General features: G+C 74.5%; 21 protein-coding genes and 1 pseudogene (2 of these 22 cut by a window edge). 6 read left to right on the top strand and 16 right to left on the bottom strand.

What is annotated here, in order from left to right:
- The 5 genes from GA0070213_RS16915 to GA0070213_RS16895 form a co-directional block, all read right to left on the bottom strand.
- Nucleotides 1–661 carry the 5' portion of a hypothetical protein gene (locus tag GA0070213_RS16915; protein WP_091064581.1) on the bottom strand. 209 nt of this gene lie to the left of the window's left edge, so only the first 661 of its 870 coding nucleotides appear in the window; its start codon is at nt 659–661; its stop codon lies off the left edge, out of view.
- A 103-nt stretch (nt 662–764) separates the two neighbouring features.
- The gene (locus GA0070213_RS16910) at nt 765–2,711 is read right to left on the bottom strand and encodes an elongation factor G (RefSeq protein WP_245716426.1); all 1,947 of its coding nucleotides are present in this window, start codon (nt 2,709–2,711) and stop codon (nt 765–767) included.
- A gap of 156 nt (nt 2,712–2,867) precedes the next feature.
- Nucleotides 2,868–3,500, bottom strand: a complete 633-nt coding sequence (locus tag GA0070213_RS16905; RefSeq protein ID WP_091064573.1) for a M23 family metallopeptidase — start codon at nt 3,498–3,500, stop codon at nt 2,868–2,870.
- Nucleotides 3,501–3,518: 18 nt separating this feature from the next.
- Nucleotides 3,519–4,649, bottom strand: coding sequence for a glycoside hydrolase family 53 protein (locus GA0070213_RS16900; protein WP_091064568.1), 1,131 nt, complete (start codon nt 4,647–4,649; stop codon nt 3,519–3,521).
- Nucleotides 4,650–4,670: 21 nt separating this feature from the next.
- Nucleotides 4,671–5,861, bottom strand: coding sequence for a cellulose binding domain-containing protein (locus tag GA0070213_RS16895; protein ID WP_091064564.1), 1,191 nt, complete (start codon nt 5,859–5,861; stop codon nt 4,671–4,673).
- 211 nt (nt 5,862–6,072) lie between these two features.
- Here GA0070213_RS16895 and GA0070213_RS16890 point away from each other — a divergent pair, with 211 nt between their 5' ends.
- The 3 genes from GA0070213_RS16890 to GA0070213_RS16880 all read left to right on the top strand — a co-directional run bounded on the left by GA0070213_RS16890 (nt 6,073) and on the right by GA0070213_RS16880 (nt 25,271).
- Nucleotides 6,073–14,076 (top strand): SpvB/TcaC N-terminal domain-containing protein, encoded by an 8,004-nt coding sequence (locus GA0070213_RS16890; protein ID WP_175441374.1) that lies wholly within the window; start codon nt 6,073–6,075, stop codon nt 14,074–14,076.
- 16 nt (nt 14,077–14,092) lie between these two features.
- The gene (locus GA0070213_RS16885; RefSeq protein ID WP_091064557.1) at nt 14,093–24,334 is read left to right on the top strand and encodes a Tc toxin subunit A-related protein; all 10,242 of its coding nucleotides are present in this window, start codon (nt 14,093–14,095) and stop codon (nt 24,332–24,334) included.
- 223 nt (nt 24,335–24,557) lie between these two features.
- On the top strand, nt 24,558–25,271 hold the full coding sequence (locus GA0070213_RS16880) for a 4'-phosphopantetheinyl transferase family protein (protein WP_091064554.1): 714 nt from the start codon (nt 24,558–24,560) through the stop codon (nt 25,269–25,271).
- A 68-nt stretch (nt 25,272–25,339) separates the two neighbouring features.
- On the opposite strand, the gene GA0070213_RS16875 is transcribed toward GA0070213_RS16880, so the two are convergent.
- The 3 genes from GA0070213_RS16875 to GA0070213_RS16865 all read right to left on the bottom strand — a co-directional run bounded on the left by GA0070213_RS16875 (nt 25,340) and on the right by GA0070213_RS16865 (nt 30,437).
- Entirely contained in the window at nt 25,340–28,123 is a 2,784-nt protein-coding gene (locus GA0070213_RS16875) for a helix-turn-helix transcriptional regulator (RefSeq protein WP_091065235.1), read from the bottom strand.
- A gap of 221 nt (nt 28,124–28,344) precedes the next feature.
- A complete protein-coding gene (locus tag GA0070213_RS16870) occupies nt 28,345–30,069 on the bottom strand; it encodes a 2-isopropylmalate synthase (RefSeq protein ID WP_091064552.1) in 1,725 nt (574 codons plus the stop codon).
- Between the two features lie 29 nt (nt 30,070–30,098).
- On the bottom strand, nt 30,099–30,437 hold the full coding sequence (locus tag GA0070213_RS16865; RefSeq protein ID WP_091064549.1) for a hydroxyisourate hydrolase: 339 nt from the start codon (nt 30,435–30,437) through the stop codon (nt 30,099–30,101).
- Nucleotides 30,438–30,660: 223 nt separating this feature from the next.
- On the opposite strand from GA0070213_RS16865, the gene GA0070213_RS31570 reads away from it, so the two are divergent.
- Entirely contained in the window at nt 30,661–30,825 is a 165-nt protein-coding gene (locus GA0070213_RS31570; RefSeq protein WP_175441373.1) for a hypothetical protein, read from the top strand.
- A gap of 63 nt (nt 30,826–30,888) precedes the next feature.
- On the opposite strand, the gene GA0070213_RS16860 is transcribed toward GA0070213_RS31570, so the two are convergent.
- The 5 genes from GA0070213_RS16860 to GA0070213_RS16840 form a co-directional block, all read right to left on the bottom strand.
- Nucleotides 30,889–33,990, bottom strand: coding sequence for an AfsR/SARP family transcriptional regulator (locus GA0070213_RS16860; RefSeq protein ID WP_245716425.1), 3,102 nt, complete (start codon nt 33,988–33,990; stop codon nt 30,889–30,891).
- 399 nt (nt 33,991–34,389) lie between these two features.
- On the bottom strand, nt 34,390–36,153 hold the full coding sequence (locus tag GA0070213_RS16855) for an acetyl/propionyl/methylcrotonyl-CoA carboxylase subunit alpha (protein ID WP_091064542.1): 1,764 nt from the start codon (nt 36,151–36,153) through the stop codon (nt 34,390–34,392).
- 30 nt (nt 36,154–36,183) lie between these two features.
- Complete coding sequence (locus GA0070213_RS16850) at nt 36,184–37,155, bottom strand: beta-ketoacyl-ACP synthase III (protein WP_091064538.1); 972 nt, start codon at nt 37,153–37,155, stop codon at nt 36,184–36,186.
- Nucleotides 37,152–38,891, bottom strand: a complete 1,740-nt coding sequence (locus GA0070213_RS16845) for a fatty acyl-AMP ligase (protein WP_091064535.1) — start codon at nt 38,889–38,891, stop codon at nt 37,152–37,154. Before GA0070213_RS16845 ends, GA0070213_RS16850 begins: the two co-directional genes overlap by 4 nt.
- 34 nt (nt 38,892–38,925) lie before the next feature.
- Entirely contained in the window at nt 38,926–39,696 is a 771-nt protein-coding gene (locus tag GA0070213_RS16840; protein ID WP_091064532.1) for a thioesterase II family protein, read from the bottom strand.
- 217 nt (nt 39,697–39,913) lie between these two features.
- On the opposite strand from GA0070213_RS16840, the gene GA0070213_RS16835 reads away from it, so the two are divergent.
- The gene (locus tag GA0070213_RS16835) at nt 39,914–40,867 is read left to right on the top strand and encodes an ABC transporter ATP-binding protein (RefSeq protein WP_091064528.1); all 954 of its coding nucleotides are present in this window, start codon (nt 39,914–39,916) and stop codon (nt 40,865–40,867) included.
- A 16-nt stretch (nt 40,868–40,883) separates the two neighbouring features.
- The gene (locus tag GA0070213_RS16830; protein WP_091064524.1) at nt 40,884–41,639 is read left to right on the top strand and encodes an ABC transporter permease; all 756 of its coding nucleotides are present in this window, start codon (nt 40,884–40,886) and stop codon (nt 41,637–41,639) included.
- Nucleotides 41,640–41,703: 64 nt separating this feature from the next.
- On the opposite strand, the gene GA0070213_RS16825 is transcribed toward GA0070213_RS16830, so the two are convergent.
- From GA0070213_RS16825 to GA0070213_RS16815, 3 genes and pseudogenes are all read right to left on the bottom strand, one after another.
- A complete protein-coding gene (locus GA0070213_RS16825; protein ID WP_091064521.1) occupies nt 41,704–43,290 on the bottom strand; it encodes an acyl-CoA carboxylase subunit beta in 1,587 nt (528 codons plus the stop codon).
- A gap of 13 nt (nt 43,291–43,303) precedes the next feature.
- Nucleotides 43,304–53,938, bottom strand: a complete 10,635-nt coding sequence (locus GA0070213_RS16820; protein WP_091064518.1) for a type I polyketide synthase — start codon at nt 53,936–53,938, stop codon at nt 43,304–43,306.
- Between the two features lie 33 nt (nt 53,939–53,971).
- Nucleotides 53,972–57,671, bottom strand: a pseudogene (locus GA0070213_RS16815) (type I polyketide synthase) (its annotated part continues 1,046 nt past the right edge of the window); the annotation flags it as partial.

The following is a 57,671-nucleotide window of genomic DNA, read 5'->3' as shown; positions in this document are numbered from 1 at the left end:
AGCGGTCGTCGAGCAGGCGTCGCAGATCCGCCTCGTCCAGCCCGACCGCGAGCACCAGCGCGGCGCGGACGTCCACCACCGGGTCGCGGGCGAGGTCGCTGCGCTGGGCGGCGGTGGTGCGCGGGTTGCGGGCGAGCCCCTTGCGCACACGTGCGGTGCGATCGGCCATCAGGGCCGTGATCACGTCGGGGTCGTGGGTGTGGGTGGCGAGACGTTCCCGTACCTCCGGTGAGACGTCGTGGACCAGCCGCGCGGCCACCTCGGGCTCCAGCTCGCGCGTCTCCGCGAGGAGACCGCGCAGTTCCTTGTCGGGGGCCTCCGCCATCACCCGACGAACCGACTCGTCGCAGGCCGGGTTGCCGGCGACCGCCCAGCGGACCCACCGGTCGGCGTCCCGGACGAGTCGCAGGAGGTTGCCGACCGAGGTCGAGGGGTTCCTCGCCACGGCCTCCCGGACGTGACGGTCGTGGTCCCGGGTCAGCGGTCGCAGCGCCTGCGCCGGCGCGTCGGCGCGGGTCGCGACCGCCTTGCGGACCTCGGCCGACGCGTCGGACGCCAAGTCGATGAGGGTCATCTGCGGCGTGGCGGGATCCCGCGCGAGGGCGAGCCGAGCGTCGGCGCCGTCACCGGTCGCGTCGCCGACATGCTTCTGCTTTCCCATGAGCGCCATCATGTCACGGCCCGGTCCGGGAGCCGCGCGCCCCTGACCAGTGCCTCGACGGTGGGCGACGGGTCCACCGCGCGGCGTCGGCCGGTGGGAGGACCTATCGGGGTACGGCACGGAACCACGCCTCCCGGTCGTCGGGATCGGGCCCGCGCCGCGGCAGCGTCGGCGGCTCCTCCCCGGTGACCGGCGCGTAGTGGTCGAAGGTGGTGGTGAGGACGGCCGCACCACCGGTGAGGTCGGGAAGCGCGGCGACCACCTCCGGGATCCGCGCCGACGGCAGGGTGCCGCTCACGTCGAGGTACCCGCCGGCGACGGCGGTGTCCTGGACGACCGCTCCCCGCCGGCCGAGCAACGCCAGCACCGCCTCCACCGCGTGCTGCGGAAGGTTGACCTCGAAGCGCTCGATCGGCTGGCACACCCGGGTGCCGGCCGCGCGCAGCGCCGTGGCCACCACGACCGGGGCGAGGTTGCGGAAGTCCGCCGCCACGGTCGAGATGGACTTGTCGAACTTCTGGTGCGGCCTGCTCTGTCGCGGCCAGTACGTCGAGGCCGTCATGGTGACCGTGCAGTCGGTGACCGGCCAGCCGTGCCGACCCTGCCGGAACGCGGCCCGTACCCCCTCCTCGGTGGCCGCGACGAAGGCCGGCGGCAGCCGGCCGGGCTCGACACCGGCGCGGAACTCGACGCCGTGCCCGACCGGCGCGGCCTCGATGCGCAATCCCAGCCCCGCCAGGTACGGGTTGCCGCGCTCACGCACCCGCTCCTCGGCGCAGCCGACGCCGGCGACCCGTTCGATGCAGGCCGTCAGCGTGCCGGAGAACCGCACCCGGACGCCGTACCGGTCCGCCATGAGGGCGGCCAGCACCTCTTTCTGCACCTCGCCGTGCAGGCGGATCACCGCCTCCGACCGCTGCTCGTCGAGCCGCAGGTCCACCAGCGGATCCTCGTCGGCCAGCTCGGCCAGGCCGGCGAACATCGCCAGGCGCTGCTCCGGTTCGACCGGCTCGACGACCGCCTGCCTGGTCGGCGGCGGGAACCGGTAGGCGTGCCGCCGCGGCGGGTCCCCGATGTGCTGGCCGATCCGGGCGGACAGGCCGCGCACCGCGGCGATCTGCCCGGCGGACACCGAGGGGCGCACCAGGACGCCGTCCGGCTCGATGACCGCGATCTGGGTGACCGTCTGGGGGCGGGCCCCGGCCAGGCGCACCCGGTCCCGCACCCGCAGCTGCCCGGACCACAACCGGAGCCAGGCCCGCCGGCCCTGCCCGTCCCGGTCGACGGCGAAGACCGTCCCCGCCGGCGGGCCGTCCCGCTCCTCGCCGCGCGGCAGCAGGTCGGTGAGGAGGCGGCACAGCTGCCGTACCCCGGCGCCGGTGATCGCCGAACCGCACGCCACCGGGCTGATCCCGCCGTGGCGTACCGCGTTCCGGATCGCGCGCCGGACGTCGCGCACCCGCACCGGCTCGTCGGTCAGCCATCGCGCCGCGACCGCGTCGTCGACCTCCGCCACGGCCTCCACCACCGGTTCGGCGTCGAGGTCGACGGCGCGTACCCGGGCGTCGCCCGCGCCCTGACCGGCGACGGTGGTGAGCACGACGGGGCGGGCGCCGAGCCGCCGGCGCAGCTGGGCCGTGACCCGGTCGACGTCGGCGCCGCGGCGGTCCACCTTGTTGAGGAAGAACACCGTCGGTACGCCGATGCGGCGCAACGCCCGCCAGATGGCGACGGTCTGCGGCTGGACGCCCTCGACGCTCGACACCACGAGCACGGCGGCGTCCAGCACGGCCAGCGACCGCTCGACCTCCGCGATGAAGTCGGGGTGGCCGGGGGTGTCCAGCAGGTTGACGCGCAGGTCACCGATCGTGATCGAGGTGACGGCGGCCCGGATGGTGATGCCGCGCCGGCGCTCCAACTCCATCGAGTCGGTCCGCGTGGTGCCGGCGTCGACGCTGCCCAGGTGGGCGACGGCGCCGGCCTCGTAGAGCAGCCGTTCGGTCAGGCTGGTCTTTCCGGCGTCAACATGGGCGACGATTCCGAGGTTCAACAAGGCCAAGGCAGAACTCCACGGTAGGACGGTCCAGGGTCCGGGGCGTGGAATCTGCTCGCATCGTCACTCCTCGTCGTGGTGGTGGTGGCCGGTCCCAGGTTCACATGCCGGCGGCGACCGTCGCCACCGATTTCGGCGTCCGGCGACCGGGCCCTACGGGCAGTTCGCGCTGGTGCGCCGAACCGTGTACTCGCGGTCGTCGGACGTGATGCCCGACGGCACGCCGTCGAAGTGGGCCTCCACCTTCGCCCGGCCGCGGCGCTGCTCGTAGTGCAGGTGCGGGGCGCCGGAGTTGCCGGTGCTGCCGACGCGCCCGAGTTGCTCGCCACGGGCCACCCGCTGGCCGGCGGTGACCAGCGGCGGCTCCAGCAGGTGCAGGTACTGCGTCTGCCACTTCCCGCCGTGGTCGATCGTGACCCAGTAGCCGCCGCCCCGGCCCTTCGGCCCGTCCGGGTCCTGCGGGGTACGACCGCCGAGCGAGCCGTTGATCCCGGCCACGTCGACCGTGCCGGCGGCGGAGGCCAGCACCGGCCGCCCCCACGCCGCGCCGGTGGTCGGGTACAGGTCGACGTCGTAGTCGTCGTGGCCGGGATAGGTGGACAGCCGCCACGTCTCGCCGCAGGCCACCGGGAGCTGGAACGCCGGCCGTGGGCCCGGTGGCGACAGCAGCGGCACCACGACCGCCGCGCCGGCGGCCAGCGCCGCGAGGGCGCCGACGGCCGACGCCACGCGGGTCGCCCGGCGGCGGGGATGCTCAGGAGGCTCGGCGGTCACCGTGGGAAGCATGACACGCGCGGCTGCGGATCAGGGTGTCCAGCGTACGCCCGGGTTCACCCGCCCGGACCAGTCGAAGACCGCCATGTTGTCCCACTGGTTCCCGGTGCCGTTGATGTTCGCCGGGTCCCAGCCGTTGCCGCGGACCGCGTACCAGGTCGGTTCCCAGTAGAAGACGCCGACGGCTCCCGCGTTGCGGGCCGTGTTCTGCACCCAGTCGAACTCCTGGGCCTGCCCGGACCAGGTCGCACCGATGCCGTCGCAGGTCGCGTCGCCGACGGCGTTCGGCTCGCTGTCCGCGTTGTTCCGGGTGAAGGGGTACGCGGTCTCCGCGATCACCACCGGCTTGCCGTAGCGGCCGCGCAGGTCGACGATGTTGTCGTAGAGGTTCGCCAGGGAGCCGTGCCACATGCAGTAGTAGGACAGCGCGGTGATGTCCCACCGCACGCCCTGGGCGCGGATGCCGTCGTAGAACCACCGGGCGTTGGCGTTGCTGTCGGCGTCCGCGGTGTGGATCATCACCTGGATGCCGCCGCCGCACGCCTTGGTCGCGTCGTAGCCCTGCTTGAGCAGCCCGGCCAGCGGAGCGAAGTCGTTGTTGACGACCCTGCCCTCGTTCCACAGCATCCCGACGTTGATCTCGTTGCCGATCTGCACGCTGTCCGGTGGCGTGCCCTGCCCCCGGAGGCTGGTGCAGACGTCGTAGGTGAAGGCGTACACGTCGGTCCGCAACTGGCTCAGGCCGTGGCCGGCCCAGGCGGCCGGCTTGTACTGCTTGCCCGGGTCGGCCCAGGTGTCGGAGTAGTGGAAGTCGACGAGCACCTTCAGGCCCTTCGCCTTGGCCACCCGCGCCTGGGCCAACAGCCTGCTCTTGTTGTTGTAGCCGCTGATCGGGTCGTTCCAGACGCGCAGCCGGACGTAGTTGACGCCGACGGACCTCAGGATGTCCAGCGGGTCACGGGCGACGCCGGCGGCGTCGTAGTAGCGGGCGCCCAGGTCCAGGCTGCGCTGCAACGAGGAGACGTCGGCGCCGCGCATGCCGAGCGTGTTCGCGGCCGCGGCGGGCGCGGGGGCGCCGCCGAGCATCGCGGGTACCGCGAGGACGACGGCCGTGACGGCCCCGATCAGGGCCCGACGGCGGCGGCGCGGGGGTGTGCTCACGGGACTCCTTCTCACGGGCGCTCAGCCCACGGCGCAGACGGCGCCGTTGAGCGAGAAGCCGGTCGGCGGTGCGTCGCTGGCGCTCCACCGCCCCTGCAGGCCGAAGGTCGCGGAGCTGTTCGGCGCGAGGACGCGGTTCCAGTCGACGTTGCGGGCGGTGACGGTGGGGCCGGTCTGGCCGAGGGTGGCGTTCCAGCCCGAGGTGACCTGCTGGTCACCGGGGAAGCCGAAGGTGACGGTCCAGCCGTCGACCGGCGCCGACCCGGTGTTCTGGACCGTCACGGTGGCCACGAAACCGCCCTGCCACTCGGACTGGTTGCGGTAGGTCACCCGGCAGGTCGACGGCGGTGGGGGCGTCGGGGTGGACGTGGTGGGCAGGGTGACCGTGTTGGACGCGATCGACACGTTGCCCACCGCGTCCCGGGCCCGCACGTAGTAGAGGTTGGTCAGCGGCGTCGGCGGCGGCAGCGACGCCGTGTACGTCGTCCCCGGCACGGTGGCGACCAGTGTCGAGGAGAACCAGCCGTCGAAGCGGTAGACGTTGTACCCGAGCACGCCGGCGTCGTCCGTCGACGGCGACCAGGACAGCCGGGCGGTCGAGGCGGTCACCTCGCTCACGGTCAGGTTCTGCGGGGCGCTCGGCGGGGTGGTGTCCGGGCCGGTGTCGGTCACCGGGGTGACCACGGTCAGCGTGTCCGTCGAGGCCGAGCGGTGTCCGAGGCTGTCGCGGGCGGCCACCCGGAACGAGTACTGCCGGCCGGGCTGGAGGTAGTTGGTGATCGTGGTGGTGGTGACGGCCCCGACGGCGGCGCTGTAGATGACGTCGTCGAACGCCTGGTAGTAGGTGATGTCGTAGCCGACGACGGCGCAGCAACCGGGCCTGGCGGCGGTCCAGGTGAGGGTGACCGACCCGGACCGGACCGGGCCGGCGGTCAGGTTCGTGGGCGCGCCCGGCGGGAAGGGCGAGGTGTTCGGCGTGCTGAGCGACACGGTCGGCGTCGGCGGCGCCGTTCCGGTCGGCTCCGGGGCGGACACCGCGACCCGGCCGGGCGCCGGGGCGACCACGGGGTGCGCGGCGGGGGCCGCGGCGCCCGCGCCGGCCACCGGCACGACGCCCAGCGCGGCGCCGAGCATCGCGGCCGGCATGAGGACGGCGGCCAGGGGGCCCGGCCGCGGGCGGCGCGGCAGCGAGGGCGGGGAGACGCCTGTCATACCTCGACGATGCCGCAAGACATCGATGATCGCCAACGTGTCTCACCGCTCGGTCGGCGGCGGTCCGCGCCGGGCCACGGCATCGGATAGCGGCTATCCGACTCTAGATCAGGTTTGGTCGTCGCCGAGGCGCACAATCGCAGCGTCATCGCGACTGCGGCCAGCGATTCGCGGCAGTGCGGCGCCCGCCCGTCGGGAGGAGCCGGTCCAGGTGAACACGTTCACGCCGGACGACGGCGGCGCGGCCACGACCGCGCCGGCGGCGTCCGACCGCGCCCCCACGCCCACCCTGCCCCGCGCCGGTGGCGCGATCCGCGGCATGGGCGAGACGTTCGCCGCCAGCCCGGTCACCGGCACCGGCTCGCTGAGCATCCCGGTGCAGGTCAGTCCCGGCCGTGGTGGGCTCGGTCCACAGCTCGCGCTGGCCTACGACTCCGGGGCGGGCAACGGCCCGTTCGGGCTGGGCTGGCAGCTGTCCGTGCCGGCGATCAGCCGCCGCACCGACCGTGGGGTGCCGACCTACCAGGACGGCCACGGCGAGCGCGCCGACGCCGACACGTTCCAGCTGGCAGGCGACGAGGATCTGGTGCCTGCCGTCGACGCGGCCGGGGTCGTCGTCGAGCGGGTGCGCGAGGGCTACCGGGTACGCCGCTACCGGCCCCGGGTCGAGGGGGCGTACACCCGCGTCGAACGGTGGAGCAGCCTGACCGACCCGACCGACGTGTTCTGGCGCACCGTCTCCGGCGCGAACCTGGTGTCCGTGTTCGGCCGCGACGCGGCCAGCCGGATCGCCGACCCCGCCGACCCGACCCGGATCTACTCCTGGTTGGTGTCCCACGTCCAGGAGGACACCGGCGACGCGATCCTCTACGGGTACGCCGCCGAGGACGACGCGAACGTGCCGACCGGGGCGGTCAGCGAGGCCGGACGGCAGCGCCCCGCCGGGCGTTACCTGCGCACGGTCCGCTACGGCAACCGGCGACCCGCGCTGGACGGCGACGGCGACCCGCGCGACCCGCGCACCCTGCCCGACGACACGTGGCTGTTCGAGGTGGTCCTCGACTACGGCCAAGGGCACGTCACCGCGCTGCCGACCGGTCCGGACCAGCGGGAGTTCGTCAGCGCCCGCGCCGCCGGGGCGGGGACGTGGCCGGCCCGGCAGGACGCGACGTCGTCGTACCGGTCGGGGTTCGAGGTCCGCACCCACCGCCTGTGCCGCCGGGTGCTGATGTTCCACCGCTTCCCGCGCGAGCTGGGCCGCGCCGACTGCCTGGTGCGCTCGACCGACCTGACCTACGACGAGGGACCGGCGGTGTCGCGGCTCGTGCGGGTGGAGGCGGCGGGCTACCGGGCGCAGCCGACCGCCGACGCGCCGGACCGCTACCTGCGGGTCGCGATGCCGCCGCTGGACCTGACCTACTCGGCCGCGCCGAGCGCGGCCGAGCTGGCCGTGCGGGCGAGCGAGGCCGTGGATCCGGACACCCTCGCGTACCTGCCCGGCGGGCTGCACGAGTCGCACTGGCTGGACCTGGACGGCGACGGCGTCGCCGGGCTGCTCACCGAGGAGGGGGCGGGCTGGTGGTTCCGACGCAACCTCAGCCCGCTGGCCGGGCGCGCCGAGTTCGCCGCGCCGCAGCCGGTGGCGCCGCGTCCGGCGGCGAGCCTGGGCGCGGGGGCCCGCTGGCTGGACCTGGCCGGGGACGGCCGGGCCGACCTGGTGGTCCTGGACGAGGCGGCCCGCGGTTTCTGGGAGCGCGACGACGCGGCGGGCTGGGCCGGGTTCCGCCAGTTCCGCTCGTGGCCGACGGTCGAGCTGGACGATCCGCGGGTGCGGCTGCTCGACCTGAGCGGGGACGGGCGCGCCGACCTGGTGATCGCCGAGGGCGACGGGTTCACCTGGTATCCGTCGCTCGGCGAGGACGGCTTCGGTCCGGCGGTGCGGGTGCCGGTCACCGGCCAGGGTGGGCCGCGGCTGGTGTTCGCGGAGGCCACGCAGACGATCTTCCTGGCGGACATGTCCGGCGACGGCCTGACCGACCTGGCCCGCATCCGCAACGGTGCGGTCTGCTACTGGCCCAACCTCGGCCACGGCCGGTTCGGACCGAAGGTCGTGATGGACTCCGCGCCGTGGTTCGACGCGCCGGACCGGTTCGACCCGGCCCGGCTGCGCCTGGCCGACGTGGACGGCACCGGCCCGACCGACCTGGTCTACCTGGCCCCGGACGGGGCGCGGCTGTTCCTCAACCAGTCCGGCAACTCCTGGACCGAGGGGCGTCGCCTCGACGGCTTCCCCGGCGCGGACCGGCTCGCCGAGGTGCAGGTGCTGGACCTGCTGGGCACCGGCACCGCGAGTCTGGTGTGGTCGTCGCCGCTGCCCGGCGACGCCGGCCACCACCTGCGTCACCTGCCGTTGACGGACGCCAAGCCGCACCTGCTCACCGCGATCGTGAACAATCTCGGCGCGCGCACCGACGTGCGGTACACGCCGTCGACCGTCCACGCGCTGCGCGACGCCCGCGACGGGCGGCCGTGGGCGACCCACCTGCCGTTCCCGGTGCAGGTGGTGTCGCAGGTGCAGACCTCCGACGGGATCAGCGGCAACCGGTTCACCACCCGCTACGCCTACCACCACGGCCACTACGACGCCGACGAGCGCGAGTTCCGCGGGTTCGGCATGGTCGAGCAGTGGGACGACGTGGTCATCCCGTCGGTGGCCGGCCCGGCGTCCAACCACGACCGCGCCTCCGACCTGCCGCCCGCGCTGACCCGGACCTGGTACCACACCGGCGCCTGGTTCGAGGGCCCGAGCCTGGCCGGCCGGTACGCCCGCGGCTACTGGCGCGAGGGCGACGCCGGCGACGGCGAGCCCGGGTCGGGCGAGCCGGACGCCGCCGCGCTGCTGCTCGACGACACCGTGCTCCCGTCGGCGCTGCTCGGCCCGGCCGGGCGCACGCCGGTGACGCTGACCCCGCGCGAGTGCCGGGAGGCGACGCGGGCGCTGCGCGGCAGCCTGCTGCGCCAGGAGGTGTACGCCCTCGACGGCGGCGAGGCGCAGGACCGGCCGTACACCGTGTCGGAGCGCAACTACACGGTCGAGCTGCGGCAACGCGGCGACGAGGCCCGGTCCGCCGTGTTCTCGGTGCACCCGCGCGAGCAACTCGACCTCAACTACGAGCGGGTCCTCGTCGACGTCGCCGGGAAGCGGCGCGCCGATCCCCGGATGACCCACACGGTGACCGTGGCGGTCGACGCGTACGGCACGGTGCTGCGCACGCTCGCGGTCGCGTACCGACGGCGGCAGCTGCCCGGGGTGGACCTGCCGGAGCAACTGGCCACCCACCTGCTGCTGCGGGCCACCCGGGTGGCCAACCACGCCGAGGACGACTGGCACCGGATCGCGCTGCCGGTGGAGGCGGCCACGTTCGAGGTGGTGGGCGGCCCGCAGCCGCAGGTGGTCGACACCCGGGTCCTGCCGCTGCGCCACGAGACGCTGACGGCGCTGGTCGAGGAGCTGTTCCCGATCGGTGCCGACGCGCCGGCGACGGACCGGCTGTGGCCGTTCGAGCGGTGGGACTGGCGGGACGCCCCGCCGGAGGCGCCGATGCTGCGCCCGCTGTCCCGGGCGCGCACGCTCTACCGCCGCGACGACCTGACCGGGCCGCTGCCGCTGGGCGTGGCGCAGTCGCGTGCGCTGCCGTACGAGACGTACACGCTGGCGCTCACCGAGGGGCTCGTCGCGCAGGCGTACACCGGTCCGGCGGCGCCGTTGCTGTCCGACCCGTCCGTGCTCACCGGCCCGGGCGGCGATCAGGGCGGCTACGTCGCGATGGACGGCGGCTGGTGGGCGCCGTCGGGTCGGGTGCTGCTCAGCCCGTCCGCCGACCCGGCCGCGCCGGTGATGACCGCGGCGGCGGAGCTGGCCCACGCGCGGGCGCACTTCTTCCTGCCCTGCCAGTACGTCGACCCGTTCGGCCAGGCCACGCTCGTCGGCTACGACGAGGCGGACCTGCTGGTGACCACGACCCGGGACGCGGTCGGGCAGGTGTGGACCGCCACCAACGACTACCGGGTGCTCCAGCCGTGGCGGGTGACCGACCCCAACGGAAACCGCGGCGCGGTCGTGTTCGACGCGCTCGGGCTGGTGGCCGCCGCGGCCGTGCAGGGCCGGGCGGGGCAGCTCGCCGGCGACGACGTGACCGGATTCGACCCGGATCCGGCGCCCGCCGCGCTGCGGGCCCTGGTCGCGGATCCGCACGCCACCGCCGCGGCGATGCTCGGACAGGCCACCACCAGGACCGTCTACGACCTGCACCGGTTCGCCCGCTGCGGGCAGCCCGCGGTGGCGGTGGGGCTGTCGCGCGAGGTGCACGCCGCCGACCCGGGCGGGCACGCCGGCCCGATCAGCGTCAGCCTCACCTTCTCCGACGGTTTCGGCCGCGAGATCCAGCGCAAGGTCCAGGCGGAGGCGGGCCCGGCGCCGCTGCGCGAGACCGACCCGGTGGCCCCGTCCGGTGACGTGCTGCCCGGTGCGCTCCGCCGCGACGGCGGCGGCGTGCCGGTGATCGGCGCGGTGGCCCGGCGTTGGGTGGGCACCGGGCGGACGGTGTTCAACAACAAGGCCAAGCCGGTACGCCGGTACGAGCCGTTCTTCAGCGCGACGCCGCTGTTCGAGTCCGAGCCGGAGCTGGTGGAGACCGGGGTGAGCCCGGTGCTGTTCTACGACCCGCTGGCCCGGGTGGTCGCCACCCTGTCCCCCGACCACGGCTACGGCAAGGTGGTCTTCGACGCGTGGCAGCAGGCCACCTGGGACGCCAACGACACGGTGCTCGACGACCCGCGCACCGATCCCGACGTCGCCGGGCTCGTCGCGGCGTACCTCGCCGCGCAGCCGCCGGACTGGCGGACCTGGCACCAGCGGCGCGCCGGCGGGCAGCTGGGTCCGGCGGAGCAGGACGCGGCGCGCAAGGCCGCCGCGCACGCCGGCACCCCCGGTCTGGTGCGGATCGACCCGCTCGGCCGGGCCGTGCGCACGGTGGTCCACAACCGGTACGAGCGGGCCGGGACCACGATCGAGGAGGTCGTGGTGACCCGCAGCGTCATCGACGGTGGCGGGCTGCAACGCGCGGTCGTCGACGGGCTGGGCCGCACCGCGGCCCGCTTCACCTACGACGTGCGTGGCGGGCTCATCCACCAGGCCGGCGCCGACACCGGCGAGTCCTGGCAGCTCACCGACGCCACCGGGCGGCCGATCCGGTCCTGGGACGGGCACGGTCGGCGCACCCGGGACGTGTACGACGCGCTGCGCCGGCCGGTGAGCCGGCACCTCACCGGCGCGGTCGGGGCCGATCCGGGCCTGGAGATCACGGTCGCCCGCACGGTGTACGGCGACGACCCGGCGACCGGCCTGACCCGCGCGCAGGCCCGGGACCTGAACCTGCTCACCCACGTCTACCAGCGCTACGACAGCGCCGGCGTGGTGACGAACCTCGGCATCGACCCGGCCAGCGGGCAGCCGCAGGCCTACGACTTCAAGGGCAACCCGCTGCGCGGCAGTCGCCGCCTGGTCACCGGTCACGCCGCCGACCCGGACTGGGGCGCGGCCGTCGCGCCGGCGCTCGACGAGCCGATGACGACGGCCACCACGTACAACGCGCGCGACGAGGTCGTCACGGTGACCGCGCCGGACGGCAGCGTGGTGCTGCCCGGCTACAACGAGGCCGGGCTGCTCGAACGCGTCGACGTGCGGCGCCCCGGCGCGGCGGGGGCCACGGCGTACCTGCGCGGCGTCGAGCACGACGCGCGGGGCCGCCGGGTCGAGGTCTCCTACGGCAACGGGGTGACGATCCGGCAGGAGTACGACCCGGTCACCGCGCGGCTGACCGCGCGGCGCGCCACCCGGGCGCCGATCGGGGCCGAGGCGTCGCCGCTGTTCACCGACGCGTCGGTGGTGCAGGACGTGCGCTACGGCTACGACCCGGTCGGCAACCTGTTGCGCGTCGCCGACGCCGCCCCGGCCCCGGTGTTCTTCGACAACCGGCGGGTGGAGGCGCTGCGCGAGTACACCTACGACGCGGCGTACCGGCTGCTCTCGGCCGGCGGCCGGGAGCAGGTCGGGCAGGTGGCGCTGGACCCGTCGCCGCCGTCCGGCGCCGGTCGCCGCGACCTGCCGTTCGTCGGCGCCCGCGCGCACCCGGCCGACCTGCGGGCGATGCGCTCCTACGTGGAGCACTACGAGTACGACCCGGTGGGCAACCTGACCCGCCTGCGCCACGTCGCGGGCGCGACGACCTGGGTGCGCGACTACGAGTACGCGACGCCGAGCCTGCTCGAACCGACCCGGGTCGGCGACCGGCTGACCCGCAGCACGCTCGGTGGGTTCACCGAGACCTACCGCTACGACGAGGGCGGGCGGGACGCCGGCGGGGTGCTGACGGCGCTCAACTCGCTGAGCCTGGGCTGGGACCACGCGCACCGGCTGCGCCGGGTCGACCTGGGCGGTGGCGGGGTCGCCCACTACGTCTACGACGGCGCGGGCAACCGGGTGCGCAAGGTGATCGAGCGCGACGGGGTGGTGCGCAGCGAGCGGGTGTACGCATCCGGCTTCGAGCGCTACCGCGAGTTCGCCAACGGGCGGGTGACGCTGGAGCGCACCACGCTGCACGTGCTCGACGGGGCGCAGCCGGTGGCGCTGGTGGAGACGCAGACCGTCGCCGACGGGGTGGCCGTGCCCGCGCCCGCCGCGGTGCTGCGCTACCAGGTCGGCGACCTGGTCGGCTCGGCCTGCCTGGAACTGGACGCGGTGGGCGGCCTGATCTCCTACGAGGAGTACCACCCGTTCGGCACCACGGCGTTGCAGACCGGGGCGGGCGGGGCGGAGGTGAGTGTGAAGCGCTACCGGTTCACCGGCCGGGAACGCGACGAGGAGACCGGCTTCGCCTACCACGGCGCCCGCTTCTACGCGCCCTGGCTCGGCCGGTGGACGTCGGCGGACCCGATCGGGCTGGGCGACGGGATCAACGTCTGGGCGTACGCCCACAACCGGCCGGTCTGCTGCACCGACACGGGCGGCACCGCCGGCTTCGAGAAGGTCGAGACCGAGGACCCGAGCGCGAACTACTACTACGACCAGGACAAGGGTGTGACGATCCGCGACTCGGCACAGCTCACCGAGCTGTGGGTCGACGTCGGCGCGCACCAGGTGGACCGGGTCGGGATCAAGTTCAAGGCCACCGCGCAGGATGTCATCACGCCGAACAAGCCGATCACGAAGGAGCGGCTGGCCAAGGACATCAAGAACATGTCCCCGCAGGCGTTCCAGGACAGGTACGGCGTCGGCGCGATCGAGTACGGCGTGCTCGCCGACGCGCTGATCCCACCGCCGGAGCCGATCGTGGTCCCCGAGGACAAGATGCTCTACATGGGAGCCGGCGGCCGGACCGGCACGGCCGAGGACCTGGACGCGATCGAGCTGGGCGAGCGGATCGCCAACATCCAGCAGCCGACGATCGTCGGGTCGCTCTACGGCGTGACGGCGGTCGCGCTGGGCGCGGACGCGCAGGAGGCCGCCCGCATGATCAATCTGGGCAATTCGGTCGACAACGTGGTGATGGCGGGCCTGTTCGTCGGCGCCGGCGCGGGCCGGCTGGGCGGCAAGGGCGGTGGCGGCAGCGGCGCCTTCGGCGGCGGTGGCAGCGGCGGTGGCAGCGGCAGCGGGGGCGGTGGCGGCACGGGCGGAGGCGGCGGCGGGTCGGGCGGAGGCGGCGGTGACACGCCGGGATACCGGCGCAACGCCGACGGGAAGGTGCAACTGAACGTGCTGCCCGGCGCGACGGTGCCGCAGCGGGACGTCCAACAGGTGTTCCAGGGCGCGGTCTCCCAGGTCGACGCCCGACTCCGGATGGATCCGGTGCTCGCCGGGAAATACATGCGGAACTACGAACGCGACTGGGGCGGGCTGGGGCTGTTCGGGCAGCGCATGGCGTACGGCCACGCGGTCGAGCGGGCGTTGGCCGCCGGCGCGGCGCCGACCGGGTTGCTGATCCACACCGGCGACAACCTGCCGCTGATCCGGGGCGGCCCCGACTTCGTCGGCGCGCCGGGCACCCCGTTCGCCGGCAAGGAGTTCCAGGTCACCACGCAGAGCGGCTACTACACCCACGTCTACAAGGCGGCGCCCGGCACGTACTGGGGCCTCTACCCGACCTACACCCCCTGAGAGACGGGCCAGGCTGATGCGCGCACTCACCTCACAGTCCCCCGGCAGCTCCGGCGAGTTCGTCACCGACCTGCACCGGGCCCTCGACGCGGTCGGGTTCGGCGAACCGGTCGGCGCCGACGAACGCGAGCAGGCCGAGTACGGCGACGGCACCCGCGAGGCGGTGGCCCGCCTCCAGGCACAGCTCCGCTGGCCCGCGGCCGAGCCCGGCGTGCTCGACCGCGACAGCGCCGAGCGCCTGAACACGCTGCTCGTCGAGCGGGGCGTGTTCCAGGTCGTCGAGGGACGGCTGACCGACACCGCCGGGGCAGGCCTGGCCGGCCGGCTGATGTTCGCCTTCGACGTCGACTTCGTCGGCGGCGCGCTGCTGGCCGAGGCCACCACCGACGCCGAGGGCGGCTACCGGATGCGCTACGACCCACGCCACTACGCGGTGGCCGGGCCCGGCGTCGAGCACCCCAAGGAGCGACTGGAGCTGGTCCTGTTCGCGTACGACGCGGACGGCCGGACGATCGCCGGCTCGACCCCGCTGCCCGATCCGGGGCCACGTGAGCGCGTCGATCTGGTGGCGGGCGCCGCGCCGCCGGTGGACGACGCCGCGTACACGGTGTTCGGCACGGTCCGCGAGCCGGGTGGGCGCCCGGTCGCCGGCGTCCGGGTCCGCGCCTACGACCGTGACCTCGGTGCGCGGCGCGACCGGCTCGGCGAGGCGGAGACGGACGCGGACGGCGCGTTCCGGATCGCCTACCGGGGGTCGGCGTTCGGGCGGGGCGAGGGCCGCGGCGGGCCCGAGGCCGACCTGGTGCTCGACCTCGACGTCGGCGGGCGGGCGGTCACCGCGACCGTGTACCGCGTGTTCGGCGGCGCGCCGACGCTGGCGCCGCTGACCGACGACGAGCTGACGCTCGGCATCCCGGCACGACGCGACGAGGAGCTGGCGCTCACCCTGACCGCCCGGGTGCCCGCCGACGGCACCGAGTACGCCCGGCTCATGGCCGCGCTGGAACCGCTGCTGGACGGCCGCTCCCCGGCCGAGCTGGACGAGGAGCGGCACCTGGACGTCACCTTCGCCGCCCGGGAGACCGGAGTCGACCGGACCCTGGTCGGGCACCTCGCGCAGGCCCACCGCCTGGCCCACCGATCCTTCGACGGGCGACTCGACGCGGAGTTGCTGTACGGTCTGGCCCGCTGCGACCGGCGCCTGACCGACCTGCCCCGGCTCACCCTGGCCGGGCGCGACGAGCTGTCCGCCGGCCTGCGCCAGTCGATCGAGCGGCGGGTCATCGCCGAGCAGCCCGACGAGGCGCTCGACGCCGCGGTCGCGCTCATCCTCGACCTGTCCCCCGATCTGCTGCTGGCCGGCGCCGGCGCGCCCGCGTACGGGCCGGTGCTGGCCGACGCGGTGCCGGACGCGCGGGCGCAGCGGGCCCTGCTGCGGGCCGCGGCGGGCCGCGCCGACGACCCGGCGGCGATGTGGCGGGAGCTGCGTGCCGACCCGGATTTCGCCGAGCCGGGCGCGATCGAGCGGGCGCAGTTCGCGCTCCAGCTCGACGCCCTGACCGACCGCCACCTCCCGTTGATGACGGCGTTGCAGCGGGAGCGGGGCATCGGCTCCGCCGAGGCGCTGCTCGACCTGGGGCACGAGGAGCTGACCGCGCTCGTCACCCGGGTCGGGTTGCCCGACGGGGTGGCGGTCGGCGTCGACGAGGCCGACCGTCCCGCGGTGTACGCGGCGGGCCTGCTCGGGCAGGCGCACCTGGCGTTCCCGACCGCGTCGGTGGCCCGGTCGCTGGCCGGCGCGCCGGCCGACGCGGTGGGCGGCGAGGCCGTACGAGACGCCCTGCCCACGGTGCTCGCCCGCGCCACCGGCGAGCGGGTACGCGGTCGCGGCGCGGCGTTCGACATCGGCACGACCCGGCTGGAGCCGTTCCTGACCGAGCACGCGGACGTGCTGTTCGAGGGCATCGACGAGCCGACCCGCGCCGCGCTGATGCCCGAGCTGAGCCGCGCGCAGCGGCTCTACCGGGTCAGCACCGGACCGGCCGCGATGGACTGGCTGATCGGGCAGTCGTACCGGTCCGCGTTCGACATCGCGCGGTTGCCGCAGCAGACGTTCCTCGCGCACGCGGCCGACCTGGACGCCCCGCAGGCCATGATGATCCACAGCAAGGCGCAGCAGACCGCCACCGCGATGCTGGCCACGTACGCGCACCTCGTCGACGCCCGGCTGGGCGTCGACCTCGCGGCGCTGCAGGGCGGCGACCGGGTCGAGGCGGCCGCCGCGATCGACCGGAGCATCGCCACCTACCTGCCCACCTGGGGTGCCCTGTTCGGCGACGTGAGCTGGTGCGAGTGCGACCACTGCCGCTCGGTCTACAGCCCGGCGGCGTACCTGGTGGACCTGCTGGCCATGCTGGACACGGCGGCGCCGAACGGGTCCGGGCAGCGGCCGCTGGACGTGCTGCTCACCCGGCGTCCCGACCTCGCCCAGATCCCGCTGACGTGCGAGAACACCAACACCACCATCCCGTACGTCGACCTCGTCAACGAGGTGCTGGAGAGCCTGGTCGGCTCGCTCGACCCGGCCGTGATCCCGGCGTACGACACCGACGGCGTCACCGCCGCCGAGCTGGCCGCCGCGCCGCAGCACACCGACTGGGCCGCGTACGTCACCCCGCCCGCCGCGACCCGGACCCGGCTCGACCGGGCCGCGTACCCGAACAGCCTGCCGTTCGACGCCGCGCTCGACGCGGCCCGCGCCCACCTCGCCCACCTCGGCGTCGCCCGGGCGGACCTGCTGGAGACGTTCGCCGACGGCACCCCCGCGCACGCCCTCGCCGCCGAGCGCCTCGGCCTGACACCGGCCACCTTCGCGCTGATCACCGGCGTGGACCTGGCGGGCGCCCCGGCCGACGCGGTGGACGCCGACGAACGCTTCGGGTTCACCGCCGTCACCCCGCCGACGCTCGCCGACGGGGACAGCGGCTGGTGGGTGTGGGCGCTGCGACGCAAGCTGGCCGCAGCCGGGGCGGCGCTGACCGTCGGCGCCGATCCCGCCCGGGAACGCTTCGACGCGCCCGTGACCGCGGCCGTCACCGCGTTCCAGACCGCGCAGGGGCTGCCCGCCACCGGCCACGCCGACGCCGCCACCTGGTCGGCCCTGGCCGCGCACGGCCCCTCGTACGCGGTGAGCCTGCTGCCGCACACACCACTGCTGCTGGACCGCGCCGGGATCGGCTACGACGAGCTGCTCGCGCTGCTGCGCACCCGTTTCCTCAACCCGGCCCAGCACGCGTTCGAGACCGTGCAGGGCCTGCACCTGCCCGGCGCCGACCTGGTCGCGTTCGTCACCGGCGGGCTGGTGAATCCCAGCCCCGCGCTGACCGCCGCGCTCGGCGCCGCCGGGCGTACGGTCGACGAGTTCACCGACTGGGCCGGCACCCACCTGGCGGGGCCGGCCTGGGACCGCCTGCGCGCCACAGTCCTGGTGGACGGCCCGCTCGAACGCGCCGTCGACGCCGTCACCGTGCGCCACTGGGCCGACGACGAGCCCTGGCTCACCGACGACGAGTGGGTCCGCCTCGACCGGCTCGTGCGGCTGTGGCGGGCCACCGGCTGGGAGCTCGACGACCTCGACCTCACGCTCACCGCGCTGGGCGCCGGGGACCTCGACGCGGCGACCGTCACCGCCGTGGCGCGGGTGGCGGACCTGGCCCGCACCCTCGACGTCGCGGTCGCGCAGGTGGTGCTGCTCTGGGCGGACCTCGACCCGACCCGACCCGGGTCGCTCTACCACCGCCGGCTGCGCAACCGGGCCCTGCTGCGGCTGGACCCGGCGTTCGACCCGGACTGGCGCGGCCAGGTGCTGCCCGGCGCCACCGTCGGCGACCACCTGGCCACCCTGCAGGCCGGGATGCGCGTTCCCGCCGCCGACCTCGCCGCGCTGCGCGCCCACCTCGGCCTGGCCGACGACACCGCCCCGCTCGACGTGGCAGCGGTCAGCGCCATGTTCCGGCACGTCACCCTGGCCCGCGCCGTGGAGTGGAACGTCCGCGACCTGATCACCATGATCACCCTCAGCGGCGTCGACCCGTTCACCGCGCCCGGATCCGGCGACTGGACCGCCCGTACCCTGGTCGGGGAGATCCGGCGGCTGCGCCGCGGCGATCTCGACCCGACCCGACTCGCCGGCCTGCTCGCAGACCTGTCCACCCCGCACGCCGATGCCGGCCGCGACCGCGTCCTCGGCGCGCTGCGCGACGGGCTGCGGACCGTGGCCGCCGATCTCGACCCGACGGTCGGGCCGCCGGACGCCCTGGTCCGCCGGGCCCTTGCCGCCACTCAGGTGCCCGCGCCGCTCGTGGACGCGGCAGCGGCGATCCTGACCGGAAACGACCAGACCGTCGCCACCCTGCCCACGCCGCCCGCTCCCGCGCCCGCGATCCCCGCCGCGTGGAGCACCCGGCTGCGCTGGAGCCCCGCGGACCGCACCGTCACCGTTGTCGGCGCGCTCACCGACGCCGAGCACGACGAGATACGGACGTTCACCGCCGACCCGGGCTGGGCGGCCGCCGTCGACCGGCTGCACGCCCTACCCCGAGCCGTGCTCACCGACCTCAGCACCGCGCTGGCCGCCGCCGGGATCACCGCCCCGACGACGCTGCTGGCCACGCCGCTGCCCGACGATCCGGGCCAGCGCGAGGCCGCCGTCGACGCGCGGACACGGCTCCTGCTGGACGCCGTCCTGCCCGCCGTCCGCGACCGGGAACAGCGTGCCCTGATCCGGCAGACGATGCTGGCGGTGCTGCCCGACGCGGCCACCGTCGCGCTGCTGCTCGAAGGGCGGCGCACCGCGGGTGGGCCGGCGCTGCGCGGCGTCGTGCCCGGCACACCGCTCATCACCGACCTGCTCGCCCTGGCCGACGCGCCGGACGTCACCGATCCGGCGCGGCAGGGGTACGAGCTGCTGGCCCGCGTCCAGCTGCTCGCCGAGGGCCATCGGCTGCCCGGCGCCGACCTGCGGGTCCTGGTCGCCGACGTGGTGACGCTGCGCGCCGACGGCCGGCGGCTGCTGGACCTCCCCGCCGCGCGGGCCATCGGCGCGTACGCGAGGGTCCGCGCCCGCCCCGGCCAGCCCGACGGGGCGTTGGCGGCCCTGTGGTCGGCCACCACCGACGAACAGGCCGCCACCGCGCTCGCCGCGGCGGCCGGGGTGCCGGCCACCACGATCACCGACCTGGCGGACCCGGCCGGGCTGAACCTGGCTCTGCCCGCGCTGCGGGACCCGGTGGCCGTCGAACGGCTGGTCGACGCCGCCGCCGTGGTCACCACGCTCGGCGTGCCCACGGTCACGGCCGCCGGATGGGCGCGCCGGCCCACCGGGCAGGACGTCGCCGAGGACACCCGCCGCGCCGTCAAGGCCCGCTACGACGACGACGCCTGGCTCGACGTGGCCGCCTCGCTCACCGACGCCCAGCGCGACCGCCGCCGCGCCGCCCTGGTCGCCTACCTCGCGCCACGCCTGGGCGTACGCGATGCCGACGGGCTCTACCAGCAGCTGCTCGTCGACGTCGAGATGAGCCCGTGCATGCGCACCTCGCGGATCAAGCAGGCGATCTCCTCGGTGCAGCTGTTCATCCAGCGCGTCCTGCTCAACCACGAGGCGCCCGCGGTCACGCCGCAGGCCGTCGACGCCGGGCACTGGCGATGGATGCGGAACTACCGGGTCTGGGAGGCCAACCGCAAGGTGCTGCTGTATCCGGAGAACTGGATCCTGCCGCAGTTGCGTGACGACAAGACCCCGTTCTTCAAGGACCTGGAAGGCGTGCTGCTCAGCGAGGATCTCACCGAGGCCGCGGCGGAACGGGCCGTCGCGGGCTACCTGGAGAAGCTGGACACCGTCGCCAAACTCGATGTCACCGCGCTGCACGTGCAGCACGACTTCGAACCGGCGGAGAAGCTGCAGACGGTCGTGCACCTGTTCGGGCGCACCGCCAACACCCCGCAGGTGTACCACTACCGCCGCTACGTCGTGACCGCCGACGGCACCGCGAGGTGGACTCCCTGGGAGCAGGTCCCCGTCGACGTGCGCGGCGAGCTGGTCACCGCGGTCACCTTCAACCGACGGCTCTACCTGTTCTGGGCGCAGGTGACCACCAAGACCCGACCGGCCGCGACCGGCGCCACGTCCGCCCAGCCACCGCGGTACTACCAGGAGGTCCAGCTCGCCTGGTCGGAGTACCGCGACGGGGCCTGGGGGCCCAAGCGCGTCACGGACGGCGGGGACGTCCTCGTCGCCGACTACGACCCGGACGACGACGACGCCACCACCGCCCAGGGCACCCCCCGGCCGCCCGGGGTGGTCGAGCGTCTGGAGACCCGGATCGAGGGCGACCGGCTGCGTGTGCTGTGCGTCGCCAACCGCACCCTCATCTGGTCCGACGACGAGAAGAAGGTCAGCTACCAGCCGCCGGTGCTCGTCACCGAGGAGAACGCGCTCGCCGCCGACGGCAACCAGGCCTACACGTACGCGTTGGGCACGTTCGTCGTCGACGGCTGCCACGGTCGGATGACCGCCGACCGCCCGGACCAGACCTGGCTCAGCACCGGCGCGCTGCTGCGGGTGAGCGCCGACGAACTCCAGGTCAAGCCGTTGACCAGGAGCAAGCCGGTGCGGGCCACGACGGTGCTGGGCCGGGCGCCGGGGATGCGGATCGGCGTCGAGCGGTGGGCGCACTCCGACAGCGGCTACTTCGTCGTCGGCGACGACCGGCGGGCCTACTTCGGCCGGCTGAGGTTGGCGTCGCCGACGCTGAGCGGCGTCATCGGCGATCCGGCGCGCATCTACCCCGGCCTCGACCTCACGCCCAGGGGCACGGACGTCGTCGCGGTCCCGGAGCTGCCGTGGCTGGTCGAGGCCGGACACGGCGCCGAGGTCGCCGGCAACGGCTGGGGCGGGGCGAACGCCACGCTGGCCCGCGCCGCGCTGACCGCGCCGCGGTTCGCGGTGGCCGACAGCCGGTTGGCCCGGGAGCTGCCGCACGCCGCGGCCCTCACCGTCGACAAGCCACTCACCAAGGAACTGGCGGTCGCGCTGGAGATCGAGCGGATCGGTGCGATCTTCGCCCGGCCGAAGGTCGCCGCGACGGTCGAGCTGCAGACGTTCTTCGACCCGTTCGTCTGCACCTACCTCAAGCGGCTGCAGCAGTACGGCGTGTCCGGCCTGCTCACCCCCGCCAACCAGCAGCTCGTCCTCACCCCCGGCTTCGCCGAGAGGTACCAGCCCGACCCGTGGGCGGTGTCCACGCCGTACCCGTCCGACAACGTCGACTTCGGCCTGCCCGGCAACCCGGGGCTGGACTGGAGCAGCGCGCAGTCCGGCTACCACCGGGAGCTGTTCTTCGACATCCCGATGCTGATCGGCGACATGCTCGCCGACAACCACCGCTACGAGGAGGCGTTGCGCTTCTACCACCACGTCTTCGACCCGACCGACGGCACCGGCGACTACTGGAAGGTGCTGCCGCTGCGGACCACCGGCAAGGAGACCGTCGAGCAGTGGCTGGCCCGCCTCAACTCCGGCGACGCCGACCTCAAGCGGCAGATCGCGGAGTGGAAGGACCACCCCTTCCAGCCGCACCTGCTGGCCCGGATGCGCCCGACGGCGTACAAGAAGCAGGTGGTGATGCGCTACCTCGACGCGCTCATCGGGTGGGGCGACAAGCTCTACGCCCAGGACACCATGGAGAGCATCAACCAGGCCACCAACCTCTACGTCCTCGCCGCCGAGCTGTGCGGTCCGGCGATGCGGCGGGTGCCCGCCGCCGGTGAGCCCGCCCCGCAGACGTTCGCGCAGATGCGGGGGAAGCTCGACGCGCTGGGCAACGTCGCGGCCGAGTTCGAGAACACCTTCCCCACCCTCAACAGCGCCACGTTGACCGCCGCGCCCGAGTCCGCGGGGTTGCTCGGGCTCGGCCGCACGCTCTACTTCTGCGTGCCGCCCAACGACAAGCTGCTCGGCTACTGGGACACCGTCGCCGACCGCCTCTTCAAGATCCGCAACTGCATGAACCTGGCCGGGGTCGTCCGCCAGCTGCCACTGTTCGAACCACCCATCGACCCCGCGCTGCTGGTACGCGCCGCCGCACAGGGCATCGACCTGGGCAGCGTGGTCGCCGACGTCAACGCGTCGCTGCCACCGCACCGCTTCGAGGTCGTGCTGCGGCGCGCGCAGGACGCCTGCGCCACGCTGCGTGGCCTCGGCCAGTCGCTGCTCGCCGCGCTCGAGCAGCGCGACGGCGAGGAGTTGGCCGCGCTGCGCGCCGAGCAGGAACTGCTCGTGCTCAACGCGACCCTGGAGACCCGGCGCCGGCAGGAGGACGAGGCCGACGCCCGGCTCGCGGCGCTGCGGGACTCCCGTGCCGTGCCCGCCGAGCGGCTGCGCTACCACCGCTGGCTGATGGGCGCCGAGGACAAGACGCCCGAACCGGGTCAGGTCGCGGGAATGGTCTCCTACGCACCCGCCACCCAGCGGCAGGACGGCGTCTTCCTCATCCAGGAGGAGATCAACCAGTTGGCCTCGGCACACTCGGCCCGCGACTGGCAGGTGCGTGCCAACGCCATGGAGATCATCGCCAGCCTGTCCTACTACATTCCCAGCTTCGCCGCGCACGTCGAGCCGTTCGGGGTCGGCGCCGAGATCGAGTTCGGCGGCAAGCACATCGGACCGGCTCTCACCGCGATCTCCCGGCACCTGGCCGGCATGTCGTACGAGGACAGCTACGACGCCGACCACGCCGGGAAGATGGCCGGCTACCGTCGCCGGGGCCAGGAGTACGCCATCGGCGCCAACGCCGCCGCGCTGGAACTGGCCGGCATCGACAAGCAGGTCACCACCATGGAGATCACCAAGGAGCTGGCCACCCTGGAGCGGCGGCAGGTCGAGAAGCAGATCGCCGAGGCCCAGCTGGTCCAGGCGCACCTGAGCGGCAAGTACACCGACGCCGAGCTGTACGGCTGGTTGCAGGGCCAGCTCAGCGGCCTCTACCACCAGGCCTACCAGCACGCCTACGAGCTGGCCCGGCAGGCCGAGCGGTGTCACCGCTTCGAGCGCGGCCTGACCGACGGCGCCACGATCGTGCGGGCCGGCGCCTGGGACAGCCTGCGCAAGGGGCTGCTCGCGGGCGAGCGGCTGCACCTGCAACTCCAGCAGCTCCAGCGCGCGCACGCCGACCTGGACGTCCGCGACCACGAGCTGACCAAGCACGTGTCGTTGCGGCAGCACGCCCCGCTCGCCCTGATCCGGTTGCGGGAGACCGGACGCTGTGAGATCGACCTGCCGGAGCTGCTGTTCGACCTCGACCACCCGGGTCACTACCTGCGGCGCGTCAAGTCGGTGAGCCTCACCGTGCCGGCGGTCGTCGGGCCCTACGGCGGAGTCAACGCCCGGCTGGTCATGCTCTCCAACGAGACCCGGGTCAGCCCCGCGCTGCGCGCCGGCAGGTACGAGCGGGACGCCGACGGCGACGACCCGCGCTTCGTCCGCGACTTCGCGGCCGTGCAGCAGATCGCGACCAGCGGCGGCCAGAACGACAGTGGGCTGTTCGAGGTGAACTTCCACGACGAGCGCTACCTGCCGTTCGAGGGCGCCGGCGCGGCCGGGCGCTGGCGACTGGAGATCGACCCGGACTGCAACGCCTTCGACCTGGGCAGCGTGTCCGACGTCGTGCTGCACCTGCGCTACACCGCCCGCGACGGCGGCGAGCAGCTGCGCCAGAAGGCCAAGGAGCGGTGGAAGAAGGTGCTCGCCGACGTCGAAGGGCTGCCGCTGTCGCGCTTGTTCAGCCTGCGCCACGAGTTCCCCGGCGAGTGGCACCGGCTGCGGACCGTCGCCGAGCCGGACGGGTCGCACACCCAGCTGGTCACGCTGAGCCGGGACCGGTTCCCGGTGCTGATGCGCGCCAGCAGGCTGACCGTCGGCGCGGTGGACGTCTTCGGCGTGCCCACCGCCGGTGGCGCGCCGACGAGGTTGCCGGCGTTGCGGACGCCGGAGCCCGCCGGGGAGGCCGTGGCGCTGGCGGACGGCGTGCCGCTGCCGCCGCTGCTGCACCAGCGGGCGGACCTCGGGCCGGTGGCGGTGACGGGGGACGGGGAGCAGGCGCGGTGGCGACTCACGGTGGCGGCCGGTGACGTCGCGGCATCCCTGGACCAGCTCGACGACGTGCTGCTCGTCTGCCACTACAGCGCCAGGGCGAGCTGAGTGCGCGGCCGGGGCCGACGCGATGTCGGCCCCTAGCCGGCGGCAGCACTCCCTTAGCGCGGCATGAGCGGCCCGTGAATGGCCTGCGCCGCGTTCCCCGCTGCCACCAGCGTCGATAGTGTCGAGGCGTGACACCTGTCAGCACGGTCCCGCAACCGGCCCACCTCCGTGCCGGCCGGAGCACCGCTGACCCCGGAACCGTTTCTCCGGCACGGAGGAAGCCATGATCGAGTCCATTCTCCCGGCCGCGGTGACGGCCGTCGACACGTTCGTGGACCCCCCGGACGCCACCCTCTTCCACGAGGAGGAGGCCGTCATCCGGATGGCGGTCGACAAGCGACGCCGCGAGTTCACCACCGCCCGGTGGTGCGCCCGCCAGGCGATGGGCCGGCTGGGCCGGCCACCCGCGCCGATCCTGCCCGGCGTGCGCGGCGAGCCACAGTGGCCGGAGGGCCTGGTCGGCAGCATCACCCACTGCGCCGGCTATCGCGGCGCCGTGGTCGCCGAGCGCGAGCGGGTCACCACCGTCGGCATCGACGCCGAGCCGGACGAGCCGCTCGCCAACGGCATCCTGGCCGCCGTGTCGCTGCCCGAGGAACGCGACCGCATCGCCGTCCTCCAGCACGACCACCCCGCCGTGTCGTGGGACCGGATGCTGTTCAGCGCCAAGGAGTCGGTCTACAAGGCCTGGTTCCCACTGACCGGGCGCTGGCTGGACTTCGAGGACGCGAAGGTGGTGCTCGACCCGCTCTCCGGCACGTTCACCGCCGGCCTCCTGGTCACCGCGCCGTGGGTGCAGGGCCGCAAGCTGACCGGCTTCTCCGGCCGTTGGCTGGTGCGCAACGGCCTCATCATCACCGCCATCACCGTGCTGGCTCCCGCCGTCCCCCGGACGCACCCCGTCGGCCGTCGGGTCGCCACCCGCCGGTCCACCTGAGCCACCACCGCCGAACACCGCGACGGCCGCGCCCCTCCGGGCGCGGCCGTCGTCGTGGTGCGCGCGGTTCAGCCCGCGACGGAGAAGTCGAGGTTGAGGTTGGCCGGCAGGTCGGTGCGGCGGGTCACGTTCAGCTTGCGATAGGTACGGGTGAGGTGCTGCTCGACGGTGCTGATGGTGATGTAGAGCTTCATCGAGATCTCGCGGTTGGTGTACCCCTCCGCGGCGAGGGCCGCGACCCGGTGCTCGGCGTCGCTGAGCATGGCGGCGCCACCGGCCGCGTTCAGCGGCTGGGCGACCGACTCGGACTCGTCCCAGTTCCCGCCCCGGGTGAGCATCTTGAGCAGCGGCTGGGCCTGGGCCTTGTCGGCCAGCGCGCGGGCCCGGCGGGCGATCATGCCGGCGCGGCGGGACTCCCCGAGCACGTGGTAGGCCTCGGTGAGATCGGCCAGGGCGCGGGCCAGCTCGTACTCGTCGCCGCCGGCGGTCTGCAGATCGACGGCCTGGCGCAGGAACATCGGACGGTGCCGCAGCTCACTGGTCGCGGCGAGCAGGCGCATCGCCATCCCGTGCACCCGGGGCGCGTCCTTGCCGCAGCGGGCGAGCTGCTCGTCGACGAGCTTGCGGGCCGGGCCCGGGCGGCCCATCCGCAGCAGCGCCTCGGCGGCGTCGGTGCGCCACGGGATCAGGCCGGGGACGTCGAGCTTCCACCGGGCGGCCAGCTCACCGCACTGCTCGAAGTCGCGCAACGCGAACGGAAGCTGGCCGATCGCCAGGCTGTAACGACCGCGGGCGTGCAGGTAGTGCATGCCGTACCGGGTCTGGAACATCTCCTCGGCCACCGGCTGGTCGAGCTGCTCGCGCACCAGGTCGTAGTCGCCCATCGCGGTGGCCGCGGTGATCAGCGCCGCGAGCGGGCCCCCGACCGCGACGCCCCAACTGCTCGGCGGCATGCTCTCCAGCGCCAGGCGGGCGTGCCGGACCGCGGCGGGCAGCTCGCCCAGGCGCAGCGAGATCTCGGCCCGGATCGCGGCCAGCCGGGCGAGCCGGCTGGGCGCCTGCCGGGCGCCGGCCTCCTCGACGAAGGTGTCGCACCACGGCACGGCCCGGTCCGCGTGGCCGCTGTAGGTGAGCGCGAACAGCGCGCTCTCCACGGTGTCCAGGCTCATCTCGTCGAGCCGGGAGTTGTGCAGGATGCGCTCCACGCCCGCGGCGAGCGGCTCGGACGGCCCGCGGGTGAGCACGGTGGCCAGCGCGCTGGCCGCCTCCAGGCGGTGCCCGGCGGACACGGTCGGGATCGGGGTGGGAGCGAGCGGCGCCTGCGGGCGCAGCATCGGGAAGAACGACGGATAGGTGGACCGCAGCAGTGGCCGGGCGATCGCCAGCTCCGTGAGGGTTTCCTGGTCGTGCTCGTCGGCCGAGGCGTTGAGCTGCTCGAAGACCGACCGGGCGTCGGCGAACTGGCCGTTCCAGAGCAGCGCCTTGGTGAGCACCAACGCGTCGCCGCTGCGCAGGAAGCCGTTCTGCATCGCCGCGGTGAGTTCGGGCAGGTAGCCGGTGGACATGCTCGGGTTGATCCGCCAGCCGGCCCGCATCATGGTCGTCATGATCTTGGCGCGGTGCCGGTCGTCGGCGCACGTCTGCCAGGCGAGCCGGAGGTAGTCGACGGCGGCGTCCACCCGACCGGCGCGCAGCGCCTGCCGGGCCGCGTCCTCGAGGACCGGCACCACCCAGGGGTCGTCGGCCTGACCGGCGCGCAGCAGGTGCTCGGCGACCACCTGGCTGACGGCGCCCTCGTGGTAGGCGATCTCCGCCGCCCGCCGGTGCAGCGCGACCCGCTCGCCGTCGTCGAGCTGGGCCAGGACCGCCTCGCGGGCCACCGGGTGCCGGTAGTCGCCCCGGTGCAGCAGGCCGGCGGCGGTCAGCGCGCGGACCGCCTGGGCGACCTGCGCCGGCTCCAGACCGGTCAGCTTGTCCAGCGAAGCGGCGTCCGGCAGGATCGCCAGCGCCTGGGCGACCCGCTGCATGCGTTCCTCGGTGCGGCGCAGGCAGGAGACCACGGCCTCGGCGTACTGGCCGCCCGGCACCGGCTCGCCGCCCGGCGCGACGCCGTCGGCGAGCGCCTGCCGGTGGTCCTCGACCAGGCCGCCGACCAGCAGCGGGTTGCCGCCGCTGATCTGGTGCCAGCGGGGGGCGAGCCGCGTGGCGTCGTCCTCGTCGAGCGCCTCGGCCGCCATCTCCCGGACGCCCTCCGCGGAGAGGGTGGCCAGCACGATGTGCGCGCCGTGCGGCGGCCGGGCGAGGCCGTCCACGTCGAGCACCGGGGTGCCCGAGCGCCGGTGCCCGGAGTGGCTGAACAGCGCCAGCATCGACGCGAACCGCACCCGTCGGGCCAGATACGACAGGCAGACCAGCGACGCGTGGTCGGCCCGGTCCAGGTCGTCGACCACGACGACCAGCGGATAGCGCCGGGACAGCTCGAGCAGCACCGTGCAGAGCGAATGCACGATCTGCGGGTCGAGGCGGTGCGTGCCGCCGTCGCCGTGGGTGAGGGTCTGCGCGCCCTCGTAGAGGAGGTTCATCGCCCGCCGCCGCTCCTCGTCGACCAGCGGGGCGTCCAGCAGCAGCTGACTCATCACGCCGAGCGGCAGGTCCTGCTCGGACCGCGACCCGGTGGCGGTGATGGCCAGTCCGTTGAGGTCCACGACGCGGTCGGCGAACGTGTTCAGCAGCTCGGTCCGGCCGGTCGCCACCGGTCCCGTGACGACGGCGACCCGACCCTTTCCGGCGACGGAGGCGGCCAACAGGCCGTCCAGTGTCTCGATCGCCTCGGTACGTTCCACCAAACCCATCTTCTTCACTTCCTTCAGTGCGAGGGGCGCCGTGGGTGGCGCGCTCCAGCGGCATCTCAGGAACCCCCGTGTGGCGTCCAACCCGGCCGCTCTGCCTGGTGGTGACGCTACGGTCGACCACTGTCGTTCGGTTATCCCCCGGCTATCGGTAGGGGCCGCCCCCGGAAACGGCGACCGGGTCGCCGCCCACGTGGACGGCGACCCGGCGGAGGACGCGGCGTTCAGACCACGCGGGCGAGGCGGGGCGGCCCGAGCGGCAGGGACTCCGGCGCGGGCGGGGCCGTCGTACGGTTCAGCCGGGCCGCCGCGGACCGGACGGCGGCCGAGACGGCGGCCTCCAGGTCGGCGTCGACGCCGACGCCCCACAGCACCTGGTCGCCGACGCGCAGCTCGGCGTAGACGGCGAGCCCGCCGCAACCGGTGAGCGCCGTGCCGGTGCGGTGCACGGCGTGGACGTCGATGCCCCACGGCACCAGGCGGTCCCGTACCTGCTCGATCTGGTCCGCCCGGGCCGCGCCCACCTCGAAGGCCGCGCCGTCGACGTGCAGGTAGGCGGGCACCGCGGCGGGCAGCGGCAGCGGCACCGAGACCAGCGGACGCGAGACGTACTCGGACCGGAACAGGTCGGCGATCCGGTCCGGGGCGACCTCGCCGCCCTCCGCGTCGGCGCGCGCCTGCACCAGCGCGGCGAACTCCACCTGCAGGTCGCGGGGCAGGTGGAGACCGAGCAGGGAGCTGACCACGTAGGCCACCCCGCCCTTGCCCGACTGGCTGTTGATCCGCACGACGGTCTCGTAGGTGCGGCCCACGTCCGCCGGGTCGACCGGCAGGTACGGGATCTCCCAGCGCGTCTCGGCGACCGGCACCCCGGCCGCGGCGGCGACCCGCTTCTGCTCGTCGAAGCCCTTCTTGATGGCGTCCTGGTGCGATCCGGAGAAGGCGGTGTAGACGAGGTCGCCGCCGTACGGGTGGCGCGGGTGCACCGGCAGTTCGGTGCAGTGCTCCACGGTGCGCCGCACCCGGTTCAGGTCGGAGAAGTCGACGCCCGGGTCGACGCCCTGGCTGAACATGTTGAGCCCGAGGGTGACCAGGTCGACGTTGCCGGCCCGCTCGCCGTTGCCGAACAGGCAACCCTCGACCCGCTCGGCGCCGGCCAGCATCGCCAGCTCGGCGGTGGCGACGCCGGTGCCCCGGTCGTTGTGCGGGTGCACCGACAGGCAGAGGTGCTCGCGGCGGCTCAGCCGGCGGCCCATCCACTCGATCTGGTCGGCGAAGACGTTCGGCGTGGTCCGCTCGACCGTGGTCGGGAAGTTCAGGATGATGGGCCGGCCCGCCTCGGGCTGCCAGACGTCCATCACCGCCTCGCACACCTCCAGCGAGAAATCCAGCTCGGTGTCGTTGAACAACTCCTGGGAGTACTGGAAGCCGAGGTCGCAACCGGTCAGGGTGCGGTCGGCGTACTTCATGAACAGCCGGGTGCCCTGCACCGCGAGTTCCTTGCACTCGGCCCGGTCCATGCCGAACACGACCTGCCGGAACTGCGGGGACGTGGCATTGTAGAGGTGGACGGTGGCGCGGCGGGCGCCGGCGAGACTCTCCACCGTCCGGCGGATCAGGTCGTCGCGGGCCTGCACGAGCACCGAGATGGTGACGTCGTCCGGCACCAGGTCCCGCTCGATGAGCGTACGCAGGAAGTCGTGGTCGTCCTGGCTGGCCACCGGGAAGCCGACCTCGATCTCCCGGTAGCCCATCTCGGTGAGCAGCCGGAACATGACCAGCTTACGGTCGGGGCTCATCGGGTTGACCAGTGACTGGTTGCCGTCACGCAGGTCGGTGGAGAGCCACCTCGGGGCCGAGGTGATGCGCCGGCCGGGCCACGCGCGCTCCGTCAGCGGGACCACGGCCGGTGACCGGTACCGCCGCACCGCACGTCGAAAGGGGTTCACCACGTTCCTCCTCCCTCCGGAGCACCGGCTCAGACCCGGCTGCCGAAGAACATCGAATAGGAATAGGGTGCGAGCAGGACCTGGATCTGGCAGGTGTCGGTCTCGTCCTGCACCCGGAACACCACGGCGACCTCCGGATAGGCGGCGCTGATCCCGAGGCTGGCGAAGTACGAGTCGCTGTCGAAGACGATGCGGTACGCGCCCTGCTCGAAGTCGTCGTCCAGCCAGTCGAGGATCTGACCGTCACTGTCGGTCTCCGCCTGCGAGACGGTTCGCCAACTTTCCCCGCTCGGCCTTTCCAGCCGGGCCCGGACTCCGGCCGCCGAGCGTCCGTAGACGACATCCAACGCTTGCGCAGAGACACTCATCGACTACTCACCTAATTTTCGATCCACGACGCGGGCGCCCGTGGCGTCATCATCGGCACCGCCGTTATCGACCGGCATTCGAGACGCTATCGACCGCCCCGGAAGCGGTCGGAGCGCTTCTTAAACACATCGATAAGAAGTCGATGGCGCGGTTCCATAGCGTGGTTTTCATCGAAGCCGCAACCGGCGCAAGTCGGAAGCAAGTCTGAGGAGACAGGATTCCATGCGATTTTTCAACATCCGCACCATCGCCCGCATCTTCGTCGCCGCCGTCGCCGGTGCCGGCTTCGCCCTCGGTGCGGTGAATCCGGCCAGCGCCGACGAGACAGTCCCGAATCCGCCGGCCTCCGCCCCGATCGTGACGACCGGGAACTGGCCCTGGGGCTGACCCGCCAGAAGCTCACCGCGCCGTCGCCGCTCCCCCGGTGACGGCGCTGCTGTCTGCGGGGCCTCAGGAGGCCTTGGAGTCGATGACCACCTGATCGGAACCGGACGCCGCGGTGTACGCCTCGGTGAGCATCGCCAGCACCCGCGACTCGAAGACCGGCGCCTGGATGCTGCGGAACAGGCCGAGCGCCCGGTGCAGGTGCACCACCGCCTGTGGCGGCTTGCCGCAGGCCAGCGCCAGCTCGCCCAGGCTGAACGCGATCCGCGCCTCGACCAGCCGCTCACCGTTGCTGCTGGCCAGCGACTGGGCGCTGGCCAGCGCGGTGCCGGCCTCGGTGTAGTCGCCGCCGCGCAGGTGCGCCAGACCGAGACCGTGCAGGGCGTACGCCTCACCGATCGGATCGCCGAGGTCGTGCACCGCGGCCAGCGCCTCACCGAACGCCGCCACCGCCTCGGCCGGCTCCCCGGCCTGCAGGTGCGCGTCGCCGAGACGGTGCAGCACCTGCGCCTCGATGCGCCGGCTGCCGGCCTGGCGGCTGAGCTCCAGCGCCTGCGGCAGCATGCCCTTGGCGCTGTCGGCGTCCCCCCGCTCCAGCTCGACCTGCGCCAGGCTGTGCAGCACGTACGCCGCGGCGGCCAGGTCACCGCCGTTGCGCAGCACCGCCAGGGCCCGCTCGTACCGTCGGGCCGCCTCGGCGAGGTTGCCGTCCATCCGTTCCAGGTAGGCGATGTTGCGGCTGACCAGTGCCGCGCCCTGGGCGTCGTGCACGCTCTGGAACAGCTCGGCGGCCTCGTCGAGAGTCTGCCGCGCGTCGGCGAACCGTTTCTCGACGATCGCCAGGGACCCGATGGAGTAGAGGATGACGGCCTGCCCGCGCCGGTCCTCGGCCTGCCGGACCGCGGCGAGCGCCACCTGGTGCGTGTCCCGCCAGTCGTTGAGGTAGACCCGCGACTCGAAGAGCGTGACCGCCGTGACGGCCAGGTCCCAGCACAGCTCGACGGCGCCGATCTTCGCGGCCTGCCGCACCGCGGCGACCAGCGACTGCCGCTCGCGCTCGAACCAGTTCAACGGCTCCCGGACCAGGCGGGCGGCGGTGCGCGGCGGCAGTTCCCAGCGCATCGCCTCGCCGTGGACCTGCAGGTTGTCGTTGCCGTGCAGCTGCCGGTGCGCCACCTCGGCGAGGAACAGCAGCGCGCCGAGCACCCGCTCCAGCGCCGCGTTGCGCTCGGTGACCGCCTCCTCGGCGGCGAGCCGCTCCCGGGCGAAGACTCTTATCAGGTCGTGGAAACGGTATTGGCTGTGCAGGCCCGACTCCGCGCCGGTGATCTCCACGAGCTGGGCGTCGGCGAGGTCGTCGAGCAGGTCCTGCGCGTCGTCGAGCGACCGGTCGAGCAGCGCGGCGCCCATCCAGCCGGAGAAGACCGGGCAGTCCAGGACGGCGAGCAGCCGGAACAGCCGACGCGCGTCCTCGCTGATGTTGTCGTAGGTCATCGAGATGCTGGCCCGGATGCCCATCGCGCCGTGCTTGAGCTCGTCGAGGCGGCGCGACTCGTTCTCCAGGCGGCCGGCGAGCTGCTCCAGCGTCCAGTGCGGACGCGCCGACAGCCGGGCGCCCGCGATCCGCAGGGCGAGCGGGAGCTGCCCGCACAGCTCCGCCAGGTCGGCGGCGGCGTCGGCCTCGGCGTGCACCCGGCTGTCGCCGGCGATGCGGGACAGCAGCTCGATGGAGTGCCGGGCGCCGAAGACGTCGATGTCGACGTGGGTGGCGCCGGGCAGCCCGCCGAGCCGGCTGCGGCTGGTGATGATGACGGCGGTCCGCGGGTTGCCGGGCAGCAACGGCAGGACCTGGCTCTCGCTGCCGACGTTGTCGAGCACGATCAGGACCCGGCGGTCGGAGAGCAGCCCGCGGTACATCTCGGCGCGCTCCTCCAGCCCGTCCGGCAGCACGCCGCCGGGCACGCCGAGGGTCCGCAGGAACCGTTCCAGGATCTGCATCGGGCTGACCAGCCGAGACGCCCGGCCGTGCAGGTCGGCGAAGAGCTGCCCGTCCGGATACTGCGGTGCCAGCCGGTGCGAGACGTGCACGCCGAGCGTGGTCTTCCCGATGCCGGGCTTGCCGGCGATGACGATGACCGGCACCGCCAGTTGTCGCGGGTTCTCCACCGACAGGGCCAGCCGCGCCTCGATGTCGTTGACCTGCTGGGCCCGGCCGGTGAAGTCGGCGATGTCGGTGGGCAGCATGCAGGGTGTGGCCGCGGTCAGCGCGGGTGCCGGCGGCGGGTCGTCCTCGACGGCGAGGATCGGCAGGACGGGCTCGTCGGTGCCCGCCGTCGGGTCGGCGCCCTCGATCGGCACGACGGCCGGCAGCACGCTGTCGGCGAGCTGCTCGGCGACGGCGAGCACCGCCGGACCGTCCAGGCCGGGGTGGAGGACCAGGCCGGCCTCCGAGGTGTGGATCGACCGCTCCAGGCGCTGCAGCCACTCGCTCGGCTCCAGGCCCAGCTCGTCGATCAGGGTCTGGCGGGCCAACCGGTAGGAGTCGAGCGCCTCCGCCTGCCGCCCGGAGCGGTAGAGCGCCAGCATGAGCTGCCCCCGCAGCCGCTCCCGCAACGGATGGGCCAGCACCAGGCCGGTCAGCTCGGCGATCACGTCCCGGTGCCGACCCAGATCCAGTTCCAGCTCGATGCAGTCCTCGATGACGGTCAGCCGGCGCTCGGCGAACCGGTCGGCGGCGGAGCGCAGCACCTGGCTGTCGATGCCTTCCAGGGCCGCGCCGCGCCACAGCCGGAGCGCCTCGCGGTAGCGGCCGACCGCGTCGTCGCGACGGCCCGCGCCGGTCGCCTCCCGGGCCTCGGCGAGCAGCCGTTCGTAGTCGCGGAGGTCGATGTGACTGCCGGTCGGGTCGAGTACGTAGCCCTGGTTGCGGGTGATGATGGTGTCGGCCCGGCCGGAGGACGCGAGCAGCCGACGCAGCGCGGAGACGCAGATCTGCACCTGGACGCGGGCGCTGCTGGGCAGGTGCTCGCCGTAGATCGCGGTCATCAGGCGGCCCACCGGGACCACCCGTCCCGCCTCCAGCACGAGGCTGGCCAGAACGATCTGCTGACGGTGACCACCGAGGTCGAGGGGACGGCCGTCGGCCAGAACCTCGAGCGGTCCGAGCACGCGGTAATCCACGTGCGCCCCCTACGCTCCAACGAGTGCGGAGCAGGTCACGGCCTCGATGCCCGTAACCTTTCGTTCACCCCGCGATCGCCCGCCGGTAGGGTCGTAGAACAATAAACAAAACTGCCACTTCGTCCACATTGCTCTGGCCCCCAGGTGTCTCCACCGAGCCTACGAAAGCATTCCCGCCGGTGCCAGCCGGGCTGACGATCGCCACCCTTCGGGTCGCGACAAATGGCCGTTCTCCCGATAGTCGCGCCGATCGATGCGTTTGCTGCGTCGATTCGACGCGACTCTTTCGTCCACTCCCTCCGGTTTGATACGCCGAAGGAATTTTGCCGACGCGTACCCCGAAACGCGGATCCGCGCGACGTTCGGGGATTTGCCGGCCGGTGCGCCTCAGACGAGCAGGCAGACGGCCGTGCCGGCGGAGAGCGTCTGTCCGATGGCGACGGCCAGACCGGTCACGACGCCCGACTTGTGGGCGTGCAACGGCTGTTCCATCTTCATCGCCTCGATGACCGCGACCAGATCCCCCGCAACCACCGTGTCACCCTCCGTGACCGCCAGCTTCACCACGGTGCCCTGCATCGGGCTGGTCAACGCGTCACCGTCGACCACCGCCGGCTGGGCGCGTCCGCCGCCGGCCCGCCGACGCGGCCGAGGCGGCGACGCCGTGGACCCGGCCGGTGCCGCCGTGGCGAGACCGGCGAATCCGGCGGGCAGCGTGACCTCGTGCCGCCGGCCGTCGATCTCGACCACCAGGCTCGGGCGCTCGAGCGCGGGCGGTGCCGTCACGCCGCCGGCGAACGGGGGTACGTCGTTGTCCCACTCCGACTCGATCCACCGGGTGTGCACCCGGAACGGCTCGTCGGTGAACGCGGGATCACGGACCACCGCGCGGTGGAACGGCAGCACTGTCGCCAGCCCGTCCACGACCAGTTCGTCAAGCACCCGTCGGGAGCGCGCCAGCGCCTCGGCCCGGGTCTCGCCGGTGACGATCACCTTGGCCAGCAGCGAGTCGAAGTTCCCGCCGACGACGCTGCCCGCCCCGATGCCGGCGTCCACCCGCACGCCCGGCCCGTCCGGCCATGTCACCGCCGAGACCACGCCGGGTGCCGGCAGGAAGCCGCGGCCCGGGTCCTCGCCGTTGATCCGGAACTCGATCGCGTGCCCGCGCGGCGGCGGGTCGGCGTCGAACCGCAGCCGCTCGCCGTCGGCGATCCGGAACTGCTCGCGGACCAGATCGACGCCGCTGGTCTCCTCGCTGACCGGATGCTCCACCTGGAGCCGGGTGTTCACCTCGAGGAACGAGATCGTGCCGTCCGTACCGACCAGGTACTCCACCGTGCCCGCGCCGTGATAGCCGGCCGCCCGGCAGATCGCCTTGGCCGAGGCGTGGATCCGGTCGCGCTGGGCATCGGTCAGGAACGGCGCGGGCGCCTCCTCGACCAGCTTCTGGTGCCGCCGCTGCAACGAGCAGTCACGGGTGCCGACGACCACGACCGCGCCGTGCTGATCGGCCAGCACCTGGGCCTCCACGTGGCGCGGCCGGTCGAGATAGCGCTCGGCGAAGCACTCGCCCCGGCCGAACGCCGCGACCGCCTCCCGGGTCGCCGACTCGAACAGCTCCGGGATCTCGGCCACGGTCCGGGCCACCTTCAGCCCTCGGCCACCGCCGCCGAAGGCCGCCTTGATGGCGACCGGCAGGCCGAAGCGTTCGGCGAACGCCACGATCTCGGCCGCGTCCCGCGCCGGCTCCGCGGTGCCCGGGACCAGCGGGGCGCCGGCCTGCTCGGCGATGTGCCGCGCCGACACCTTGTCGCCGAGGACCCGGATCGCCGCCGGCGACGGCCCGATCCAGGTCAGGCCGGCGTCGACGACCGCCTGGGCGAAGTCGGCGTTCTCCGACAGGAAGCCGTACCCGGGGTGGACCGCGTCGGCGCCGGCGGTCGCCGCGACGGCGAGCAGCTTGTCGATCCGCAGGTACGACTCGGGCGCGGTGTCGCCGTCGAGCGCGTACGCCTCGTCGGCCAGCCGGACGTGCCGGGCGTCGCGGTCGCTGTCGGCATAGACGGCGACGCTGCGCAGGCCCGCGTCGCGGCAGGCGCGGACGATCCGGACCGCTATCTCGCCGCGGTTGGCGATGAGGACCGTGTGCACGTGGGTCAGCTCCTTTTCACACCCCGGCCCTCAGGGCAGCCGGGCCACCAGCGAGGCGTGGGTCAGGCCGGCGCCGAACCCGGACAGCAGCGCCAGGCCGCCGGACGGCACCCGGCCGGCGCTGACCAGCGCCTCCATGGCCAGCGGGATCGACGCGGCGGAGGTGTTGCCGGAGTGCTCCACGTCGCGCGCGACCACCACGCTCGCCGGCAGGCCCAGCGAGCCGGCGATCCGGTCGATGATGCGCACGTTGGCCTGGTGCGGCACGAAGGCCGCCAGGTCGTCGACGGTCAGGCCGGCGGCCCGCACCGCCTCGCCGGCGACCGGCGCCACCTCGGAGATCGCCCAGCGGAAGACCTCCGGCCCGGCCATCCGCATCACCGGCCAGAAGCCCGGGTCGTCGCGGGTGCGGGCCCAGGAGCCCTCGTGGCCGATGACGCCGCTGCGCGCGCCGTCGGCGCCCCAGACCACCCGGTGGATGCCGCGGCTGCCGGACGACTCGACCACCACCGCGCCGGCGCCGTCGGCGAACAGGAAGGCGGTGGACCGGTCCTTGGGGTCGATGATGTCGGTCATCCGCTCCGACCCGATGACCAGCACCCGGCCGGCCGAGCCGCTGCTCACCAGCCCGTCGGCGACGGCCAGCGCCGAGCAGAACCCGGCGCAGGCCGCGCCGAGGTCGAAGGCGGCCGCCCGGTGCGCGCCGAGCAGGTCCGCCACCTGCGGGCCGGCCGCCGGCGACTGGTACAGGTAGGACATCGTCGCCACGATGACGACGTCGATGCTCTCCGCGGTCACCCCGGCGTGGCGCAGCGCGCCGTCGGCGGCCCGCGTCGCCATGCTGACCACGGTGTCGTCCGGGCCGGCGAACCGGCGACTGACGATGCCCGAACGCTGCCGGATCCACTCGTCGGTGGAGTCGATCGGGCCGCAGATCTCGTCGTTGTGCACGATCCGGGCCGGTCGGTAGGCGCCGACGCCGCGGATCCGGCTGCCGGTCACGAGCCGGACCCGATCCGGGCCAGGGTGCCGTCGAGGTAGGCGGCCCGGCAGGCCCGCCGTTGCACCTTGCCGCTGGTGGTGCGGGGCAGCGTGCCACGGCGGATGAGCACGACCTCGGCGACCGGGATCCCGTGCCGCGCCTCCACTGTCGCCCGGACGGCCGCGGTGAGCTGCTCGGCCGGGGTGTCGCGCAGGATCCGGCCGTTCACCTCCACCACCACGACCAGGTTCTCGGTGGCGCCGCCGTCCACCGCGAAGGCTGCCGAGCACGACGGTTGCAGCCCGGGGGCGCAGGTCTCGGTGGTCTGCTCGAGGTCCTGCGGATAGTAGTTGCGGCCGAACCGGATGATGACGTCCTTGAGCCGCCCGGCGACGAACAACTCGCCGTCGGAGACGAAGCCGAGGTCACCGGTGCGCAGGTAGCGCAGCGCCGGGTCGCCGTCGGCGAGCGTGGCCTCGAACGTCTCCGCGGTCTCGACCGGACGCTGCCAGTAGCCCTGGGCCACGCAGGGGCCGGACAGCCAGATCTCGCCGATGGTCTCGTCCGGGCAGCGGGTACGGCTGCCCGGGTCGACGATCGTCACCTCGGTCAGCCCGTCGGCCGGACCGCAGCTGACCACCGCCGTCGCGTCCGGGTCGTCCGGGGCCACACCCACGACCTTCCGGTCGGCGAGCGCCGCGGCGGAGAGCCACCGCGCCCGGGGCTGGTCGGTCGACCGGCTGCCCGACACCTTCAACGTGTTCTCGGCCAGGCCGTAACCGGGGCTGATCGACGACCGCTCCAGCCCGTACGGCGCGAACGCCGCGGCGAACCGCTGCACCGTGTCCCACCGCACCGGCTCCGACCCGCTGATCGTCGCCCGCAGGCAGGACAGGTCCAGGTCGGGCCGGGCGTCGACGGCCGCCCGAGCGCACAGCTCGTACGCCAGGTTCGGCGCGGCGGTGTGCGTGCCGCGCAGCTCCGCGATCGCCTCCAGCCAGCCCAGCGGGCGGCGGACGAAGTCGTCCGGCGCCATCAGGTGCGCCGGCGCCCCCGACCACAGCGGCATCACGATGCCGAACAGCAGCCCCATGTCGTGGAAGAGCGGCAGCCAGGAGACCACCCGGCCGCCGTCGGCGACCGGCCAGCGCCGGGCCAGGTCCTCGGCGTTCGCGCAGAAGTTCCGGTGGCTGACCACGACGCCCTTGGGCATGCCGGTCGAGCCGGAGGTGTACTGCAGCATCGCCACGTCGTCCGGCACGATGATCCGCGGCGACCAGGCCGACGCGACCTCGTCCGCGACCGTGTCGGTGCACAGCCAGGACAGGCCGGACAGCTCCGGCGCGTCGCCGAACTGCGCGACGAGCTGGTCCCGGACCGCCGCCGTGGTCAGGATCGTGGTCGCCCCGGCGTCGTCCGCGACCGCCCGCACCCGCAGCAGGCCGCTGCGCCGGTTGGGCACCTTCACCGGAGCGGCGCGCACCCGGGCCAGCTGGGCGCCGAGCAGCGCCCGGGGGAACTCGAGACCGGACGGGTAGAGCATCACCGCCGTCCGCCCGCCCAGGTCACGGTCGGCCATGGCGGCCGCCCGGGCCCGGGCGGCGATCTCCAGATCGCCGTACGTCAGCTCGTCGTCCCGCGGGCGGCCGGTGGGCCGGACCATCGAGTACGCCACCGTGTCCGGCGTCTCCGCCGCGCGCCGGGCCAGCATCGTGGCCAGGTCGGGCGACGTGGTCGTCGTGATCGTGTCGGTCATGTCGATCCCTCTTCCGCTCCGCGGTGGTGCCGGGTCAGGCGGTGCGCGAACCGGCCCGCACGCCCGCGAGCTGCGTCCGGATGATGGAGAGCACCGCGGCCTGGTGCCGGTTGAGGAAGAAGTGGCCGCCGGAGTAGGTGTGCAGGTCGAACGGGCCGGTGGTGTGGTCCTGCCAGGACCGCACCTCGTCGACCGTGGCCTTGCTGTCGCTCTCGCCGGTGAACGCGGTGATCGGCGCCGACAGCGGCGGGCCGGGCACGTACCGGTAGGTCTCCGCGGCCGTGTAGTCGGCGCGGATGGCCGGCAGGATCATCCGCAGCACCTCGTCGTCGCCGAGCAGGCCGCCCTCGGTGCCGCTGAGCCGGCGCACGTCGGCGATGAGGCCGCGGTCGTCGAGCTGGTGCACCCGCTCGTCGCGGACCCGCGACGGCGCCCGCCGGCCGGAGGCGAACACCACCGCCGGGGTCACCCCGTCCTGGGACTCCAGCAGGCGGGCCACCTCGAAGGCGAGGCTCGCGCCCATGCTGTGCCCGAACAGCGCCAGCGGCCGGTCCGTCCGCGGGCGCAGCACCGCGTGCACCCGTCGGGCCAGCTCGGGCAGGTCCCGCACCAGCGGTTCGTGCCGGCGGTCCTGCCGACCCGGGTACTGGATCGCCAGCACCTCGACCTCGGGGGCCAGGGCCCGGGACACCGGGAAGTAGTAGCTCGCCGAGCCACCGGCGTGCGGCAGGCACACGAGCTGGACACTGCCGGGCGCGGCCGGGTGGTACTCCCGGATCCACAGGCCCGCGTCGTCGTCGGTCATGCTGGTCGCCCCTCACGTCGGCCGGGCCCCGTCGGGCGGGACCCTCGATGTGAGGACGAGGATCCTCACGCGCCGACAGCGGACGCAAGAGATCCGGAAGTGCCCGCCCGCAGTCTCGGGTCAGTAGGGGGCGGCCTACGGGTTACCGCACCGCACGCCCACCCCGAGCATGGACAGGTGTGGCGCATCCGTGCCTTGCCACCGCTTGGGAGTAGACATGATCGAGGTCAACGAACTGCGCAAGTCGTACCGGATCCGCTTCGGGCGGAAGACCATCGACGTCGACGCCGTGCGTGGTGTCAGCTTCGACGTCCAGAAAGGACAGGTGCTCGGCCTGCTCGGCTCGAACGGCGCGGGCAAGACCACGACGATCCGGATGCTCACCACCCTCATCCGGCCGGACAGCGGCAGCGCCGTCATCGCCGACGCCGACCTCGCCACCGAGGCGGCCGAGGTGCGCCGGCGCATCGGGTACGTCTCGCAGGGCGGGTGCACCGCGGACAACTCGACCGCCCGCGAGGAGCTCATCCTGCAGGCCCGGATGTTCGGCATCGGCAAGGCCGAGGCCCGGGAGCGGGCCGCGCGGGCGCTGGAGACGTTCAAGCTCACCGACTACGCCGACCGGCGGTGCAAGACCTACTCGGGCGGCCAGCGGCGGCGGGTGGACATCGCCATGGGCCTCATCAACGAGCCCCGGGTGCTGTTCCTGGACGAGCCGACCGCCGGTCTCGACCCGGCCGGCCGGGCCGACATCCGCGGCGAGATCGAGCGCCTGCGCGCCGACGGCATGACCGTGCTCGTCACCACCCACTACCTCGAGGAGGCCGACGCCCTGTGCGACCGGGTGGCCATCGTCGAGAAGGGACAGGTCGTCGCGGAGGGCACGCCGGAGGAGCTGAAGCGTCAGGTCGCCGGCGACGTGGTCACGCTCGGGCTGAACGGCAGCACCCCGGACGCCGAGAAGATCATGACGGGGGCCGCCTACGTGACCCGGCTCGAATCCACCGACGACGGGCTGCGCCTGTTCGTCGACTCCGGCAACCGGGTGCTGCCGAAGATCCTGCACGACCTCGACGACGCCGGCATCGTGCCGGACACGATCGAGGTGCACCGTCCGTCGCTCGACGACGTGTTCCTGGCCAAAGCCGGCCGCTCGCTCACCGCAGCCTGAAAGGGGGCCCGCCGCCATGAACGTCGCCCGCGGCACCTGGCTGGTGTTCCACCGCCAGATCAGCCAGATCATCCGCAGCCCGATCTGGATCTTCCTCAGCATCCTGGATCCGCTGGTCTACCTGTTCCTGTTCGCGCCGCTGCTCCAGCGGGCGCTGAACGCGCCGACGTCCGGGGCGGCGTACACGACGTTCGTGCCCGGCCTGCTGGTGCTGCTGGCCATCTTCGGCGGCATGTTCGCCGGCTTCAACATGCTCGTCGAGCTGCGGGCCGGCATGATCGAGCGGGCCCGGGTGACGCCGATGAGCACGGTGGCGCTGCTGCTCGGCCGGTCCCTGAAGGACGTCGCGAACCTGCTGTTCCAGGCCGCCATCGTGACGGTCACCGCGATGCTGTTCGGCCTGACCGTACGCCTGCCCGAGCTGCTGCTCGGGTTCCTGCTGGTCGGCATGATCGCGCTCGGCATGTCGGCGCTGTCCAACGGGGCGGCGCTGAAGCTGAAGACCGAGGGCATCCTGAGCCCGCTGATCAACACGGTGGGGCACCCGCTGCTGATGCTCTCCGGCATCCTGCTGCCGCTGGCGCTGGCCCCGGTGTGGCTGCAGAACGTGGCCGACTTCAACGTGTTCTCGTGGGTGGTCCGGGGCATGCGCGAGCTGTTCGCCGGGCGCCCGGAGACGCCCGTGGTCTGGCAGAGCTTCGCCATCCTGACGGTCCTGACCACCCTCTCGGTCGTCTGGGCGTCGCGTCAGTTCGCCCGCAGCATCCGGTAATGCAATTGACCGGAAGAGGCCGCCACGCCGACGGGGCGTGGCGGCCTCTTCCGCGTGGCGGCGGTCAGAGCGGGATGTTGCCGTGCCGCTTCGCGGGCAGCTCAGCCCGCTTGTGTCGCAGCGCGCGCAGCGCGCGGGCCACCTCCAGGCGGGTCTGCGACGGGCGGATCACCCGGTCGACGTAGCCCCGCTCGGCGGCGATGTACGGCGAGTCGAACAGTTGCCGGTACTCCTCGGTGTACTTGGCCAGCAGGCGCTCGCGGTCGGCGCCCTCGGCGGTGGCCAGCGCCTTGCGGTAGAGCATCAGCACCGCCCCGCCGGCGCCCATCACCGCGATCTTCGCGGTCGGCCAGGCGAGGTTGATGTCGGCGCCGAGGTGCTTGGAGCCCATCACCGCGTAGCCGCCGCCGTACGCCTTGCCGACCACCACGGTCACCAGCGGGACGGTGGCCTCGGAGTACGCGTACAGAAGCTTCGCGCCGTGCCGGATGATGCCCATCCGTTCCTGCTGCACGCCGGGCAGGTAGCCGGGCACGTCGACCAGGGTGAGGATCGGGATCCGGAACGCGTCGCACATCCGCACGAAGCGGGCCGCCTTGACCGACGCGTCCAGGTCGATCGCGCCGGCCAGGTGGCCGGGCTGGTTGGCCACCACGCCGACCGAGCGCCCCTCGACCGAGGCCAGCGCGCAGATGATGTTCGGCGCGAACGACTCCTGGAACGGCAGCAGCGAGTCCTCGTCGACGACCCGCTCGATCAGTTCGACCATGTCGTACGTGCGGTTCGCCGAGTCCGGCATGATGCCGTCCAGGTGCCGGTCGCGGTCGGTGACCTCGGGCGCGCCGGCGTGCGCGAACACCGGCGGCTCCTCGAGGTTGTTGCTGGGCAGGTAGCCCAGCAGGTCACGGACCCAGGCGATCGCGGCCGGCTCGTCGTCGGCCACGTGGTGCACGTTGCCGGCGACCTCGCTGTTGGTCTCCGCGCCACCCAGCTCGTCGCGGGTGGTGCGCTCCCCCATCACCGCGGCGACCACCTCGGGACCGGTCACGAACATGTACGAGGTGTCGCGCACCATCACCGTGACGTCGGTCATCGCCGGCGAGTACACCGCGCCGCCGGCGCACGGTCCCATGATCAGCGAGATCTGTGGGATCACCCCCGAGGCGAGCACGTTGCGGCGTCCGATCTCGGCGTAGTGCGCCAACGAGAGCACGCCCTCCTGGATCCGGGCGCCTCCGGAGTCGTTGATGCCGACGACCGGGCAGCCGATCTTCATGGCCAGGTCCATGAGCTTCATGACCTTGCCGCCGCACGCCTCGCCCATGCTGCCGCCCAGGATCGTGAAGTCCTGGGAGAACGCGCAGACCTGCCGGCCGTCGACGGTGCCGTAGCCGGTGATCACACCATCCCCGTCCGGCCGGTCGCCGCTCATGCCGTACTCGGTGCACCGGTGCCGGACGAACTCGTCGAGCTCCACGAACGAGCCGCTGTCGAAGAGCAGGTCGAGTCGCTCGCGGGCGGTGAGTTTGCCCTTCTGGTGCTGCTTCTGCCGGGCCCGGTCCTCGGCCGTCTCCACCACCTGCCGGTGCCGGGCGTCCAGGGCGGCGATGCGCTCGGCGGTGGTGGGCTCCGTGGCTGTCTGCTCAGGCATCAGGAGAGTCCTCTCAGGACGTTCCGAGTTCGCTGTCGATGAGGGCGAAGATGTCGTCCGCGGTGGCCGACTCCAGGTCGTCGTCGCCGCGCCCGGCCGCCGACCCGGGACCCTCGTCGCCGACGGCGCGGACCCGGTCCAGCAGCACCTCCAGGCGCATCCGCAGCCGGGAGCGCTCGTTGGAGTCCAGCTCGACGACCTCGCCCAGGGCCGTCTCCACGTCGTCCAGGCTGCGCCGCAGCACCGCCTCCGGGCTGCTCCGGTCCGGCAGCAGCAGGGTCCGGACCCGGGTCGCCAGCGCCAGCGGGGTCGGGTGGTCGAAGATCAGGGTCGCCGGCAGCCGTACGCCGGTCTCGGCGGTGAGCCGGTTACGCAGCTCGACCGCGGTCAGCGAGTCGAAGCCGAGGTCCTTGAACGCCCGTTCCGCGCCCACCGCGTCCGTGGTCGGGTGCCCCAGCACCGCGGCGGCGTGCGCGACCACCAGGTCCAGCAGGAACGCGTCCTGCTCGGCCGCGGAGCGCGGGGCCAGCCGCTCGGCCAGCGGCACCGCCCCGGCGGCCGCCACCGGGGCGACCCGGCGCACGGCCGGGCGCACCAGCCGGCGCAGCAGCGGCGGCACCGTGTCGCCGAAGCCGGCACGGTCCAGGGCCGACAGCACCAGATGGGCGCCGGGCAGGGTGACCGCCGCGTCGAACAACGCCAGGCCGGTGGCGGAGTCCAGCGCGGCGCCGGCCCGGGTGGCCCGGCTCAGGTTCGCGCCGTCGAGGTGGGCGGTCATCCCGCTCGCCGCCGACCACAGTCCCCAGCCGAGCGACACCGCCGGCAGGCCGAGCCCGCGGCGGTACACGGCCAGCGCGTCGAGGTAGCTGTTGGCCGCCGCGTAGTTCGCCTGCCCGGGCGAGCCGAACGTGGCCGCTACCGACGAGTAGAGCACGAACATCGCCAGGTCCTGGCCGGCGGTCAGCTCGTGCAGGTGCCACGCGGCGTCGGCCTTGGGCCGGAACACGGTGTCGATCCGGTCCGCCGACATCGCGGCGAACGTCCCGTCGTCCAGCACGCCGGCGCAGTGCACCACACCGGTCAGCCGGCGTCCGTCGAGCAGTGCGGCGAGCGCGGCGCGGTCGGCCACGTCGCAGGCGACCACCTCGACCGTGGCGCCGGAGTCCCGCAGCCGCGCGGTCAGCTCCGCGGCGCCGGGCGCCTCGGGGCCGAGGCGGCTGGTGAGCAGCAGGTTCCGCACCCCGTGCGCGGTCACCAGGTGCTCGGCCAGCAGGCCGCCGAGCTGCCCGGTCCCGCCGGTCACCAGCACCGTGCCGGCCGGGTCCAGCGGCGCGGGCACGGTGAAGACGTTCTTGCCGACGTGCCGGGCCCGGCTGATGTGCCGGAACGCGGCCGGCGCGTCCCGGACGTCCCAGGCGGTGATCGGCAACATCCGCAGCCGGCCCTGGTCGAACAGGCGCAGCACCTCGCGCAGCAGCTCGCCGATGCGCGGGGCGCCGGCCTCGAACAGGTCGAACGCGTCGTACCGGACGCCGGGGTGACGGTCGGCCACCTCCAGCGGGTCGCGCTTGTCGGTCTTGCCCATGTCCATCAGCCGGCCGCCCGGGCTCAACAGGCGCAGCGAGGCGTCGGTGAACTCGCCGGTCAGCGAGTGGAGCACCATGTCCACGCCCTTGCCGCCGGTCGCGGCCCGGAAGGCGTCGGCGAAGTCGAGCGTGCGCGAGGAGGCCAGGTGGTCGTCGGCCACGCCCAGTTCGCGGACCGTGTCCCACTTGGTCGGGCTCGCGGTGGCGAAGACCTCGACACCCCAGAGCCGGGCCAGCTCGACCGCGGCCATCCCGACCCCGCCGGCCGCGGCGTGCACCAGCAGGGTCTCCCCCGCCCGCAGACCGCCCCGGTCGCGCAGGCCGTACCAGGCGGTCAGGTATACGGTGGTGACCGAGGCCGCCTCGGCGAAGCTCCAGCCGTCCGGGATCCGGGCCACCAGCGCGCGCTCGGCCACCACGACCGGCCCGAACGCGCCGCCGATCGCGCCGAACACCCGGTCGCCGGGAGCCAGGTCGGTGACGTCCGCGCCGACCTCGGTGACCACGCCGGCCGCCTCGGTGCCCATGCCCTGCTGGTCGGTGAGGCCGAGCGAGATGGCGACGTCCCGGAAGTTGACACCGGCGGCCCGCACCGCGATCCGGACCTGACCGGCGTCCAGCGGCACCGCGGCCGCCGGGGCGGGGCGCAGTTCCAGACCGTCGAGGGTGCCGTCCGCGCCGGCCTCCAACCGCCACGGTCCGTCGGCCGGGGGCACGAGCGCGGCGGGCAGGGCCCGGCTCAGGCGCGGCACGAGCACCACGCCGGCGCGTACCGCGAGCTGCGGCTCCTCGTCGACCGGCAGCGGGCCGGCCACCACCGCCCACGACTCCGGCAGCCCGTCGGTGTCCACCAGGACGATCCGGCCGGGGTGCTCGTTCTGGGCCGAGCGGAGCAGGCCCAGCACGGATGCGGCGGCCAGGTCGTCCACCGGACCGCCGGCCGGGGTGGCGGCGCGGGTGAGCACCACGAGCCGGCAGTCGTCGTCGCCGGCGAGCCAGCCCTGCACGACGTCGAGCGTGCGGCGGGTGAGGTCGGCCGGCGCGCCGGGCGCGATCGCGGCCAGCAACGGCAGGTCGGGCACGGTCAGGTCACCGACGGCCAGGTAGGTCCGGCCGGCGGTGCTGCCCGCCGCCGGGCTCTCGTCCCACTCGACGCGGAACAGCGCGTCGTCCAGGCGCGGGGCACGGGTCAGGCTGTCGCCGGCGACCGGGCGGAACACCAGCCGCTCGACGGTGGCGACCGGGTCGCCGGTCGCGTCGGCCAGCTGCACGACGAGGCCGTCGTCGCCGACCGCGCGCAGCCTCACCCGCAGCGTCCGCGCGCCGGCCGCGTACACGGTGACGCCGGTCCAGGCGAACGGCAGCCGCGCGCCCTCGCCGCCACCGACCAGCGCCGCCGCGTGCAGGGCGGCGTCGAAGAGCGCCGGGTGCACCGCGTACGAGTCGGTGTCCACGGTCTCGGGCAGCTCGACCTCGGCCAGCACGTCGTCGCCGTGCCGCCAGGCCGCGCGCAGTCCCCGGAAGTCGGGGCCGTAGTCCAGGCCCGCGTGGGCGGCGAGGTGGTAGGTGTCGTCCACGCCGACCGGCTCGGACCCGGCGGGTGGCCACTCCCGCAGGTCGAAATCGGGCTGGGCGGTGTCGTCGGCGAGCAGGCCGTCGGCGTGCCGCACCCAGGGGGCGTCGTCCCCGGCCCGGGCGGCGACGCGCACCGTGCGGACGCCGTCGCTCTCCGGGCCGCCGACCCGCGCCTGCAGCAGCACGTCGCCACTCGGCGGCAGCACCAACGGCGCGGCGATGGTCAGCTCCCGCAGCGCGCCGGCGCCGACCAGCCGTCCGGCCTGCCCGGCCAGCTCGACGAACGCGGTGCCGGGAAAGACGATCCGGCCCAGCACCCGGTGGTCGGCGAGCCACGGGTGGGTGGTGACGGAGATCCGGGCGGTGAGCACGAGCCCATCGCCGTCGGCGAGCGTCACCGCCGCGCCGACCAGCGGGTGGTCGCCGGTGGCCAGCCCGGCCGCGGTGACGTCGCCGACGCTCGCCCGCACCCGGGGCCAGAACCGCTCGTGCTGGAACCGGTAGGTCGGCAGGTCGGCGACCGGGCCGGGCGGGGTGAGCACGGACCAGTCCACGGCGGCGCCGCGCACCCACAGCTCGGCCACGGCCCGGTGCAGCTGGGTCCAGCCGTCGTGGCCGCGGCGCAGCGTCCCGGTCACCAGGCCACCGGCGGCGTCGACCCGGTCCTGCAGCGCGGCGGCCAGCACCGGGTGCGGGCTCACCTCGACGAACGTGGTGTGCCCGGCGGCGACGAGCCCCTGCACGACCTCGTCGAACCGGACCGGGTCGCGCAGGTTGTCGTACCAGTAGTCGGCGTCGAGCGCGGTGGTGTCGAGCAGGCCACCGGTGACCGTCGAGTAGAACGGGATCCGGCCGGCCGTCGGTCGCACCGTGCCGAACGCGGCGCGCAGGTCGTCGCGGACGGACTCCACCTGGCGGGAGTGTGAGGCGTAGTCGATCGCCACCCGGCGCGACCAGAGGCCCTGCTCGGCGCACCGGCCCTCGATGGTGGCCAGGCCGGCCGAGTCGGCCGACAGCACCACCAGGTGCGGGCCGTTCACCGCGCCGATCACCGCGCCGTCCACGCCGTCGCGCAGCGCCTCGGCCCGGTCGACGCCGGCCCCGACGGCCAGCAGGCCACCCTGACCGGCCAGCCGGAGCAGGATCCGGGCCCGCTCCACCGAGATCCGCGCGCCGTCACGCAGGCTCAGCGCGCCGGCGGCCACGGCGGCGGCCAGCTCACCCTGCGAGTGCCCGACCACACCGGCCACGTCGACGCCGAGCCACTCCCACACCGCGGCCAGCGACACCATCACCGCCCACAGCGCCGGTTGCAGCAGGTCGGAGCGTTCCATCCAGGACTCGTCGCGGGCCCGCAACGCGTCGCCGACCGCCCAGTCCAGGTGCGCGGCCAGCGCCGCCTCGCACTCGGCGAACCGGTCGGCGAAGACCGGGCAGGTGTCGAGCAGGTCGGCCGCCATGCCGGCCCACTGGCCGCCCTGGCCGGGGAAGACCAGGATGACGCCGCCCTCGGCGGCGGCCGCCGACCGTACCCCGGTGACCAGGCTGGTCGCGGTCGCGCCGGTCGCGGCGGCGGCCAGGCCGGCGGCGTCCGCGCCCACCACCACGGCCCGGTGCTCCAGCGCCGCCCGCCCGGCCACCAGCGCCCGGGCGACCGCGGCCGGCTCGGCGTCGACGTCGCGCAGGGCGGCGGCCTGGGCGCGCAACGCCCCATCGGTACGCCCGGAGATCGGCCAGGACGGCACGGCGGGCGTCGGGGTGACCGCCTCGGTCGCCGTCTCGGTCGCCTCCTCCAGGATCACGTGCGCGTTGGTGCCGCTCATGCCGAACGACGAGACGCCGGCCCGCCGGGCGTGCCCGGCACGGGTCCACGGCACCGGCTCGGTGAGCAGCCGCACCGCCCCCGACGCCCAGTCGACCTGCGGCGTCGGCTGGTCCACGTGCAGCGTGCGGGGCAGCCGGTCGTGCCGCATCGCCTGCACCATCTTGATCACACCGGCGACGCCGGCGGCGGCCTGGGTGTGCCCGATGTTCGACTTCACCGAGCCCAGCCAGAGCGGCTGCGCGCGGTCCTGCCCGTAGGTGGCCAGCAGGGCCTGCGCCTCGATCGGGTCGCCGAGGCGGGTGCCGGTGCCGTGCCCCTCCACCACGTCCACCTCGGACGGCCGCAACCCGGCGGCGGCCAGCGCCGCCCGGATCACGCGCTGCTGGGCCGGCCCGTTCGGCGCGGTCAGCCCGTTGCTGGCGCCGTCGGAGTTGACCGCCGTGCCCCGGACCAGAGCCAGCACCCGGTGCCCGTTGCGTCGCGCGTCGGAGAGCCGTTCGAGCAGCAGCACGCCGGCGCCCTCGCCCCACCCGGTGCCGTCGGCGGCGGCCGCGTACGGCTTGCACCGCCCGTCCGCGGCGAGGCCGAGCTGGCGGCGGAACTCCACGAACGCGGTCGGCGTCGCCATCACCGTCACCCCGCCCGCCAGCGCGGTCGCGCACTCGCCGTTGCGCAGCGCCTGCACGGCCAGGTGCAGCGCCACCAGCGACGAGGAGCAGGCGGTGTCCACGGTCAGCGCGGGACCCTCCAGCCCGTACGTGTAGGCGACCCGGCCGGACAGCACCGCGGCCGCGTTGCCGGTGCCCTGGTGCCCGTCGGTCTCCGCGCCGGCGACGGCGAGCAGGCCGAGATAGTCCTGGCCGCTGGTGCCCATGAACACGCCGGTGCGGGTGCCGGCGGTGGAGCGCGGGTCGATGCCGGCCCGTTCGAAGGTCTCCCAGACCACCTCGAGCAGCATCCGCTGCTGGGGGTCCATGGCGAGCGCCTCGCGCGGCGAGACGGCGAACAGGTCGGCGTCGAACCCGGTGACGTCGCGCAGGAAGCCGCCCCGGGCGTCCGGGTCGTCGAGCGACGCCGGGTCCCACCCGCGGTCGGCGGGGAACGGGGCGAGGCCGTCGCCGTCGCCGTCGACCAGCCGCCACAGCGCCTCGGGGCTGTCCGCGTCGCCCGGGTAGCGGCAGGCCATGCCGACGATGGCGATCGGCTCGTCCGGCTCGGTGCGGGTGGCCGGCTCGTCGTTCGGGGTGGCGACGGGCTCGTCGGCCAGCAGTTCCCGCAGCCGGCCGGCCAACGCCACCGGCGTCGGGTGGTCGAAGACGAGAGTGGCCGGCAGCGTCAGGCCGGTCTCGGCGCTGAGCCGGTTGCGCAGCTCGACCGCGGTCAGCGAGTCGAAGCCGAGCTTCTTGAACGGCATCCGCACGTCCACGCCGGCCACGTCGCGGTGCCCGAGAACCACCGCCACCTGTTCGCGGACCAGGGTGCGCAGCGCGCGCTCCCGGTCGGCCGCGGGCAGCCCGCGCAGGGTGACCGCGAACGCCGGCGGGTCGCCGCCGGGGCGCGCGACGGCGGCCGGGCCGGCCGCCTCCGGCAGGAGCGCGAGCAGCGGCTGCGGGCGGGACGCGGTGAACGCGGGGGCGAAGGTGGGCCAGTCGACGTCGGCGACGGCCAGGCATCCGTCGTCGCCGTCCAGCGCGGCGGCCAGGACGGCCACCGCACGCGCCGGGTCCATCGCCCGCAGGCCCCGCCGGCGCAGGTACTCCTGGGTGCTCGCGTCGCCGGCCATGCCCGCGCCGGCCCACGGCCCCCAGGCGAGCGCCAGGCCCGGCCGGCCGGCGGCCCGACGCTGTTCGACAAGGGCGTCGAGGAACGCGTTGGCGGCCGCGTACGCGCCCTGCTGCCCGCTGCCCCAGACCCCGGCCACGGAGCTGAACACGGCGAAGAAGTCGAGGTCGGCCGTGAGTTCGTCCAGGTGCCGGGCGCCGGCCACCTTGGCCCGCAGGGTCGCGGCGAACCCGTCCGGGTCGGCGTCGGCCAGCGCGCCGAACTCGCCCGAGCCGGCCGCGTGCACCACGCCCACCAGGTCCGGGATGCCGGCGAGCAGCGTGGCGACGGCGGTCCGGTCGCCGACGTCGCAGGCGGTGACCGTGACCGTGGTGCCGCGTCCGGCCAGCTCCTCGACGAGGTCGGCCACGCCGGGGGTGTCGGCGCCGCGCCGGCCGGTCAGCACGACGTGCCCGACGCCCCGGTCGGCCAGCATGCGCGCGACGTGCGCGCCCAGCGCTCCGGTGCCGCCGGTGACGAGCACGGCGCCCCCGCTCCCGAGCCCGGTGCCGTCACTGCCGACCGGGCCGGCGGCGGCCGGCGAGCCCACGACGGGCGAGGCGGCGTTCGGCGAAGCGGCGCGGACGAGCCGGCGGGCGGTCACCCCGGTGGACCGGATCGCCACCTGGTCCTCGGTGCCGTCGTCCAGCACGGCGGCCAGGTGGCGCAGGGTGGCGTCGTCGGCGTCGGCGGGCACCTCGACCAGGCCACCCCACCGCTCCGGGTGCTCCAGCGCGGCCACCCGGCCGAGCCCCCACACCTGGGCGGCGAACGGGTGCGCGGAGACGTCCCGGGTGATCGTCCACAGCGGCGCGCCGACGCCGGCGTCGCCGAGCGCCTGGAGCACGGTGAGCGTCAGCGCCGCGCCGCGCGCCACCACGCCGTCGGGCATCGGCTCGTCGGCCAGCCCGGCCAGCGAGACGACCGTACCGAAGTCCCGTCCGGTGGCGGCCAGGCGCGCGGCCAGGGCGGCCCGGTCGAGGTCGGCGGCCGTCAGGGTCAGGACCGTGACGTCGTCGCCGAGCGCGGCCACCACGTCCTCGGCCGCGACGCCCTCGGGCACCAGGACCAGCCGGGGGCCGGGGCGGGGACCCGGCGTCGGGGTGACCGGCGTCCACACCGGCCGGTATCGCCAGTCGTCGGCGGCCGGGGCACGGTGCGCCGGCCAGTAGCGGTCCCGCTGGAACGCGTACGTCGGCAGCTCGGCCGGCAGGCCGGTGTCCCGCCCGACGACGGCCGCCCAGTCGACGCCGACGCCGACGGTGAACAGCGCACCGACCGCCTCCAGCAGCGTCTCCGGCTCGGGCCGCTCGCGGCGCAGGGCGGCCACCCGCACCGGCGGGGCCAGGTCCTCGGCCTGGGCGGCACCGTCCACCCCGAGCTGGGCCATGCCGGTGAGCACGCCGTCCGGGCCGAGTTCCAGGTAGCGGCGGACGCCCAGCTCGGCGAGCGCCTGCACGCCGTCGTGGAAGCGGACCGTGCGCCGCACGTGCCGCACCCAGGTGTCGGCGTCGTACCCGTCGACCACCGTGCCGGTCAGGTTGGACACGATCGGGATCCGCGGCGCGGCGTGGCTCAGCCCGGCCGCCACCGCTCGGAACGCGTCCAGCATCGGCGTCATCCGGGCCGAGTGGAACGCGTGCGACACGCGCAGCCGCTGGGTCTTGATCCCGTCCCGGGCGCAGCTCGCCGCGAACGCGGCGGCCGCTTCGGCGTCACCGGAGACGACCACCGACTCCGGGCCGTTCACGGCGGCGATGTCGAGGCCGTCCGGCAGCGCCGCGGCGACCTCCGCCTCGCCGAGACGCACCGACAGCATGGCGCCGCCGGTGGGAAGCTCCTGCATCAGCCGGCCCCGGGCCGCGACCAGCGTGACCGCGTCGTCGAGCGAGAGCACCCCGGCCACGTACGCCGCGGTCAGTTCGCCGATCGAGTGGCCGAGCAGCACGTCCGGCACGACACCCCACGACTCGACCAGCCGGAACAGCGCGGCCTCGACCGCGAACAACCCGGCCTGGGTGTAGGCGGTCCGGTCGAGCAGTTCCGCGTCGTGCCACACCACGTCGCGCAGCGGACGGTCCAGGTGGGGATCGAAGCGGGCGCAGATGTCGTCGAACGCCGCGGCGAAGACCGGATAGGTGGCGTGCAACTCCCTCCCCATCCCCACCCGCTGGCCGCCCTGGCCGGTGAACAGGAACGCGAGCTTGCCCGCGCTGACCGTGCCCCGGACCACCCCGGGCGCGGCGTGCCCGTCCCGGACCGCTGCCAACCCGGCCGGCCCCTGCGGACCGGCCAGCACGACGGCCCGGTGCTCCATGGCCGAGCGGGTGCCGGCCAGCGCCCGGGCGACCGCGGGCCGGTCGGTGTCCTCGTCGAGGAAGACCCGCAGCCGTTCGGCCTGGGCGCGCAGGCCCGCGGCGGTACGCCCGGACACCACCCACGGGACCGGGCCGGCGACCGCCTCGACCGGCTCGCCGGCCGGTGGCACCGGCGCCTGCTCCAGGATCACGTGCGCGTTGGTGCCGCTCACCCCGAACGACGAGACGCCGGCCCGGCGCGGGCGGTCCCGGTGGGGCCAGCTCACCGGCTCGGCCAGCACCGCGACGCCGCCGGCGCTCCAGTCGACGTACGGCGTCGGCTCGTCCACGTGCAGGGTGCGCGGGAGCCGGCCGTGCCGGATCGCCAGCACCATCTTGATGACGCCGGCGACGCCGGCGGCGGCCTGGGTGTGCCCGATGTTCGACTTCACCGAGCCGATCCACAGCGGATCGGCCGCGGACCGGCCGTGGCCGTAGGTCGCCAGCAGCGCCTCGGCCTCGATCGGGTCGCCGAGCCGGGTGCCGGTGCCGTGCGCCTCGACCGCGTCGACGTCGGCGGGCGTCAGGTCCGCCCCGGCCAGCGCCTGCCGGATCACCCGGCGCTGCGCCGGACCGCTGGGCGCGGTCAGGCCGTTGCTGGCCCCGTCGGAGTTCACCGCGCTGCCGCGCAGCACGGCCAGGACGCGCCGGCCGAGCCGCTGCGCCTCGGAGAGCCGTTCCAGCACCAGGACGCCGACGCCCTCGGCCCAGCCGGTGCCGTCGGCGGCCGCCGCGAACGGCTTGCACCGGCCGTCCGAGGCCAGGCCGTCCTGCTTGGCGAACTCCCCGAACACCTCGGGCGACACGAGCACGGTGACGCCGGCCGCGAGCGCGGTGACACAGTCCCCGCGACGCAGCGCCTGCGCGGCGAGGTGACAGGCGACCAGCGCCGACGAGCAGGCGGTGTCGACGGTGACGGCCGGGCCCTCCAACCCGAGGGTGTACGCGACCCGGCCGGAGAGCACGCTGGTGGCGCTGCCGGTGAGCGCGTGCCCCTCCGCCGCCGGCTCGTCGGCCAGCAGATAGTTGTAGCCGGAGGTGGCCGCGCCCACGAACACGCCGGTGCGGCTGCCCCGCAGGTCGTCGGCGTCGATCCCGGCCCGCTCGATCGCCTCCCACGACGTCTCCAGCAGCAGCCGCTGCTGCGGGTCCATGGCCAGCGCCTCGCGCGGGGAGATTCCGAAGAACTCGGCGTCGAAGTCGGCGCCGCCGGTGAGGAAGCCGCCCCGGGCCGCGTACGCCGGCCCGTCCGGGTCCACCGTCCAGCCCCGGTCGTCCGGGAAGCCGGTGATCGCGTCGTCGCCGTCGTTGACCAGCCGCCACAGCGCCTCCGGCGAGTCGGCGCCGGGGAACCGGCAGGCCATCCCGACGATCGCGATCGGCTCGGTGGCGGCCTCGGTCAGCGCCCGGTTCGCCGTGCGCAGCCGCTCGGTCTCCTTCAACGACGACCGCAGCGCGGCCACGTAGTCTTCGGTCGAAGCCATCTTGAACTCCAGCGGGTCGTCGCGTCGGTCGGTTCAGGAGGCCCGTTCGCCGAGCGCCAGCCGCAGCAGGTCCTCGCCGTCCAGGTCGTCGATCTCGTCGGTGGTCAGCGGGAGCGGGTCGGCACCCGGTTCCGGCTCGGCCAGGCTCAGCAGCGTGTCGAGCAGGCCGGCGCCGCGCAGCCGCGACAGCGGGATCAGTTGCAGCGCCCGCCGGATCCGGGTGTCGTCGTCGTCCTCGGCCCGACCGCCGAACAGCAGCGTGTCCAGGTGCTCGGCGAGCGCGCGGACGCTCGGGTGGTCGAACGCGACGGTGGCGGCCAGCCGCTCGCCCACCGCCCGGCCGAGCCGGTCGCGCAGCTCGACCGCGGTCACCGAGTCCATGCCGAGGTCACGCAGCGCGCGGTCGACCCGCAGGGTGGCCGGCTGGGCATAGCCGAGCACGGCCGCGGCGTGCCGCTGCACCAGCTCCAGGACGGCCGCCGGCCGCTCGGCCGCGGGCAGCGCGGCGAGCCGGTCCCGCTCGCTGTCCCGGCCGTCCGGTTCGGCCGTCCCGCCGGACGCGGCGTCGGCCAGCCCGGTCAGCAGCGGTTGCGGCCGCAGCGCGGTGAACGCCGGGGCGAACCGGTCCCACTCGACGTCGGCCACGACCACGCACCCGTCGCCGCCGCCGACCGCACCGGCCAGCGCCGCCACCGCGAGACCAGGGTCCATCGGGGGCAGGCCGCGCCGCTGGAGGTACGCGTCGGCTCCGTCCCCGGCCGCCATGCCGGCGCCCGCCCACGGGCCCCAGCCCACCGACGTGCCCGGCAGCCCGCGGGCCCGGCGCCGCCGGACCAGGCCGTCGAGGTGGGCGTTGGCCGCCGAGTACGCGCCCTGCCCGCCCGCGCCCCAGACACCGGCGATCGAGCCGAACACCACGAACGCGTCGAGCGGCGTGTCGCCGAGCACGTCGTCCAGCACCTCCGCGCCGACCACCTTCGCGCGCATCGCGTCGGCCAGGCCGCCCGGGGTGAGCTCGGTGATCGGGCACACCGTGCCGCTGCCGGCGGCGTGCACGACCGCGGACAGGGGGTGCTCCGCCGGCACGGTGCCGAGCAGCGCGGCCACCGCGTCCCGGTCGGTGACGTCGCAGGCCGCGACCGTCACCCGCGCGCCACGGTCGGCCAGGTCGCGAACCAGTTCCGGCACGCCGGGGGTGTCCGCGCCCCGACGGCCGGCGAGCAGCAGGTGCGGCGTGCCCCGGTCGGCGAGCCAGCGCGCCACGTGTCCGCCGAGCGCGCCGGTGCCGCCGGTCAGCAGCACGGTGCCGGTCGGCGTCCAACCGGTCCCGGTGCGCGGCCGGGCCGGCGCCCGGACCAGCCGGCGCGCGGTCACCCCGGACGCACGGACCGCGACCTGGTCCTCCCGGCCGTCGGCGAGCACGCTCACCAGGTGCCGGGCGGCGAGCACGTCGAGTTCGGCCGGCAGGTCGGCGAGGCCGCCCCACCACCGCGGGAACTCCAGCGCGGCGACCCGGCCGAGGCCCCACACCTGGTCGAGGTGCGGGTCGTCGCCGGTCACCGCGTCCTGGGTCAGGCACCACAGCGGCACGTTCCAGTCCAGGTCGTGCAGGGCCTGGGTGACACCGAGCAGCCACGCCGCGCCCCCGGTCGCCGGCAGGCAGGCGACGCCGGCCAGCTCGGCCGACCGGTACGGCCGCAGGCTCTCCGCCGCCGTCACCCGGTCACCGCCGACGATGACCACCCGGGACTCGGCGCCGCCGGCCTTCAGCGCGCCGGCCACGTCGCTGACGATCTCGTCGTCGCCGCCCGGCGTCACCACCAGCCAGGTGCCGGTCAGCCGGGCCGGTGTCGGGTGCGCCGGCCGCCACTCGATCCGGTAACGCCACGAGTCGGTGGCGGCCTGTTCGGCGGCCTGCCCGCGCCAGGCCGACAGCGCCGGGAGCAGCTCGGTCACCCGGGTGTCCGGCGCGACGCCGAGCAGGCCGGTGAACCGGGCGACGTCGTCGTCGTCGACCGCCGCCCAGAACGCCCCGGCGCCGGTGACCTCGGCCCGCGGCGGGGCGAGGACCGGCCAGTAGCGGTCCCGCGCGAACGGATAGGTGGGCAGGACGACGCTGGCGCCGCCCCACACCCGGTAGACCGCGGCCCAGTCGACGGGCTGGCCCACCACGTGCAGTTCGGCGAGCGCGGCGAGCAGGGTCGCGGTCTCGCAGTGGCCCTGCCGCAGCGCCGGCGCGATCACCGCCGGAGCGTCGGCGCGCTCGGTGAGCGAGTGCCGGGTCAGCGCGGTCAGGACCGGGTGCGGCCCGAGTTCGAGGAAGCGCGTCACGCCTGCCGCCTGCAGGCAGGCCACCCCGTCCGCGTACCGGACGGCACGGCGGGCGTGCCGGACCCAGTGTGCGGCGTCCAGCCGCTCGGCGACCTCACCGGTCACGTTGGACACGATCGGGATCCGCGGGGCGGCGTACGTCAGGCTCTCCGCCACCGCCCGGAACTCGTCGAGCATCGGGTCCATCCGGACCGAGTGGAACGCGTGCGAGACACGCAGCAGGTTGTTGCGCCGGCCCTGCGCGGTCCAGCGGGCGGCGAGCTCGAACACCGCGTCCTCGTCGCCGGACACCACCACCTGGGCCGGCCCGTTGACCGCCGCCACGTCCAGGCGGCCGGCGAAGTCGGCCAGCTCGGCGACGGCCTCGTCCTCGGTGGCGTCGACCGCGAGCATCGCGCCGCCGGGCGGCAACTGCTGCATCAACCGTCCACGGGCGGCCACCAGGGTGCAGGCGTCGTCGAGCGACAGCACCCCGGCCACGTGCGCGGCGGCCAGCTCGCCGATCGAGTGGCCGAGCAGCGCGTCCGGGACGACGCCCCAGCTCTCCACCAGCCGGTACAGCGCCACCTCGAGGGCGAACAGCCCGGCCTGGGTGTGCACGGTCTGCTGCAGGGCGTCGGCGTCGGAGTCGATCACCGTACGCAACGGCCGGTCCAGCACCGCGTCGAAGCGGTCGCAGATCTCGTCGAACGCCGCCGCGAACACCGGGAATCCGGCGCGCAGCTCCGCACCCATGCCGAGGCGCTGGGCGCCCTGGCCGGTGAAGAGCACGGCCAGCCGGCCGGGGCGGGCGGTCCCGCTGATCACCGCGGGGTCGGCCGTGCCCTGGGCGACGGCGGTCAGGCTCGCGGCCGCCCGGCAGTGGTCGCCGGCGAGCACGACCGCGCGCTCGTCGAGCAGGGTGCGGCCGGTGGCGAGCGAGTAGCCGACGTCGAGCAGCGGCACGTTGGGGTCGGCGGCGAGCCGGGCCCGCAGGCGTTCCGCCTGCTCGCGCAGCGCGGTGGCGGAGCCGGCCGACAGCAGCAGCGGCACCGTGGCCGGCGGGCCGGCCGGCTCGCGGGTCGCGGCGGCGGGCGACGCGGCCGGGGCTTCCTCGACGATGACGTGGGCGTTGGTGCCGCTGACCCCGAACGACGAGATCCCGGCCCGCCGGGCGCTGCCGAAACGCGACCAGGGCACCGGCTCGGTCAGCAGGCGCATCTCGCCGGCCGACCAGTCGACGTGCGGTGTCGGCTCGTCCACGTGCAGGGTGCGCGGCAGCAGCCCGTGCCGCAGCGCCATGACCATCTTGATGATCCCGGCGATCCCGGCGGCGGCCTGGGTGTGCCCCAGGTTCGACTTCACCGACCCGAGCCACAGCGGACGGTCCGGCGGCCGGTTCCGCCCGTACGTGGCCAGCAGC

The organism is Micromonospora humi (assembly GCF_900090105.1).
Taxonomy (GTDB): domain Bacteria; phylum Actinomycetota; class Actinomycetes; order Mycobacteriales; family Micromonosporaceae; genus Micromonospora; species Micromonospora humi.
This window is presented reverse-complemented; position numbering and strand designations above follow the sequence as displayed.

What these genes read in the sequence shown, in the direction of transcription:
- GA0070213_RS16905 (WP_091064573.1), bottom strand. Translation starts at nt 3,500, where the DNA reads ATGCTTCCCACGGTGACCGCCGAGCCTCCTGAGCATCCCCGCCGCCGG.
- GA0070213_RS16895 (WP_091064564.1), bottom strand. Translation starts at nt 5,861, where the DNA reads ATGACAGGCGTCTCCCCGCCCTCGCTGCCGCGCCGCCCGCGGCCGGGC.
- GA0070213_RS16885 (WP_091064557.1), top strand. Translation starts at nt 14,093, where the DNA reads ATGCGCGCACTCACCTCACAGTCCCCCGGCAGCTCCGGCGAGTTCGTC.
- GA0070213_RS16880 (WP_091064554.1), top strand. Translation starts at nt 24,558, where the DNA reads ATGATCGAGTCCATTCTCCCGGCCGCGGTGACGGCCGTCGACACGTTC.
- GA0070213_RS16875 (WP_091065235.1), bottom strand. Translation starts at nt 28,123, where the DNA reads ATGGGTTTGGTGGAACGTACCGAGGCGATCGAGACACTGGACGGCCTG.
- GA0070213_RS16865 (WP_091064549.1), bottom strand. Translation starts at nt 30,437, where the DNA reads ATGAGTGTCTCTGCGCAAGCGTTGGATGTCGTCTACGGACGCTCGGCG.
- GA0070213_RS31570 (WP_175441373.1), top strand. Translation starts at nt 30,661, where the DNA reads ATGCGATTTTTCAACATCCGCACCATCGCCCGCATCTTCGTCGCCGCC.
- GA0070213_RS16845 (WP_091064535.1), bottom strand. Translation starts at nt 38,891, where the DNA reads ATGACCGACACGATCACGACGACCACGTCGCCCGACCTGGCCACGATG.
- GA0070213_RS16840 (WP_091064532.1), bottom strand. Translation starts at nt 39,696, where the DNA reads ATGACCGACGACGACGCGGGCCTGTGGATCCGGGAGTACCACCCGGCC.
- GA0070213_RS16835 (WP_091064528.1), top strand. Translation starts at nt 39,914, where the DNA reads ATGATCGAGGTCAACGAACTGCGCAAGTCGTACCGGATCCGCTTCGGG.
- GA0070213_RS16830 (WP_091064524.1), top strand. Translation starts at nt 40,884, where the DNA reads ATGAACGTCGCCCGCGGCACCTGGCTGGTGTTCCACCGCCAGATCAGC.
- GA0070213_RS16825 (WP_091064521.1), bottom strand. Translation starts at nt 43,290, where the DNA reads ATGCCTGAGCAGACAGCCACGGAGCCCACCACCGCCGAGCGCATCGCC.
- GA0070213_RS16820 (WP_091064518.1), bottom strand. Translation starts at nt 53,938, where the DNA reads ATGGCTTCGACCGAAGACTACGTGGCCGCGCTGCGGTCGTCGTTGAAG.